The organism is Streptomyces sp. NPDC051217 (assembly GCF_044455465.1).
Lineage (GTDB): Bacteria > Actinomycetota > Actinomycetes > Streptomycetales > Streptomycetaceae > Streptomyces.
In genome coordinates, this window is record NZ_JBITEV010000005.1 from 96,001 (window position 1) to 146,974 (window position 50,974).

Annotated in this window: 46 protein-coding genes and 1 pseudogene (1 of these 47 cut by a window edge); 8 read left to right on the top strand and 39 right to left on the bottom strand. The window is 71.0% G+C overall.

Going from position 1 to position 50,974, the window contains the following annotated elements:
• The 3 genes from ACIBBB_RS13845 to ACIBBB_RS13855 all read right to left on the bottom strand — a co-directional run.
• Positions 1–360, bottom strand: partial view of a radical SAM protein gene (locus ACIBBB_RS13845; protein WP_398981480.1) — the 5' end (the start) only. 798 nt of this gene lie to the left of the window's left edge; 360 of the gene's 1,158 nt are visible here — the first part of the coding sequence; the start codon lies at positions 358–360; the stop codon falls past the left edge of the window.
• A gap of 343 nt (positions 361–703) precedes the next feature.
• A complete protein-coding gene (locus tag ACIBBB_RS13850; protein WP_398981482.1) occupies positions 704–1,597 on the bottom strand; it encodes an aldo/keto reductase in 894 nt (297 codons plus the stop codon).
• A gap of 261 nt (positions 1,598–1,858) precedes the next feature.
• Complete coding sequence (locus ACIBBB_RS13855; RefSeq protein ID WP_398981484.1) at positions 1,859–2,437, bottom strand: TetR/AcrR family transcriptional regulator; 579 nt, start codon at positions 2,435–2,437, stop codon at positions 1,859–1,861.
• Between the two features lie 105 nt (positions 2,438–2,542).
• Between ACIBBB_RS13855 and ACIBBB_RS13860 the strand changes: the two genes are divergently transcribed.
• Positions 2,543–3,427, top strand: a complete 885-nt coding sequence (locus tag ACIBBB_RS13860; protein ID WP_398981486.1) for an aldo/keto reductase — start codon at positions 2,543–2,545, stop codon at positions 3,425–3,427.
• Between the two features lie 397 nt (positions 3,428–3,824).
• Here ACIBBB_RS13860 and ACIBBB_RS13865 read toward each other — a convergent pair whose 3' ends face one another.
• Complete coding sequence (locus tag ACIBBB_RS13865) at positions 3,825–4,460, bottom strand: TetR/AcrR family transcriptional regulator C-terminal domain-containing protein (RefSeq protein ID WP_398981488.1); 636 nt, start codon at positions 4,458–4,460, stop codon at positions 3,825–3,827.
• A gap of 83 nt (positions 4,461–4,543) precedes the next feature.
• Between ACIBBB_RS13865 and ACIBBB_RS13870 the strand changes: the two genes are divergently transcribed.
• The 3 genes and pseudogenes from ACIBBB_RS13870 to ACIBBB_RS13880 form a co-directional block, all read left to right on the top strand.
• Positions 4,544–5,461 carry an alpha/beta hydrolase gene (locus ACIBBB_RS13870; protein WP_398981490.1) on the top strand — a complete coding sequence of 306 codons (918 nt, stop codon included), beginning with the start codon at positions 4,544–4,546 and terminating at the stop codon, positions 5,459–5,461.
• Complete coding sequence (locus ACIBBB_RS13875; protein WP_398981492.1) at positions 5,454–6,092, top strand: maleylpyruvate isomerase family mycothiol-dependent enzyme; 639 nt, start codon at positions 5,454–5,456, stop codon at positions 6,090–6,092. The genes ACIBBB_RS13870 and ACIBBB_RS13875 overlap by 8 nt, the downstream gene beginning before the upstream one ends.
• A 314-nt stretch (positions 6,093–6,406) precedes the next feature.
• A pseudogene (locus ACIBBB_RS13880) lies at positions 6,407–6,607 on the top strand (AraC family transcriptional regulator); the annotation flags it as partial.
• A 299-nt stretch (positions 6,608–6,906) separates the two neighbouring features.
• Here ACIBBB_RS13880 and ACIBBB_RS13885 read toward each other — a convergent pair.
• From ACIBBB_RS13885 to fmt, 4 genes are all read right to left on the bottom strand, one after another.
• On the bottom strand, positions 6,907–7,956 hold the full coding sequence (locus ACIBBB_RS13885; protein WP_398981494.1) for a sugar-binding transcriptional regulator: 1,050 nt from the start codon (positions 7,954–7,956) through the stop codon (positions 6,907–6,909).
• Between the two features lie 100 nt (positions 7,957–8,056).
• Positions 8,057–8,740, bottom strand: coding sequence for a ribulose-phosphate 3-epimerase (rpe, locus tag ACIBBB_RS13890; protein ID WP_398981496.1), 684 nt, complete (start codon positions 8,738–8,740; stop codon positions 8,057–8,059).
• Positions 8,741–9,145: 405 nt separating this feature from the next.
• Positions 9,146–10,579, bottom strand: coding sequence for an RsmB/NOP family class I SAM-dependent RNA methyltransferase (locus ACIBBB_RS13895; RefSeq protein ID WP_398981498.1), 1,434 nt, complete (start codon positions 10,577–10,579; stop codon positions 9,146–9,148).
• A gap of 59 nt (positions 10,580–10,638) precedes the next feature.
• Complete coding sequence (gene fmt, locus ACIBBB_RS13900) at positions 10,639–11,595, bottom strand: methionyl-tRNA formyltransferase (protein WP_398981500.1); 957 nt, start codon at positions 11,593–11,595, stop codon at positions 10,639–10,641.
• A gap of 326 nt (positions 11,596–11,921) precedes the next feature.
• Between fmt and ACIBBB_RS13905 the strand changes: the two genes are divergently transcribed.
• Positions 11,922–12,458, top strand: a complete 537-nt coding sequence (locus ACIBBB_RS13905; protein WP_398981502.1) for a hypothetical protein — start codon at positions 11,922–11,924, stop codon at positions 12,456–12,458.
• A 98-nt stretch (positions 12,459–12,556) separates the two neighbouring features.
• Here ACIBBB_RS13905 and ACIBBB_RS13910 read toward each other — a convergent pair whose 3' ends face one another.
• The 14 genes from ACIBBB_RS13910 to pyrR all read right to left on the bottom strand — a co-directional run bounded on the left by ACIBBB_RS13910 (position 12,557) and on the right by pyrR (position 29,516).
• Positions 12,557–14,749 (bottom strand): primosomal protein N', encoded by a 2,193-nt coding sequence (locus ACIBBB_RS13910; RefSeq protein WP_398981504.1) that lies wholly within the window; start codon positions 14,747–14,749, stop codon positions 12,557–12,559.
• A gap of 96 nt (positions 14,750–14,845) precedes the next feature.
• Positions 14,846–16,054, bottom strand: a complete 1,209-nt coding sequence (gene metK / locus ACIBBB_RS13915) for a methionine adenosyltransferase (protein ID WP_398981506.1) — start codon at positions 16,052–16,054, stop codon at positions 14,846–14,848.
• Between the two features lie 258 nt (positions 16,055–16,312).
• Positions 16,313–17,542, bottom strand: a complete 1,230-nt coding sequence (gene coaBC, locus ACIBBB_RS13920; protein ID WP_398981508.1) for a bifunctional phosphopantothenoylcysteine decarboxylase/phosphopantothenate--cysteine ligase CoaBC — start codon at positions 17,540–17,542, stop codon at positions 16,313–16,315.
• 99 nt (positions 17,543–17,641) lie between these two features.
• Complete coding sequence (gene rpoZ, locus ACIBBB_RS13925; protein WP_398981510.1) at positions 17,642–17,914, bottom strand: DNA-directed RNA polymerase subunit omega; 273 nt, start codon at positions 17,912–17,914, stop codon at positions 17,642–17,644.
• 80 nt (positions 17,915–17,994) lie between these two features.
• The gene (gene gmk, locus ACIBBB_RS13930; RefSeq protein WP_398981512.1) at positions 17,995–18,558 is read right to left on the bottom strand and encodes a guanylate kinase; all 564 of its coding nucleotides are present in this window, start codon (positions 18,556–18,558) and stop codon (positions 17,995–17,997) included.
• 38 nt (positions 18,559–18,596) lie between these two features.
• Positions 18,597–18,920, bottom strand: a complete 324-nt coding sequence (locus tag ACIBBB_RS13935; RefSeq protein ID WP_003956414.1) for an integration host factor — start codon at positions 18,918–18,920, stop codon at positions 18,597–18,599.
• A gap of 256 nt (positions 18,921–19,176) precedes the next feature.
• Complete coding sequence (gene pyrF / locus ACIBBB_RS13940; RefSeq protein WP_398981515.1) at positions 19,177–20,058, bottom strand: orotidine-5'-phosphate decarboxylase; 882 nt, start codon at positions 20,056–20,058, stop codon at positions 19,177–19,179.
• Positions 20,055–21,164, bottom strand: coding sequence for a quinone-dependent dihydroorotate dehydrogenase (locus ACIBBB_RS13945; RefSeq protein ID WP_398981516.1), 1,110 nt, complete (start codon positions 21,162–21,164; stop codon positions 20,055–20,057). The genes pyrF and ACIBBB_RS13945 overlap by 4 nt, the downstream gene beginning before the upstream one ends.
• A gap of 256 nt (positions 21,165–21,420) precedes the next feature.
• On the bottom strand, positions 21,421–24,747 hold the full coding sequence (carB, locus tag ACIBBB_RS13950; RefSeq protein WP_398981518.1) for a carbamoyl-phosphate synthase large subunit: 3,327 nt from the start codon (positions 24,745–24,747) through the stop codon (positions 21,421–21,423).
• On the bottom strand, positions 24,740–25,903 hold the full coding sequence (gene carA / locus ACIBBB_RS13955) for a glutamine-hydrolyzing carbamoyl-phosphate synthase small subunit (protein ID WP_398981520.1): 1,164 nt from the start codon (positions 25,901–25,903) through the stop codon (positions 24,740–24,742). The genes carB and carA overlap by 8 nt, the downstream gene beginning before the upstream one ends.
• Positions 25,900–26,493, bottom strand: coding sequence for a hypothetical protein (locus ACIBBB_RS13960; protein ID WP_398981522.1), 594 nt, complete (start codon positions 26,491–26,493; stop codon positions 25,900–25,902). Before ACIBBB_RS13960 ends, carA begins: the two co-directional genes overlap by 4 nt.
• Positions 26,490–27,776 (bottom strand): dihydroorotase, encoded by a 1,287-nt coding sequence (locus ACIBBB_RS13965; RefSeq protein WP_398981524.1) that lies wholly within the window; start codon positions 27,774–27,776, stop codon positions 26,490–26,492. The genes ACIBBB_RS13960 and ACIBBB_RS13965 overlap by 4 nt, the downstream gene beginning before the upstream one ends.
• 2 nt (positions 27,777–27,778) lie before the next feature.
• A complete protein-coding gene (locus tag ACIBBB_RS13970) occupies positions 27,779–28,801 on the bottom strand; it encodes an aspartate carbamoyltransferase catalytic subunit (RefSeq protein ID WP_189109211.1) in 1,023 nt (340 codons plus the stop codon).
• Between the two features lie 124 nt (positions 28,802–28,925).
• Positions 28,926–29,516 (bottom strand): bifunctional pyr operon transcriptional regulator/uracil phosphoribosyltransferase PyrR, encoded by a 591-nt coding sequence (gene pyrR, locus ACIBBB_RS13975; RefSeq protein WP_398981527.1) that lies wholly within the window; start codon positions 29,514–29,516, stop codon positions 28,926–28,928.
• Positions 29,517–29,732: 216 nt separating this feature from the next.
• On the opposite strand from pyrR, the gene bldD reads away from it, so the two are divergent.
• Positions 29,733–30,233: a transcriptional regulator BldD gene (gene bldD / locus ACIBBB_RS13980; RefSeq protein ID WP_023542978.1), complete on the top strand. Its 501-nt coding sequence runs from the start codon at positions 29,733–29,735 to the stop codon at positions 30,231–30,233.
• A gap of 359 nt (positions 30,234–30,592) precedes the next feature.
• Here bldD and nusB read toward each other — a convergent pair whose 3' ends face one another.
• The 14 genes from nusB to ACIBBB_RS14050 all read right to left on the bottom strand — a co-directional run bounded on the left by nusB (position 30,593) and on the right by ACIBBB_RS14050 (position 44,555).
• Positions 30,593–31,024, bottom strand: a complete 432-nt coding sequence (gene nusB, locus ACIBBB_RS13985; protein WP_189109213.1) for a transcription antitermination factor NusB — start codon at positions 31,022–31,024, stop codon at positions 30,593–30,595.
• 2 nt (positions 31,025–31,026) lie between these two features.
• The gene (gene efp / locus ACIBBB_RS13990; RefSeq protein WP_023542976.1) at positions 31,027–31,593 is read right to left on the bottom strand and encodes an elongation factor P; all 567 of its coding nucleotides are present in this window, start codon (positions 31,591–31,593) and stop codon (positions 31,027–31,029) included.
• 81 nt (positions 31,594–31,674) lie between these two features.
• A complete protein-coding gene (locus ACIBBB_RS13995; protein ID WP_398981530.1) occupies positions 31,675–32,787 on the bottom strand; it encodes an aminopeptidase P family protein in 1,113 nt (370 codons plus the stop codon).
• 115 nt (positions 32,788–32,902) lie between these two features.
• Positions 32,903–33,946 (bottom strand): AAA family ATPase, encoded by a 1,044-nt coding sequence (locus tag ACIBBB_RS14000; RefSeq protein WP_398981532.1) that lies wholly within the window; start codon positions 33,944–33,946, stop codon positions 32,903–32,905.
• 144 nt (positions 33,947–34,090) lie between these two features.
• Positions 34,091–34,531 (bottom strand): type II 3-dehydroquinate dehydratase, encoded by a 441-nt coding sequence (gene aroQ / locus ACIBBB_RS14005; RefSeq protein ID WP_398981534.1) that lies wholly within the window; start codon positions 34,529–34,531, stop codon positions 34,091–34,093.
• The gene (gene aroB / locus ACIBBB_RS14010) at positions 34,528–35,628 is read right to left on the bottom strand and encodes a 3-dehydroquinate synthase (RefSeq protein WP_398981536.1); all 1,101 of its coding nucleotides are present in this window, start codon (positions 35,626–35,628) and stop codon (positions 34,528–34,530) included. The genes aroQ and aroB overlap by 4 nt, the downstream gene beginning before the upstream one ends.
• Complete coding sequence (locus ACIBBB_RS14015) at positions 35,625–36,215, bottom strand: shikimate kinase (protein ID WP_398981538.1); 591 nt, start codon at positions 36,213–36,215, stop codon at positions 35,625–35,627. Before ACIBBB_RS14015 ends, aroB begins: the two co-directional genes overlap by 4 nt.
• Positions 36,212–37,396 (bottom strand): chorismate synthase, encoded by a 1,185-nt coding sequence (aroC, locus tag ACIBBB_RS14020; protein ID WP_398981540.1) that lies wholly within the window; start codon positions 37,394–37,396, stop codon positions 36,212–36,214. Before aroC ends, ACIBBB_RS14015 begins: the two co-directional genes overlap by 4 nt.
• A 134-nt stretch (positions 37,397–37,530) precedes the next feature.
• Entirely contained in the window at positions 37,531–38,376 is an 846-nt protein-coding gene (locus ACIBBB_RS14025; protein WP_398981542.1) for a shikimate dehydrogenase, read from the bottom strand.
• Positions 38,363–40,294, bottom strand: a complete 1,932-nt coding sequence (gene mltG, locus ACIBBB_RS14030; protein ID WP_398981544.1) for an endolytic transglycosylase MltG — start codon at positions 40,292–40,294, stop codon at positions 38,363–38,365. Before mltG ends, ACIBBB_RS14025 begins: the two co-directional genes overlap by 14 nt.
• 190 nt (positions 40,295–40,484) lie before the next feature.
• Complete coding sequence (ruvX, locus tag ACIBBB_RS14035; RefSeq protein ID WP_189109222.1) at positions 40,485–40,961, bottom strand: Holliday junction resolvase RuvX; 477 nt, start codon at positions 40,959–40,961, stop codon at positions 40,485–40,487.
• Between the two features lie 75 nt (positions 40,962–41,036).
• A complete protein-coding gene (alaS, locus tag ACIBBB_RS14040; protein ID WP_398981546.1) occupies positions 41,037–43,706 on the bottom strand; it encodes an alanine--tRNA ligase in 2,670 nt (889 codons plus the stop codon).
• Positions 43,706–44,083 carry a DUF6167 family protein gene (locus ACIBBB_RS14045; RefSeq protein WP_398981548.1) on the bottom strand — a complete coding sequence of 126 codons (378 nt, stop codon included), beginning with the start codon at positions 44,081–44,083 and terminating at the stop codon, positions 43,706–43,708. The genes alaS and ACIBBB_RS14045 overlap by 1 nt, the downstream gene beginning before the upstream one ends.
• Before the next feature lie 7 nt (positions 44,084–44,090).
• Entirely contained in the window at positions 44,091–44,555 is a 465-nt protein-coding gene (locus ACIBBB_RS14050; RefSeq protein ID WP_398981550.1) for a DUF948 domain-containing protein, read from the bottom strand.
• A gap of 221 nt (positions 44,556–44,776) precedes the next feature.
• Between ACIBBB_RS14050 and ACIBBB_RS14055 the strand changes: the two genes are divergently transcribed.
• Entirely contained in the window at positions 44,777–47,059 is a 2,283-nt protein-coding gene (locus tag ACIBBB_RS14055) for an ATP-binding protein (RefSeq protein WP_398981552.1), read from the top strand.
• 42 nt (positions 47,060–47,101) lie between these two features.
• On the opposite strand, the gene rpsD is transcribed toward ACIBBB_RS14055, so the two are convergent.
• The gene (gene rpsD / locus ACIBBB_RS14060; RefSeq protein WP_329389912.1) at positions 47,102–47,716 is read right to left on the bottom strand and encodes a 30S ribosomal protein S4; all 615 of its coding nucleotides are present in this window, start codon (positions 47,714–47,716) and stop codon (positions 47,102–47,104) included.
• Between the two features lie 180 nt (positions 47,717–47,896).
• Between rpsD and ACIBBB_RS14065 the strand changes: the two genes are divergently transcribed.
• Complete coding sequence (locus ACIBBB_RS14065; RefSeq protein ID WP_398981555.1) at positions 47,897–48,577, top strand: DUF2470 domain-containing protein; 681 nt, start codon at positions 47,897–47,899, stop codon at positions 48,575–48,577.
• Between the two features lie 49 nt (positions 48,578–48,626).
• On the opposite strand, the gene ACIBBB_RS14070 is transcribed toward ACIBBB_RS14065, so the two are convergent.
• Positions 48,627–49,994 carry a replication-associated recombination protein A gene (locus tag ACIBBB_RS14070; RefSeq protein ID WP_398981557.1) on the bottom strand — a complete coding sequence of 456 codons (1,368 nt, stop codon included), beginning with the start codon at positions 49,992–49,994 and terminating at the stop codon, positions 48,627–48,629.
• Positions 49,995–50,075: 81 nt separating this feature from the next.
• Positions 50,076–50,711 (bottom strand): vitamin K epoxide reductase family protein, encoded by a 636-nt coding sequence (locus ACIBBB_RS14075; RefSeq protein WP_398981558.1) that lies wholly within the window; start codon positions 50,709–50,711, stop codon positions 50,076–50,078.
• Positions 50,712–50,974 lie beyond the last annotated feature (263 nt).

Here is a 50,974-nt window from a genome sequence, read left to right on the forward strand (position 1 = left end):
GCCCAGGCCGCAGCCGGCTTGGGAGGAAACACAGATCGAAGACCATCCGGCCCGGTAGCGGGACAGGACGGTCTCCGCACGGCTGCCGGTCTCCGTCTCGAAGAGGACCTTCTCCACCTGCTCCGCCGACTGGGCAGCCACCGGCTTGAGTGGCCACAGGCTGGGTCCGAAGCGAGCGGTCAGTTCCTGTCGGAGGACGGCGGGGAGTTCCCGCACCTGGTCGAAGTCCACGGCGCCCTGGTGCAGGCTGTGCAAGAGCTGCCGGAATCGGTACTCCGGCGCGCCGACGCCGGCGAGGTACGTATGGATGTCCGCCAGTCGGGTTCCGGGCGGTGGGTTGGGCAGGGCTGGGTGATTCAAGGAAGCGTGCCCTGCCTCAGCGGCATGGGCGCGGTGTGACTTTACGGCGTGGGTCATGGTGGGTTTCCTTCTCGCGGTCGTAGGCGCGGGGATCGGGGGCTACGAGTGCGAGCACCGCACGCAGATTCAGACCCGGAGAAGAGTGCGGCCCGCCGACAGGCGAGGGGCGGCTCAAGCATCGAGGTCACATCTACGCGGCGTCACGGGCGGCGAAAGCCGACTACAGCGTGACTGGCGTACGGGCGGAGCCGTATCGCGCGATGATCGCAGACCTCAGATGCGCAACGTCAACCTCATTCGGAGACAACAGGACCTTGAGACTGTACCTCAACGGGCAGGGACCTCAAGGCTCGGCGGTGATCGCGGTAATGCCTGCGACTTCCTCGTCCGACAGCCTGATCGACTGTGCGGCGAGATTCTCCCGCAGGTGCACCAGCGAGGTGGTCCCCGGGATCGGCAGCGAGATGGGCGAGCGATGGAGATGCCAGGCCAGCGCGATCTGCTGCAACGTAGCCTCGTGCCTGGCGGCGATCGGGGCGAGCACCTCGCGAGCCTTTTCGGGGCCCGGCGCAGGTCCGTCGGTCAGGGTGACCGGGTGCCAGGGTGAGAAGGCAATGCCATCTTGTTCGGCGGCGCGCAGCAAGTCGGCCCCGGCGCGCATCGTCACGTTGTAGAGGGCCGTCACAGCGACAATCTCGGCGATGCCCTGGGCGATGCGCAGCTGCTCCAGCGTGACGTTCGAAAGGCCGATATGGCGAATGAGCCCTTGCTGCCGCAAATCGGCCAGTGTACCGACCTGCTCTTCGAACGGAACGTCGGTTGCTCGCCCACTGTGCAGGTAGTAAAGGTCGATGGCCTCCACCCCGAGCCGCCGAGCACTCATGTGGGCGCTCTGACTCAAGTAGTTGGCATTGCCGACGGCGTCAAGCGTCGCGTAGTCGAAACCGCCGCGCACGAATCCGCCCTTGGTCGCGATCCTCAGACCCTTCGGGTAGGGATGAAGGGCATCGTGGATAAGGATCTCATTGGTGTGCGGACCGTAGACGTCAGCGGTGTCGATGAAATCGACCCCTGCCTCTACTCCCTCGCGGAGCAGCGCGGCGGCCCCCTCCCGGTCGGGGTATTCCCCCCACACTTGGGGGCCGGTGAGCAACATGGCCCCGTAGCCCACTCGGCCCACCGCGAGGTCCTCGGCGACTGTGATGCGATTCCCCTTGCCATGGGTCTCCACCGGCATGGTTCGATCTCCAGCTTTGTCGGAAGCCCTCCCGGGAAATTGGGAGGGCTTTCTTATTTTTCTGGAGGAGTCCCCCACCAGCAACTTGTGGCAGATGGAGGACTTCTGGAGGCCGGCTCGGCGCTCCGAGCGACGGTCCTCGCGGACGGCCGTTGCGAGGACACCGCCGTCGCCTACACCCCCGCGCCGTAAGGGGCGAAGCCGGAGAGCTGTGCCAGGGTGCCGGGCCGGAGCCCCTCGCATCTCCAGGATCCCCGGGGCTCACGGGAGTTGCGGCAAGGCCGATGAGCTCACAAGACCCTTCATCGCGACGCGGAAGACTCGTTCGCGTTGAGCGTCGTCACGGTAGAGGCCGACGCTGACGCCGATAGCGAATCGCATCACGTCGTCGATGTCGAGGCCCGGGTCGACCTGTGCTGCCTCTTGCGCCCGGGCCATGAGCGGCCCACCGGCGGCGTAAAGCGCGTCGTGCGCGGCCGGAAAGCCGTTCGGGTTGAAGGCCAGACCCTCGATGAGGGCGCGCTTGGTGTTCGCGAGCACGACGAACCGTCGCAGCCAGGCGACGAGCACGACGGCCGGGTCGTCGTCCTTCCCGAGCTCCTCGGCGTACTCGCAAACGTCCTGGACCCCTGACAGGTACACGGTCTCGACGAGCACCTCACGGGTCGGGAAATTCCGGTACAGCGTCGCGTTGCCGACGCCGGCGCGTCGCGCGATCTCATCCATGCTCGCGTCCGCGCCGAGCTCCTCGAAGGCGTCGCGCGCGGCAGCGACGAGCGCGTCGAAGTTGCGTGCCGCATCCGCCCGGTGCGGGCGCCGCTGGGCAAGCAAGTCGAACATGGGCCGTACCTCTCGGTTGAAAACGGGGACACTCCCCAGTTAAAGTGGGGAGTGTCCCCGGATAATCGGGGAGTCAATCCACATCATCACAGAAAGTAGCGCATCGTGGCAGACGTACCGGGCACGATCACCATCGGCGGCGACCTGAAGGTCAACACGATCGGCTTCGGAGCCATGCAGCTCACCGGCCCCCAGGTGTGGGGTCCCTACCCGGACCACGAGGGCGGCGTCCGCCTCCTGCGGTCCCTCCTCGACGAAGGCGTGAACTTCATCGACACCGCCGACGTCTACGGACCGCACACCAACGAACTCCTGATCCGCGAGGCACTGCACCCGTATGCGGACGAGCTCGTCATCGCGACCAAGGGCGGATTCGTGCGCGGCGGCTATGACTACTCGACCCTCGGCTCGGTCGGAAACCCCAAGTACCTCAGGCAAGCGCTCATGACGAGCCTGCGGCGACTCGGCCTGGAACGCGTGCAGCTCTACTACCTCCACAACGGATACGCCACCGACGCCCCGTTCGAGGACCAGATCGGCGAGCTCAGGGCCATGCAGGAGGAGGGATACATCCAGCACATCGGCCTCTCCAACGTCACTCCTGAGCAATACGCCACAGCGCGCGATATCGCGGACATCGCCGCGGTCACCGCCCTCTACAACGTCGGGAACCGCAGCGGCGGCGGGCTGCTCGCGGCGGCCGAGCAGGACGGCGCCGTCTTCTCCCCCTGGCACCCGGTCAGCCTCCGCGACGGAGGCGACAACGCGGAGCGGGTGGCCTCGACCCTCGCTCCCATCGCCGCCGCCCACGGCATCACCCCGCAGCGGCTCGCGCTCGCGTGGCTCCTGCACCGCTCCCCCGCGATGCTCCCGATCCCCGGCACCAGGAGCCTCGCCCACCTGCGCGAAAACGTCGCCGCCGGATCCGTACGCCTCGACCCTGACGAAGTTGCGACCATCACCGAACTCGTGGACGAAACCGCGGCGTAGCGAACGAATCGACGGTGCGGCCGACGACAAGATCGTCGGCCCCGTCCGGCAGCCGTCCAAGGAGGTACCACCACGCGGCAGCGGTGGCTGACCACTGGGCACACTCATCGGCGACTATCAGTACGACCCCTCCGGCACCGCAGTCGGGATGGATCCCCTGCGGGCAACTACTACCTCCAGCACGACCGCGAAGGCTCGCAACATGGTTGAAGCCGTGGAACGCTCCCGGCGCGGACCGGTCCGCGCCCGCACGCACGCGGACACCTGACCCCTGCCATCGGCCAGAGCTCGTCCTACGGTGCGGGGGTGCAAGCCACTACAGCGTCCTCGCACGGCCTCAACTGCTCAACACATGCCATTGCCGCCCCGGTGGGGAAGGATCCGGTCCGGCGTCCGGTCAGTCGCGCGCGCTCGCCACGGCCTGCTGGATGCCCATGAGGACGAGGGCGAGGCCCCGGTCGAACTCTTCGTCGGCGTACTCGGCACCGATGGAGGCGAGCCGGAAGAGGGCGGGGAGGGCGCCCTCGGTGAGTGCGCCGACGCGATGGGCTTCAGCGTCCGCGGCACCCTCCGGAGCGAGGGGACCGGCGAGTTCGGCCTGGGCGAGGCCCATGACGAAAGCCATGACGGTCCGGAAGGCGGCGAGGAGATCGGCCCCGTCGAGTCCTGAGCGGGCGAGGGCGGAGGCCAGGCCCTCGGCCGGTGCCAGCCCTGCCGGGCTTGACGTGCGGCGTGTGAGGACGAGCGGCATGGCGGCCGGGTGGGCCCGCACTGTGCGCCACAGGGCGGTGGCGGCGGCTCGCGTGTCGGCGTGCCAGTCGTCGGTGGGCGCGGGCATGTCTACCCGAGCGGCGACGGCACCGACCACGAGTTCCTCCAGTTCCCCGCGGCCCTTGACGTAGTTGTAGAGCGTCATCGGGCCCGTCTCCAAAGCTCCCGCGAGCGAACGCATCGACAGCCCCGCCAGGCCGTCGCGATCGACAATGGCCAGCGCCTGCTGCTGGATCTCCGCCAGCGTGAACCGGGCTTTCATGCTCACTCCCCACTTGACACGTACGCCGTACGTATCTGAAGCTACTACACGTACAGCGTACGTATTCCAGTGAGGAGTGCCCCGTGCACGAAACCCGCAACACCTCCTTCCTCTCCAAGGGGCAACGGTGTGCCGCGTGGATGAACTACCCCGCCGACGACGACGGTCCCCACCCGGCGGTGGTCCTCGTCCACGGCTTCGGCGCCACCCACGACATGCGGCTCGACCAGTACGAACAGGCGTTCACCAACGCCGGCATGGTCGTTCTGTCCTTCGACTTCCGGCACATCGGCGCCTCCGAGGGAACACCCCGCCAGCTGATCTCCATCCCCCGGCAGCTGGCCGACATAGACGCGGCTCTCACTTTCCTCGCGAGCGACCCCCGCGTCGACCCCACCCGGATCGCCCTGTGGGGGACCTCGATGGGAGCCACCCATGTACTGCTCGCGGCGGCCGACCATCCCGAACTCGCCGCCGCGGTCGTGCAGTGCCCCGTCATGAACACCATGAACGCGGCATTCAGCTCGGGCCTCGGCGCCGTCGCGAAGCTCATCGGCCCGATCACCAGCGACCTGATCCGTGCCGCGTTCCGCCTGCCGCGCCGCTACGTTCCCATCGTCGACGAACCCGGAAGGACCGCGCTCGTGACCGTGCCCGGGGCCAAGGACGGCTGGTACGGCATGGTCCCGCCCGGCGCGTCGTTCGACAACCGCGTGACGGCCTCGACCGGCTTCGAACTCGTCAAGCTCAACGCCTCCCGCCGCGCCGCGTCGATCCAGGCCCCGCTCCTGGTCTGCATATCCGACCACGAGACCCTCACGGACCCGCGCATAGCTGCGCGGACGGCACAGCGCGCACCCCGGGGCACCGCCCTGCACTACCCCGCCGACCACTTCGAGGTCTACCACCCGCCGCTCGTCGACGGCATCATCCGCGACCAGGTCACGTTCCTGACCAGGCATCTGCGGCCGAGGGCGCTCACCGAGGCCGGCCGTGACTGACCACACCGCGCTCCTGGCCCGCCAGGACGCCGACTTCTCCGCCTTCGCCCGCACCCTCACCCACGACGAGTGGCAGCGCCCCAGCCTGTGCACCGGCTGGACCAACCAGGACGTCCTCGCCCACGTCGTCCTCGGACTGCGGCTTCCACTGCCGCGACTCCTCGCCGCCATGGGCAGCCACCGCGGATCCTTCGACAGCGCCAACGAGGACCTGTCACGCCGCCACAGCCACCGCCACACCCCGCACGAGCTCCTCAACGCCTTCGACCAGGCCCGCGCGCGCCCCCACGGCATCGGACGGCTCCTTCCCACCCCCCTGATGCTCGGCGACCACACCGTCCACCACCTCGACATCTCCCTCGCCCTCGACCGTCCGGCCCGTATCAGTCCCGAGGTCGCCAACGCCGTCCTGAAGGTCGAAACGACCATCCCCAACCCATTCATCCCGGCCCGCGCCCGAGCCCGCGGCCTCACCCTCCGAACCACCGACACCAACTGGCACCGCCCCGGCGACCAGAACCTCGACGTCACCGGCGTCGCCGAACACCTCATCTCCGTCCTCGCCGGCCGGCGCCACGCCCTGCCCCGGCTCACGGGCAACGGCACCACCACTCTGCGAGCACGCCTCTGAATGCGCTCGTCCCGACGAAACCCGGCAGTACCAACAAGGACACGATCAGCTCGGGGATGTCGTATGAATCGCTCATGGCGCAGGTATCCACCGGCCGCCGCGCGTGGCCGATGCCGATGGCCGGGCGGTCAGGTGCCGGTCGGCGGCACGAGTCCCAGACCTGCCCCGAGGCACACCGAGCCGCCCTCACCGATCACCGCCGTCAGGTTGGGGGGCGCGGTCCAGCCCATGGTCCTCTTCGGTACCGCGGGTCCGACAACGCGCCCACGAAGCACGACCGGTACGCGCTGGTCAGTCAGCCAGAGAGCCTCACGAATGGTGACGCGCGCCTGGCCTTCACCTACTTCTCCCAGCTGGCCGTCAGCGACGAACCGGACCAGGGCGTGCACGCCGACGCCGCCGTGGAACCCAGCGTCGAACTCCTGCGTGCCGTCCTGACGTCCCAGTACGGCAGGCTGGGCCTGGCCAGGGCGCCGCTGGAGACACTCACCCTGCGGATCACTCATTACATCCGGTGCTGTCCCGCACCGGCATCAGCCTCGGAGACTGGATCCGAGCTGCTCAACCTGAAGTTGGAAAACGCACAGTGCCCCATGCCTGCCCATCTCGGCGGGTCACAGACCAGGCGAGTCTCTTCCGCGACATCTGATCAGCCGGAACCAGCGGCTCTACGCTCAGCGCCGTCTACCTTGGGCGCCCATCGACACTCGCCACCTCGACAAGTGCCCGGCCTGTCCCACAAGACACCTGACGCTCCATCAGGAGGAGGCCGCGAGCCCGGCGGCCGGGGGGGTGTGGCTCCCCGGCCGCGTACTCACTCGCCGTCCGGGTCCGCGCGGTCCAGGGCCGGGCGCGGGCCGGGCTCGAAGTCGTTCAGCAGGAAGTCGGCGGCGGCGGTGTCGGTGACCAGGCTCGTGACGAGTCCGGATCTCAGGACGGAGCCGATGGCCGCGCCCTTGCGCTGCCCGCCGGCGATCGCGACGACCTCCGGGATACGGCGCAGCCGGTCGGCCTCGACGGTGATGCACCGCTCGCCCAGGTCGCGTCCGACCCGCCGGCCCTCCGCGTCGAAGAGGTGCGCGGACATCTCGGCCTCGACGCCGAGGGACGCGTAGTGCGAGCGCTCCTCGTCGGTGAGCATGTCGTGGACCGTGGAGATCCCCGCCTCCCAGGAGCCGATGGAGACGGCCGCGACGGTGACCTTGTCGAAGTACTCGAAGGCACGGGCGATACCGGGCTGGCCGCGCAGCGCGGCGGCCGTGGCCGGGTCGGGCAGCAGCATCGGGGCGTAGATCGGGTGCGCCTCGCCGCCGGAGACCTGGGCGGCGCGCCGTACGGCCTCGACCGAGCCGCGCTCGGCGGTGCCCGCGTCGTACACGCCGGTCAGCTGGACGACGGTGCAGGGCGGCAGCCGGTCGAGGGCCGCGGCCATGTGGATGGTGGAGCGGCCCCAGGCGAGACCGAGGATGTCGCCCTCGACGACCAGTTCGCCGAGGAGGTCGGCGGCGACCTCGCCGAGGTTCTCGGGGTCGGGCGACTCGTCCGCCGTCTCGGCGGGTGACTCCACGACGACAGCGTGCCGCAGGCCGTAGCGGGCCCGCAGGGCGTCGGAACGCTCGGCGTCCAGTTCGGCGGGGACGCGGATCTCGATCCTCACGAGATCACGTTCGAGGGCGGTCTCCAGGACCCGGGCCACCTTGAAACGGCTGACGCCGAACTCCTCCGCGATCTGGATCTTGGACTTGCCCTCCAGATAGAAGCGCCGGGCCATGGCCGCCGCCTGCACCAATTCCGCGGGTCCCATGCGCAGGGCCGGCCGACCCGCCGACATACCAGGCACCGCGATCTCCTCACTGCTGTTCACACTGGACGCGCTCTCATCCTGTCAGATTCGGCGGTCCTTGATCAGCCCGGTTGGGCGGCGTTCATTTAGCTGTGGCCAGGTGGCCGCGTGAAGTTGTGGCTCAGTGGGCGCATGCCCAGCCGGCCGAGGCGGTCGCCTCGTCGGCCTGGTGACGCAGCATTCGTACGGCCGCCGCGGGGTCGTCCGTCCCGTACACCGCGGAACCGGCGACGAAGACATCGGCGCCGGCGTCGGCGCACCGTTCGACGGTTTCGGCGGAGACACCGCCGTCGACCTGGAGCCAGAGCTCCAGACCGTGCTTGGAGATCAGCTCCCTGGTACGGCGGATCTTGGGCAGCATGATGTCCAGGAAGGCCTGGCCGCCGAAGCCCGGCTCGACGGTCATGATCAGCAGCATGTCGAGCTCGGGAAGCAGGTCCTCGTACGGCTCGATCGGCGTCGCGGGCTTCAGAGCCATCGACGCGCGTGCGCCCTTGGCGCGAATCTCGCGCGCCAGCCGTACGGGGGCGGCGGCGGCCTCCACGTGGAAGGTGACCGAACCGGCTCCCGCCTCGACGTACCGAGGCGCCCAGCGGTCGGGCTCCTCGATCATCAGATGGCAGTCCAGCGGGGTCCGCGTCGCTCGGGCGAGCGCTTCGACGACCGGCACACCGAGAGTCAGATTGGGCACGAAGTGGTTGTCCATGACGTCGACGTGGAGCCAGTCGGCGCCCTCGACGGCTCGCGCCTCTTCGGCCAGTCGTGCGAAATCGGCGGACAGGATGCTGGGGTTGATCTGGGCCATGTGCCAAGCCTGCCATGCTCCGGGCGACTTCCTCGCCTCGATGTACGGCATCGGGCCAAGGGGACGGGCACACTCCGCGCAATCCTCGCGATTCAGCGGGACGGGCGGGGCGGATGCGGCCGGGGAGGGGCGGGAGGCCGCGCTTCTCGCCGAGACGGCCGCCGTCCACGCCGACGCGCTGGACGCCGCCCACAGGACGCTGACCGCGTTCCGGGGGCCCGGCTTGCCCGAGGAGCGCTTCGGTCCCGCTCCCGGCTGGCGGATGCTCACTGCCGAGGACCGCGGGCGGCTCGTTCGCACCCGAGCGGCGCGCGCCGGAGCGCGCCGACGGGAACGACCGGCTTGCGGCGTATCCGGGCCGCGACGTCCGACGGCCGGGACAGCCGCGTCCTTGCTGTGCGCCCCTCAGGCCGTACGGCGCAGCAGCGCCAGATACATCGCGTCCGTGCCGTGGACATGCGGCCACAGCTGGATGTCGGGTCCGTCCCCCAGCGCCGCCACGCCGGGCATCAGCGGCCGGGCGTCGACCCACTCGGCCTCGACCGCGGGCCCGCCCCTGCCCTTCAGGACGTCCTCCACCACGGCGCGTGTCTCCGCCGGGTGCGGGGAGCACGTGGCGTACCCGACGACCCCGCCCACGCGTACGGCGTTCAGCGCCTCGCGCAGCAGTGACCGCTGGAGCGGTGCGAAGCCCGCCAGATCCTCGGGGCGGCGCCGCCAGCGGGCCTCGGGGCGGCGGCGCAGGGCGCCGAGTCCGGTGCACGGGACGTCGACCAGGACGCGGTCGAAGACACCGGGCCGCCACGGCGGGCGGGTGCCGTCGGCGCTGATCACCTGGTACGGGCCGGGGTTGCCCGCGAGCGCCCGCTCGACGAGGCGCGCCCGGTGCGGCTGCTTCTCGGAGGCGAGCAGCAGCGCGCCGCGCTCGGCGGCCAGCGCGCCGAGCAGCGCCGCCTTGCCGCCGGGGCCCGCGCAGCCGTCGAGCCACCGCTCGTCGGTGCCTTCCACCGGCGCGTTGGCGAGCGCGACGGCGACGAGCTGGCTGCCCTCGTCCTGGACTCCGGCCCGTCCCTCGCGTACGGCGTCGATGGCGCCCGGTTCGCCGCCCTCGGTGAGCCGGACCGCGTACGGCGACCAGCGTCCGGGCAGTCCGGAGTCCTCGCCCAGGGTGCCGAGCAGTTCGCCTGCCGAGATCCGGCCGGGGCGCGCGACGAGCGTCACCTCGGGCCGCTCGTTGTCCGCCTCCAGCAGGTCCTCGATGCCCGCCCGGCCGCCGCCGAGGGCGTCCCAGAGCGCCGAGACGACCCAGCGGGGGTGCGAGTGGACGACGGCGAGGTGGTCCTCGGCGTCCTCGTCGTACGGCGGCGCCACGCGCTCCAGCCAGGCGTCGAGGTCGTCCTTGGCGATCTTCCGCAGGACTGCGTTGACGAACTTCGCGCGCCCGTCGCCGAGCACCACGCGGGCCAGCTCCACGCTCGCCGACACGGCGGCGTGGGTGGGAATGCGGGTGCCGAGCAACTGGTGCGCGCCGAGGGCGAGCACGTCGAGCACGGGCGGGTCGACCTTGCGCAGCGGCCGGTCGATGCAGGCGGAGATGATCGCGTCGTAGGTGCCCTGGCGGCGGAGCGTGCCGTAGACCAGTTCGGTCGCGAGCGCCGCGTCGCGGGTGTCGAAGTCGCCCGTCTCCCTGGCCTTCTTGAGAAGGGGCGGCAGGACGAGGTTGGCGTAGGCGGCGCGCTCGTCGACGGCCCGCAGTGCCTCGAAGGCGAGGATCCGCACGGGATCCTTCTTGGGACGGCGGTAGGGCTTGGAGGGACGGCGCCGGGCCTGGTCGTTCAAAGGTGCTCCGCTGGTGAAAGGTGCTGTGCTTCAAGGTCGGACAGGTTCGCCGGACAGCTTCAGCGTACGTCCGCGGCGCCACCGGGTGCGCCGAGCCGTTCGCCGGTCGCGATCCGGACGCCGCGCGCCCAGTCGGCGGCCCGCATCGGCTTCTTGCCCTGCGGCTGGACCCAGAGCAGTTCGACGGCGTACGAGCCGGTGCCGACGTGCACGGAGTTCTTGCCGACGGCGGGCTCCCCGGGCGCCAGATCGGTGCGGTCGGGCACCGGCGCGAGCTGGATGAGCTTGAGGCGTTCGCCGCGGAAGACCGTCCAGGCGCCGGGTGCGGGGGTGCAGCCGCGTACGACACGGTCGACGCGCAGCGCGGGCGCCGTCCAGTCGACCCGCGCGTCCTCGACGGTGAGTTTGGGGGCCAGGGTGATGCCTTCGGCGGGCTGCGGAACGGCCTTGAGGGTGCCGTCCTCGATACCGTCCATCGTCGCCGCGAGCAGCCCGGCGCCGGCGAAGGCGAGCCGGGTCAGCAGGTCGCCGCTGGTGTCGGTGGGCCGTACGTCCTCGGTGATCACGCCGTACACCGGACCCGAGTCCAGCCCCTCCTCGATGAGGAAGGTGGCGGCGCCGGTCGTCTCGTCACCGGCCATGACCGCGTGCTGCACGGGGGCGGCGCCGCGCCACGCGGGCAGCAGCGAGAAGTGCAGATTCACCCAGCCGTGGACCGGGATGTCGAGCGCGACGCGGGGCAGCAGCGCCCCGTAGGCGACGACGGGGCAGCAGTCGGGCGCGATCTCTCGCAGCCGGGTCAGGAACGCTTCGTCGCGGGGCCGGGCGGGGCGCAGGATCTCGATGCCCGCCTCTTCGGCGCGCTCCGCGACGGGGCTGGCGACGAGCCTGCGGCCGCGTCCGGAGGGCGCGTCGGGGCGGGTCACGACGGCGGCGACCTCGTGCCGGTCGGAGGCGATCAGTGCGTCCAGGGCTGGTACGGCGACCTCGGGGGTGCCTGCGAAGACGAGCTTCACTGCGGGACTTCCTCGCTCTCTCGTGCGGCTCAGAGCCTGTCGGGTGGCCTTCGACCGGATGGTGGACGCGGTCTGGTGCGGTCCGTCCGGCACGCGCGGGCGGCGGGCACCGGGCGCGCTCGGTGACGGACAGCGCACCAGTCTATGGCCCTGACGACCGCCGGAATGATGGGGGCGTACGGGAGCCCGCGCGCCCCGCGCTTGTGCGCATACGCCCCCGCAGCGTGACCACAATGGCGGGTGGCGCGTTGTCAAGGGAGATTGACCACAAACGGGCCGCCCGGTGCGGCCCGATCCGTTTCAACGCCGGTTCGAGAGGCTTGTTCATGGCCGACCACGCAACCCACGACGCACAAGCCCGGGCAAATCTGCACCTGTTGGTGCGGGACATCGAGCGCGTCCGCCGGCAGGTGGACGCGTTGCGCACTCTCACAGCCCAGTTGGGCAACGTCTACCGCCCGCGCCGCTCAGGCCCCTCGACGGGCTTCGTCGTCTACGGCCGGGCACCAGCCCCGACCGTCCGTCTCGCGCAGGAGCTGCGGGACAGTGTCGAGAGCCTGGTGACGGCGGCCGTGGACTTCGATCGCTCGCTGGGCTTCTCGTGGGACGCGGTCGGCTCGGCGCTCGGCGTCACCAAGCAGGCGGTGCACCGCCGTTACGGTACGCGGCGGGCGGTCCAGCAGGCCGCCGCCGAGGGGGACCGTCCGCAGGACGCCGCGCCGCCGATGGGTCCTCCGGTGCAGGGCCCGGTCCCCGCCGTGCCCGCGGCCCGGTCGATGCCACCGCAGCCGTCGGTGGCCGCCGCGCAGCCGCCGCGCGAGGAGGCCCGCCCGGGGGCGTTCCCGGGTCCTCGCAACGGCTGACGCGGTCGGCCCGGTTGGTTCTCGGGCACCGGATCTGCTGTACGGGCGGCGGGTCCGGCGTTCGGGAACGGATCCCCCGCCCGAGCCCACCCTGCCCGTCAGCCGATGTCGGGGGGATCGATCCGGATCCGCACCGGGTCGCCGCCACCGCGTGCCATGCGGCTCGCCTGGGCCGACTTCAGGGCCGCCGCCAGCGCCGCGCCGCTGCCCGGGGGCACCCGCAGCAGCGCGCGCTCCCACACCTCACCGGGCGGCGGATCACCGGTCCTTCGGGGCCGGGCCGGGTCCGTGACCGGCAGCGGTACAGGCCCCAGGACCTCGGCGTCGGGCGGCAGTTCGGCGAGGTTGAGGAACGCGGCGACCGCGTCGGGCCTCCCCGACACCGCCGCCATCCGGGACACCGGGGGAAAACCCAGCTCCGCCCGCTCCGCCAGCTCGCGCTGGGCGTGGCCCACCGGGTCCCACCGCACGAGCGCCTGTACGGGCCGCAGCGTCGGCTCGGCCACGACCACGACCGTGCCGCCGTCGCCCTGGCCCCGGACCAGCGACGCGGCGTGCAGCCAGCGCCGTAGCGCCTCCTCCCCCGCCCTCAGGTCCGGCCGGCCCAGCATCGCCCAGCCGTCGAGGAGCAGCGCCGCCGCGTAGCCGTCCTCGGCGACGGGCTCGGCGCCGGGAGTGCTCACCACCAGGGCGGGGCGGCCGGGAACGGTGTCGAGGATGTGGTCGCGGCCCGACGTACGCACCGGGACCGCGGGGAACGCCCGGCCCAGCTCCTCGGCCGTACGCCGCGCCCCGACGACGCTGGCCCGCAGCCGCGTACCGCCGCACTCCGTACAGCGCCAGTCGGACTCACCGCGCCCGCACCAAGCGCAGTGCAACTCCCGCTGCTCGGGCGCCTCCAGGGGGCCCGCGCAGTGGCGGCAGCGGGCCGGCGCGCGGCAGCGCTCGCAGCCGAGCCGGGGCACATAGCCGCGCCGGGGCACCTGCACGAGGACCGGGCCGGTCCTGAGCCCGTCCCTGACGGCCTGCCAGGCGAGGCTCGGCAGCCGGGCCGCGCGCGCGGCCTCGTCACGGGCCAGCTCGCCGTCTCCGACTGTCCGCACCAGGGGCGCGGCCGTACGGAACCGCCCGCGGTCCGCCGTCATGGGCAACGCCCAGCCCGTCTCTACCAGTTGGGCCGCCTCCACGGTGCATCCCGTGCTGCCCAGGAGGAAGGCGCACCTGTCGTGGGCGGCGCGCAGCAGCAGGACCTCCCGGGCGTGCGGCTGCGGAGCGTGGAGCTCGCTGTGGCTGGAGTCGCCGTCGTCCCAGATGGCGACGAGCCCGAGATTCCGCACGGGAGCGAACATGGCCGCGCGGGTCCCCACCACGGCCCGAACCGAGCCGCGCCGGACGGCGAGCCACTGGCCGTACCGCTTCTGCGGCCCCGCCTCCGCGGTGAGCAGCGCGTGGTGTCCCTCGCCGAGCAGCTCCGTGAGCGCGGTGTCGACGCGGGCCGCCACCCGGCCGTCCGGTACGACGACGAGGGCCCCTCGCCCGGACGCGAGCGTCGCCGCGACGGCCCGCGCCAGCTCGTCCGCCCAGTGCGGGCCGGGCAGCGCGGTCCACACGGCTCGTGGGGCGCCGCCGTCGGCGAGCGCGTCCAGGAAGGCCGGACCCTTCGCGTACCGCTCCCAGGTGCCCGTCTCCGGCCGCCCCGGCGCCGGCAACGGGTCGGGCGACCGCTTGGCCTCCGCGCGCGCGTTCCTCGGCGGCACGGCCAGCTGCAGGACGTCGGCGAGGCTGCCCGCGTATCGGTCCGCGACCGCCCGCGCGAGCCCGAGCAGCTCGGCGCTGAGCACCGGCTCCGGGGACACCACGCCGGCCAGCGCCGCGAGCGGCCCCGCGTAGTCGGACTCGGCCCGCCGCTCGACGATGAACCCGTCGATCAGCCGCCCGCCCTCACGCCGCCCGCCCCGCACCTGATGCGCCCCGGCCCCGAACCGCACCCGCACCCGCACCCCGGGCTGCGCGGCCTCGTCCAGCTCCTCGGGCACGGCGTAGTCGAAGAACTGATCGAGATGCAGCACGCCTTTGTTCACGACGACCCGCGCGACCGGTCGCTCCCCCGCCAACGGCGCCCCCCGCCATGTCCGCGGCTTGGCCCGCGGCACCTTGGCGGCCCGCACGGTCTCGCGGATGAGCGCGAGCTGCTCCGGCCCGCCGTCCCCGGCGGACTCCTCCTCGGCCTGCTCGTCGGGATGCTCGTCGTCGCTGCTCACAGCCAAATTCTTACCAGACACCACCGACATCGGGGCTGGTCACAGGGGGATCTCTCCGGCGTACGACGACGGGCCCCCGACACCAGTGGTGTCCGGGGCCCGTCCCGTTGACTTACGAGTAATGCCTTACAGACCGACCGCCGCGCGCAGGGCGTCCACGCGGTCCTTGCGCTCCCACGTGAAGTCGGGCTCCTCGCGGCCGAAGTGGCCGTACGCCGCCGTCTGGGCGTAGATCGGGCGGAGCAGGTCGAGGTCGCGGATGATCGCGGCCGGGCGCAGGTCGAAGACCGTGGCGATGGCCTGCTCGATCTTCTCGACGTCGACCGTGGCGGTGCCGAAGGTCTCGATGAACAGGCCCACCGGCTCGGCCTTGCCGATCGCGTACGCGACCTGGACCTCGCAGCGCGCGGCGAGGCCGGCGGCGACCACGTTCTTCGCGACCCAGCGCATCGCGTACGCGGCGCTGCGGTCCACCTTGGACGGGTCCTTGCCGGAGAAGGCGCCGCCGCCGTGGCGGGCCATGCCGCCGTAGGTGTCGATGATGATCTTGCGGCCGGTGAGCCCGGCGTCGCCCATCGGGCCGCCGATCTCGAAGCGGCCCGTGGGGTTGACCAGCAGCCGGTAGCCCTCGGTCTCCAGCTTGATGCCGTCCTCGAGGAGCTGCCCGATCACATGCTCGACGACGAACTCACGGATGTCGGGCGCGAGGAGCGAGTCCAGGTCGATGTCCGAGGCGTGCTGCGAGGAGACGACCACGGTGTCGAGGCGAGCGGCCTTGTCGCCCTCGTACTCGATGGTGACCTGGGTCTTGCCGTCGGGACGCAGGTAGGGGATGGTCCCGTTCTTGCGGACCTCGGACAGCCGGCGCGAGAGCCGGTGGGCGAGGTGGATCGGGAGCGGCATCAGCTCGGGCGTCTCGTCGCAGGCGTAGCCGAACATCAGGCCCTGGTCGCCGGCGCCCTGTTTGTCGAGCTCGTCCTCCACACCGCCGACCCGCTTCTCGTACGCGGTGTCGACGCCCTGCGCGATGTCCGGGGACTGCGCGCCGATGGACACCGAGACGCCGCAGGAGGCGCCGTCGAAGCCCTTCTTGGAGGAGTCGTAGCCGATCTCCAGCACCTTGTCGCGCACGAGCTTCGCGATCGGCGCGTACGCCTTGGTGGTGACCTCACCGGCCACATGGACCAGACCCGTGGTGATCAGCGTCTCCACAGCGACCCGGGAGGTGGGGTCCTCACGCAGGAGGGCGTCGAGAATCGTGTCGCTGATCTGGTCAGCGATCTTGTCAGGATGACCTTCGGTCACGGACTCCGAAGTGAACAGACGGCGCGACACATCGCTCCCTGGGGTTGCAGCGGCTGCTGGCTAAATCCTTGTCGGAACGACCGGGGAGCTGCGCCCCTCGTCGTTCCTCGGCCAGTTTATCCGGCCGACGGCTCGGAAGGTCCAGGCGTCTCGGACTCTGGGAGTCGAGTTGAGGCGTTCACTCCGTCCTGCGATACGACGATCGCCCCCCATCCCGACCTGGAAGCCCTGTTTTGGGCGGTTTTTGGCCACCCGGAAGAGGGAACGAAGAATTAACTTGCCGTTCGTCTAGTCGGACCCGAGTGAGGGTACGACGAGGTCCCAGACCGTGTCGGCGAGCGCCTCCTTGGGACCGTGGGGCACCGGCGTCTCGCCGCCGTCCGCTCCCAGGATCACCGCCTCGTTCTCGTCGGCGCCGAAGGTCTTTCGCTCCCCCACCTCGTTGACGACCAGCAGATCGCAGCCCTTGCGGCGCAGCTTCGCGCGCCCGTTGGCGAGCACGTCGTCCGTCTCGGCGGCGAATCCGACGATCACCTGCCCCGGCCTGGGCCGCTCCGCGCCGATCTCCGCGAGGATGTCGGGGTTGCGCACCAGCGCGATCGGCGCGGGCTCCTCGCCGTCCTTCTTCTTGATCTTGCCCGCGGCGTACTCGGCGGGGCGGAAATCGGCCACGGCCGCCGCCATGACCACGGCGTCGGCGTCGGCGGCCGCCTTCAGGACGGCCTCGCGCAGTTGTACGGCGGTGCCGACGCGCACGATGTCGACGCCTGCCGGGTCGGGCAGCCCGGTGTTGGCCTCGATGAGGGTGACGCGGGCGCCGCGGGCAGCCGCCGTACGGGCCAGTGCGTACCCCTGCTTCCCGGAGGAGCGGTTACCGAGGAAGCGGACGGGGTCGAGCGGCTCGCGCGTGCCTCCGGCGGAGACGACGACATGCCGGCCGGCCAGGTCGGGCACGGTCACACCGCGCGTCAGGACCCGGCGGCAGACCTCGAAGATCGCGTCGGGGCCGGGCAGCCGTCCCTTGCCGGTGTCGACGCCGGTGAGACGGCCGACGGCGGGCTCGATGACGACGGCTCCGCGCTCGCGCAGGGTCGCGACGTTCGCCTGGGTGGCGGGGTGCTCCCACATCTCGGTGTGCATCGCCGGGGCGAACACCACCGGGCAGCGCGCGGTCAGGAGCGTGTTGGTCAGCAGGTCGTCCGCCAGGCCCTGGGCGGCCTTGGCCAGCATGTCGGCGGTGGCGGGGGCGACGACCACAAGGTCGGCGGACTGGCCGATGCGTACGTGCGGCACCTCGTGGACGTCCGACCAGACCTCCGTGGAGACGGGGTGGCCGGAGAGCGCGGACCAGGTCGCGGCGCCGACGAAGTGCAGGGCCGACCCGGTCGGGACGACCCGTACGTCATGGCCCGACTCGGTGAGACGGCGCAGCAGCTCGCACGCCTTGTACGCGGCGATCCCGCCGCTCACCCCCAGGACGACCTTCGGCCTGCCGTCCGAGCGCTCCGCCTGGTCCACCGTGTCTCCCCGCGTTCGGTTGGATTCGTCTTCCCCTATGACACACCACGGGCCCGGCAGTCGCGCCGCCGGGCCCGTGGTGAAAGGGATGTGCCGCCGTTACTGCGGCGGGCCGTCGATGGCCTCGGACGTCAGCAGACCCGCGTTGATCTCACGCAGGGCGATCGAAAGCGGCTTCTCGTGGACGTGCGTGTCCACCAGCGGACCGACGTACTCGAGCAGGCCCTCGCCGAGCTGCGAGTAGTACGCGTTGATCTGGCGCGCGCGCTTGGCCGCGTAGATCACGAGGCTGTACTTCGAGTCCGTGGCCTCGAGGAGCTCGTCGATCGGCGGGTTGATGATGCCCTCGGGCGTGGAAATGGAAGAGGACACACTCTTGCCTTCCGAAGATAAATCAGGGAAATACAGGAAATACAGGGTGCTACCGACGGCTGCGCGAAAGCAGACAGAGGTCAGGCAACTCCCATCAAGGCTAGCAGCTCGCGAGCGACGTCCTCGACGGAGGTGTTCACCAGGCTGGTGTCGAACTCCGGCTCGGCCGCCAGCTCGACCTTCGCGGCCTCCAGTCGGCGCTCGATCACCTCGGGCGACTCGGTGCCCCGGCCGGTCAGCCGGCGGACCAGCTCGTCCCAGCTCGGCGGCGCCAGGAAGACGAGCTGTGAGTCCGGCATCGAGTCCTTGACCTGCCGCGCGCCCTGGAGATCGATCTCCAGGAGCACGGGCTCGCCCGCCTCCAGGCGTTCGAGCACCGCGCGACGCGGCGTGCCGTAGCGGTTGCCCGCGAACTCCGCCCACTCCAGCAGCTCACCGTTGGCGACCAGCTTGTCGAACTCCTCGTCGCCGACGAAGAAGTACTGGACCCCGTTGCGTTCGCCGGGGCGCGGCTTTCTGGTGGTGGCCGACACCGAGAGCCATACCTCGGGGTGGACCTTGCGCATATGGGCGACGACCGTGCTCTTGCCGACCCCCGAGGGGCCGGAGAGCACGGTCAGCCGCGGACGTACCTCTGGTGCCATGCAGCGATTATCCAGGTTCCCGGGGGTGCCCGAGAACGTCAGGCGGGACCGCCGCCGAACTCGCGTTCCAGCGACGCGATCTGGTTGGAGCCGAGACCTCGCACACGGCGGCTCTCGGAGATGCCGAGTCGCTCCATGATCTGCTTGGCGCGCACCTTGCCGACGCCGGGCAGGGATTCGAGGAGGGCGGAGACCTTCATCTTGCCGATGACGTCGTTCTCCTGTCCCTGCTTGATGACCTCGTGGAGGGAGGCGCCGGAGTGCTTGAGTCGATTCTTGACCTCGGCCCGCTCCCGGCGAGCCGCGGCGGCCTTTTCGAGCGCGGCTGCGCGCTGTTCAGGGGTAAGGGGCGGAAGAGCCACGCCTACGTCACCTCGGATGTCGAACTGTCGGATACGGACCGGTGAGGAACGGGGTCGCCCCACACCAGGGCGAGCAACGCGCGAGACCTCCGCATGTTGGCTCTCGACGGAGACTAGCGTTGAAGACCGCTCTCGTCAGCGAGAACAGCCGAAAAGTCCTGGTCAGCATCGCTCGACCAGGACATTTCAGGCAAAACAACCCGCTTTTCTTCCTGGATCGACGCCGGATCCGCGCAGAATCCGCGTTCGATCCGCGTCAGCGCGCTCCTTCCGCGCCCTCGACCGCCGTCCGGACCTCGTCGCTGAACCGCTCCGCCGCCGCACGCAGGGCGTAAACATCCGGACCGGCACGGAGTACACCCCGGCTCACACTCGGCACCACATTCCGGACGGCAGCGCCGAACACCCCGGGAAGATCCGCGGGGGTCGCGCCCTGCGCGCCGATGCCGGGGGCGAGGAGCGGACCGTTGACGGCGAGATTCACGCCGGCCTCGCCGAGGGTCGCCCCCACGACGGCGCCGACCGACCCCAGCGGCGTCGCGCCGGCGTTCTCCGCGGCCATGTGGTCGAGCATCACCTGTGCGACCGAGGGACCGCCCGCGGTGGTGGCCCGCTGGACCTCGGCGCCCTCCGGGTTGGAGGTGAGGGCGAGCACGAAGAGACCGGAGCCGCTGATCCGTGCGGCGTCCAGGGCGGGCCGCAGAGAGCCGAAGCCGAGGTACGGCGAGACCGTGACGGCGTCCGAGAAGAGCGGGCTGTCCTTGTCGAGGTACGTGGCGGCGTACGCGGCCATGGTGGAGCCGATGTCGCCGCGCTTGGCGTCCATCAGGACGAGCGCGCCGGCGGCACGGGCCTCGGCGACCGCCTGCTCCAGGACGGCGACACCGCGCGAGCCGAACCGCTCGAAGAACGCCGACTGCGGCTTCAGTACGGCGACGCGGTCGGCCAGCGCCTCGACGACCGTCCGTGTGAAGGCCGTCAGTCCCGCGACGTCGTCGCTCAGACCCCAGGCGTGCAGCAGCGAGCTGTGGGGGTCGATGCCCACGCAGAGCGGCCCCCGGGTGTCCATGGCGCGGCGCAGGCGTGCGCCGAAGGCCTCCGACTCCGGCTCGGGGGCCGACGCGGCGGCGGTGTTCATGCGCGCACCTTCCTGATGTCGGCGCCGACGGCGTCGGCGAGCGTGGCGTACTCGCTGGTGGCCAGCCGGGCGGCGAGCCCCTTGTGGATACCCCGGCTCCAGAACGGGCCCTGGTAGATGAAGGCGCTGTAGCCCTGCACGAGGGTCGCGCCCGCCAGGATCCGCTGCCAGGCGTCCTCGGCGTTCTCGATGCCGCCCACGCCGACCAGGGTGATCCTGTCCCCCACACGGCCGTACAGCCGCCTCAGGACCTCCAGCGAGCGCTCCTTCAGGGGCGCTCCGGACAGTCCGCCGGCCTCGGCGAGCAGGGACGGGGCCGTCTTCAGGCCGAGGCCGTGCCGGGCGATGGTGGTGTTGGTGGCGATGATGCCGTCCAGGCCCAGCTCGACGGCCAGGTCGGCGACGGCGTCGATGTCCTCGTCGGCGAGGTCGGGGGCGATCTTGACCAGCAGCGGGACGCGCCGCTCGGTGACCACGCGGTCGGCGGCCTCGCGTACGGCGGTCAGGAGCGGACGCAGCTGGTCGACGGCCTGGAGATCGCGCAGACCGGGGGTGTTCGGGGACGAGACGTTGACGACGAGATAGTCGGCGTGGGCGGCCAGGCGCTCGGTCGACGTCACGTAGTCACCGATCGCGCTCGCGTCCGGGACGGCCTTGGTCCTGCCGATGTTGACGCCGACCGTCGTACGGAAGATCTCCCGGCGGGTGGCGAGGCGCAGGGCGATGGTCGCCGATCCGTCGTTGTTGAAGCCCATGCGGTTGATCAGCGCCCGGTCGGCGGGCAGCCGGAACAGCCGCTGCGGGGGGTTGCCCGGCTGCGGCCGGCCGGTGACCGTGCCGATCTCGACATGGTCGAAGCCGAGCATGCTCATGGCGTCGACGGCGACGGCGTTCTTGTCGAAGCCGGCGGCCAGACCGAAGGGGCCGTGCATCCGCAGACCGAAGGCCTCGGTGCGCAGCTCCTTGTAACGAGGCGCGAGCGCCGCGGCCACGAAGGTACGCAGGACGGGGATCCCGACGACGAACCGGATCCACCGGAAGGCCAGCTGGTGGGCCTGCTCCGGGTCCATCCGCCGGAAGAAGAGCCGGAAGAAGAGTCGGTACATGAGGGGCGGGCTCCTCTGGGTCGTGTCTGAAAAGTGGCGCCGTCCGCCGGCGGGGCGGGGCGCGAGGCGCACGCGTCGGCGTCGGCGCGTGCGCTCGCGTGACGGGGGATCATTCTCGTACCGGACGTACTCGAACGACCCCGCCGACGCAAGGGGCGCCCTCCTGTCCTGGGGGAACTGCGCCGGACACGCCCTGGGGCGTGTCCGCGAAGCAGCCCCGTCCTGAAAGCGGCGTCGTCCGCCCGCCGGACACGCCCTAGTCCTCGCGGGCGGCGATGAGGTGCTGTGCGTGCTCCTGGAGCGAACGGACGCCCACGCCGCCGTGGTTGAGGGCGTCGATGCCCTGGACGGCGGCCGCGAGCGCCTGCACCGTCGTCAGGCAGGGGACGCCGCGTGCCACGGCTGCCGTACGGATCTCGTAGCCGTCGAGCCGGCCGCCGGTGCCGTAGGGGGTGTTGACGATGAGGTCGACCTCGCCGTCGTGGATGAGCTGGACGATGGTCCTCTCGCCGTTCGGTCCGGCGCCCTCGAACTGCTTGCGCACGACTGTGGCGTTGATGCCGTTGCGCCGCAGGACCTCGGCGGTGCCGGAGGTGGCGAGCAGTTCGAAGCCGTGCGCGACCAGTTCACGCGCCGGGAAGATCATCGAGCGCTTGTCGCGGTTGGCGACGGAGATGAAGGCGCGGCCCTTCGTAGGAAGCGGACCGTACGCCGCTGCCTGCGACTTGGCGTACGCCGTGCCGAAGACGGAGTCGATGCCCATGACCTCGCCGGTGGAGCGCATCTCCGGGCCCAGCACCGTGTCGACGCCGCGTCCGTGGATATCGCGGAAGCGCGACCACGGCATGACGGCCTCCTTGACGGAGATCGGCGCGTCCATGGGCAGGGTGCCGCCGTCGCCGTTGGCCGGCAGCAGGCCCTCCGTACGGAGGTCGGCGATGGTGGCGCCCAGCGAGATCCGGGCGGCCGCCTTGGCCAGTGGCACGGCGGTGGCCTTCGAGGTGAACGGCACGGTGCGCGAGGCGCGCGGGTTGGCCTCCAGAACGTAGAGGATGTCCCCGGCCAGCGCGAACTGGATGTTGATCAGGCCGCGGACGCCGACTCCGCGCGCGATGGCCTCGGTGGAGGCGCGCAGCCGCTTGATGTCGAAGCCGCCGAGGGTGATCGGGGGCAGGGCGCACGCCGAGTCGCCGGAGTGGATGCCGGCCTCCTCGATGTGCTCCATGACGCCGCCCAGGTACAGCTCCGTCCCGTCGTAGAGCGCGTCGACGTCGATCTCGATGGCGTCGTCGAGGAAGCGGTCCACCAGGACCGGCCGGGTGGGGCTGATCTCGGTGGATTCGGCGATGTACGAGGAGAGGCGGGTCTCGTCGTACACGATCTCCATGCCGCGTCCGCCGAGCACGTACGAGGGACGGACCAGCACGGGGTAGCCGATCTCGTCGGCGATGGCCTTGGCCTCGTCGAAGGTGGTGGCCGTGCCGTGCTTGGGCGCGGGCAGCCCGGCCTCGGCGAGGACCCGGCCGAAGGCGCCGCGGTCCTCGGCGGCGTGGATCGCCTCCGGGGGCGTGCCGACGACCGGGACGCCGTTGTCCTTGAGCGCCTGGGCGAGACCGAGCGGTGTCTGGCCGCCGAGCTGGACGATGACGCCCGCGACGGGCCCGGCCAGGGTCTCCGCGTGGACGATCTCCAGGACGTCCTCCAGGGTGAGCGGCTCGAAGTAGAGCCGGTCGGAGGTGTCGTAGTCGGTGGAGACGGTCTCGGGGTTGCAGTTGACCATCACGGTCTCGTAGCCGCCGACCGGCGTCGGTGCCGTGCTCAGCGCGAAGGAGGCGTGCACGCAGGAGTAGTCGAACTCGATGCCCTGGCCGATGCGGTTGGGGCCGGAACCGAGAATGATCACGGCGGGCCTCTCGCGCGGCGCGACCTCGCTCTCCTCGTCGTACGAGGAGTAGAAGTACGGGGTCTTGGCGGCGAATTCGGCGGCGCACGTGTCGACCGTCTTGTAGACGGGGCGCACGCCGAGCGCGTGCCGTACCTCGCGCACGACATCCTCGCGCAGGCCCCGGATCTCGGCGATCTGGGCGTCGGAGAAGCCGTGCCGCTTGGCCTCGGCGAGGAGTTCGGGGCCGAGCCTGTCGGCGGCGGCGAGCTCGTCCGCGTACTCCTTGATCAGGAAGAGCTGGTCGACGAACCACGGGTCGATCTTCGTCGCGTCGAAGACCTCCTCCTGGCTCGCCCCGGCGCGGATCGCCCGCATGACGGTGTTGATCCGGCCGTCGGTGGGGACCTTCGCCAGCTCCAGCTGCTCGGCCTTGTCGCCGGGCGCTTCCGTGAAGGCGAACTGGCTGCCCTTCTTCTCCAGCGAGCGCAGCGCCTTCTGGAGCGCCTCGGTGAAGTTACGGCCGATCGCCATGGCCTCGCCCACCGACTTCATGGTGGTGGTGAGGGTGGCGTCGGCGGCGGGGAACTTCTCGAAGGCGAAACGCGGGACCTTCACCACGACGTAGTCGAGGGTCGGCTCGAAGGACGCCGGGGTCTTCTCGGTGATGTCGTTGGGGATCTCGTCCAGCGTGTAGCCGACGGCGAGACGCGCGGCGATCTTGGCGATCGGGAAGCCGGTGGCCTTGGAGGCGAGCGCGGAGGAGCGCGAGACGCGCGGGTTCATCTCGATGACGATGATCCGGCCGTCGACCGGGTCGACGGCGAACTGGATGTTGCAGCCGCCGGTGTCGACGCCGACCTCGCGAATGATCGCGATGCCGATGTCACGCAGCCGCTGGTACTCGCGGTCGGTGAGGGTCATCGCGGGCGCGACGGTGATGGAGTCGCCGGTGTGGACGCCCATCGGGTCGAAGTTCTCGATGGAGCAGACGACCACGACGTTGTCGTGTCTGTCGCGCATCAGCTCCAGTTCGTACTCCTTCCAGCCGAGGATGGACTCCTCCAGGAGCACCTCGGTGGTCGGGGAGAGCATCAGGCCCTGTCCGGCGATCCGGCGCAGCTCGTCCTCGTCGTGGGCGAAACCGGAGCCGGCGCCGCCCATGGTGAAGGAGGGGCGTACGACGACGGGGTAGCCGCCCAGTTCGTCGACGCCGGCCAGGATGTCGTCCATCGTGTGGCAGATGACGGAGCGGGCGGACTCGCCGTGGCCGATCTTGGCGTTGACGGCCTCGACGACGCCCTTGAAGAGTTCGCGGTCCTCGCCCTTGTTGATGGCCTCGACGTTGGCACCGATGAGTTCGACGCCGTACTTCTCCAGGACGCCGTTGTCGTGCATGGAGATCGCGGTGTTGAGCGCGGTCTGGCCGCCGAGAGTGGGCAGCAGCGCGTCGGGGCGCTCCTTGGCGATGATCTTCTCGACGAACTCGGGGGTGATCGGCTCGACGTACGTGGCGTCGGCGATCTCCGGGTCCGTCATGATCGTGGCCGGGTTGGAGTTGACGAGGATGACGCGCAGGCCCTCGGCCTTGAGCACGCGGCAGGCCTGGGTGCCCGAGTAGTCGAACTCGGCCGCCTGGCCGATGACGATCGGACCCGAGCCGATGACCAGGACGGACCGGATATCGGAGCGCTTAGGCACGCGGGCCCTCCTTCAGGACTGTGTTCATCAGAGACGTGAAGCGGTCGAAGAGGTACGCGGCGTCGTGCGGGCCGGCGGCCGCCTCGGGGTGGTACTGGACGCTGAAGACCGGCCGGTCGAGCAGCCTGAGCCCCTCGACCACGTTGTCGTTGAGACAGACGTGGGAGACCTCGGCGCGGCCGTAGGGGGTGTCGGAGATCCGGTCGAGCGGGGCGTCGACGGCGAACCCGTGGTTGTGCGCGGTGACTTCGACCTTGCCGGTGGAACGATCCTGCACCGGCTGGTTGATGCCGCGGTGGCCGTATTTGAGCTTGTACGTGCCGAACCCCAGCGCGCGGCCGAGGAGTTGATTGCCGAAGCAGATGCCGAAGAGCGGTGTACCGCGCTCCAGCACACCCTTGACCACCGTGAGGTCGGCGGTGGCGGGGTCGCCGGGGCCGTTGGAGAGGAACACGCCGTCGGGCTCGACCGCGTACACGTCGTCGACGGTGGCGGTGGCGGGCAGCACATGCACCTCGATGCCGCGCTCGGCCATCCGCCGGGGCGTCATGCCCTTGATGCCGAGGTCGATGGCGGCGACGGTGAACCGCTTGGTGCCGATGGCCGGGACGACGTACGCCTCGGTCACGGCGACCTCCGCGGAGAGGTTCGCGCCCTTCATCCCGGGCGCCTCCCGCACGCGCGCGGTCAGCGCCGCGTCGTCGTTGAGGGCTCCGGCGAGGGTGTCGCCGGAGAAGATGCCGACGCGCATCGCGCCGCGCTCGCGCAGATGGCGGGTGAGCGCGCGGGTGTCGACACCGCTGATGCCGACGACACCCTGCCGTACCAGCTCCTCGTCCAGGGAGCGCCGGGAGCGCCAGTTGGACGGGATGCGGGCGGGGTCGCGTACGACATAGCCGGCGACCCAGATCCGGCCGGACTCGTCGTCCTCGTCGTTGACGCCGGTGTTGCCGACGTGCGGGGCGGTCATCACGACGACCTGGCGGTGGTACGAGGGGTCGGTGAGGGTTTCCTGATAGCCGGTCATGCCGGTGGAGAACACCGCCTCGCCGAAGGTCTCCCCCACGGCCCCGTAGGCACGGCCGCGGAAACTCCGGCCGTCCTCCAGGACGAGTACGGCGGGAGCCTGTGCGGCTCCCCGGGTGGAGAGGGTCATCGTGCGGTGCCTTCCGTCGTGATCGGCGCGTCGTTCGTCGTCATGGCCTGGTTCATGGAGTTGACGGCTTCGACCCAGGCGGTGTGCTCCGCCGCGCGGTCCGAGCGGAAGCCGGAGTCGAGCAGCCGGTCGCCGTGCTGCCAGGTGAGGATCAGCAGTCCGCCCTCGGCGAGGACCTTGCCGGCGATGCCCTTGTCGAGCCGGGCGGCGCGCAGTTGGCCGGCCGGGACGAAGAAGTCGGTGGCCCCCGGCCGTACGACCTCCACGCCCGCGTCGGTGAGCGTCAGCTCCACCCGGCTGCGGACGCCGAGGCCGTGGGCGACGATCCGGTCCAGCCACTGACCGGCGGTCGTGGAGCCGTGGTACCGGCCGCCGAGCCGCAGCCGTACGTCCCCGGCCGCCTCGGGAGCCTGTGGGAGCTCCGGCAGATCGGCCTGGAGGCTCCCGCGCCACTTCCAGCCCTGGCGCATCAGCCAGTACACCAACGCGATGAAGACCAGCAGGCCCACCACCCAGCCGATACGGGCGGACCAGTCGGTCACCTCCGCCGACTTCTGCTCGGCGGCCAGATTGATCAGTGCAGCGCTCACGCCAGATTCCCGTCGACGACCGTGGCACGGCCCCGCAGGAAGGTGTGGGTGACACGTCCCGGCAGCTCGCGGCCCTGGTAGGGGGTGTTACGGCTGCGGGAGGCGAAGCCCGCGGGGTCCACCACTCCACGGTAAGCGGGATCGACGAGCGTGAGGTTGGCGGGCTCACCTGCCGAGACCGGACGGCCGTGGCCGGCGAGGCGGCCGATCTGCGCGGGCCGTACCGACATCCGGTCGGCGACGCCCGCCCAGTCGATCAGACCGGTGTCGACCATCGTCTGCTGGACGACGGAGAGCGCGGTCTCCAGGCCGACCATGCCCATGGCCGCCGCCGCCCACTCGCAGTCCTTGTCCTCGTGCGGGTGCGGGGCGTGGTCGGTGGCGACGCAGTCGATCGTGCCGTCCGCGAGGGCCTCGCGCAGCGCCAGGACGTCGGCCTCGGTGCGCAGCGGCGGGTTCACCTTGTAGATGGGGTTGTAGGACCGTACGAGCTCGTCCGTCAGCAGCAGATGGTGCGGGGTGACCTCGGCGGTGACGTTCCAGCCCTTGGACTTGGCCCACCGGACGATCTCGACCGACCCGGCGGTGGAGAGATGGCAGATGTGGACGCGGGAGCCGACATGGGCGGCCAGCAGGACGTCCCGGGCGATGATCGACTCCTCGGCGACGGCGGGCCAGCCGCCGAGCCCGAGCTCCGCCGAGACGACGCCCTCGTTCATCTGGGCGCCCTCGGTGAGCCGGGGCTCCTGGGCGTGCTGGGCGATGACGCCGTCGAAGGCCTTCACGTACTCCAGGGCCCGGCGCATGATCACCGCGTCGTCCACGCACTTGCCGTCGTCGGAGAAGACCCGCACCCCGGCGGCCGAGTCGTGCATGGCGCCGAGTTCGGCGAGCTGTTTGCCCTCCAGGCCGACGGTGACGGCGCCGACGGGCTGTACGTCGCAGTAGCCGGACTCCCGGCCGAGCCGCCAGACCTGCTCGACGACGCCGGCGGTGTCGGCGACGGGGAAGGTGTTGGCCATGGCGTGCACGGCGGTGAAGCCGCCGACCGCCGCCGCCCTGGTGCCGGTGAGGACGGTCTCGGAGTCCTCGCGCCCCGGCTCGCGCAGATGCGTGTGCAGGTCGACCAGGCCCGGCAGCAGGATCTGCCCCTCGGCCGCCACGACGGTGGCGTCACCCGCGTCGATGCCGAGGCCCACCCGCTCGATGACCGTGCCGTCGATGAGGACGTCGCTCGCTTCGCCGCCGAGCACCTTGGCGCCACGGATCAGGGTCTTGCTCATGATTACTTGCTCTCCTCGGTGGCGGACGACGCGCGGGAATGGGTGACGGCGGGCTCGTTGCCGCCCAGCAGCAGATACAGGACGGCCATCCGCGTCGAGACGCCGTTGGCGACCTGCTCGACGGCCGTGCAGCGGTCGGAGTCGGCGACCTCCGCGGTGATCTCCATACCGCGGTTCATCGGGCCGGGGTGCATGACGATCGAGTTGTCGGGCATCCGGGCCATCCGCTCGCCGTCGAGCCCGTAGCGCCGTGAGTACTCGCGCTCCGTCGGGAAGAAGGCGGCGTTCATTCGCTCGCGCTGGACCCGGAGCATCATCACGGCGTCCGACTTGGGCAGCACCTGGTCGAGGTCGTACGACACCTCGCACGGCCACTTCTCGACTCCGATCGGCAGCAGCGTCGGCGGGGCGACGAGCGTGACCTCGGCGCCGAGCGTGTGCAGCAGCAGGACGTTGGAGCGGGCGACGCGGCTGTGCAGGATGTCGCCGACGATCGTGATCCGGCGCCCTTCGAGGTCCCTGCCGATGCCCGCGTCGGCGCCGACGAGCCTGCGGCGCATCGTGAAGGCGTCGAGCAGCGCCTGGGTGGGATGTTCGTGCGTGCCGTCTCCCGCGTTGATGACGGCGCCGTCGATCCAGCCGGAGTTGGCGAGGCGGTAGGGGGCGCCCGAGGACCCGTGGCGGATGACGACGGCGTCCGCGCCCATCGCCTCCAGCGTCAGGGCGGTGTCCTTGAGCGACTCTCCTTTGGAGACCGACGAGCCCTTGGCCGAGAAGTTGATGACATCTGCGGAGAGGCGCTTGGCGGCCGCCTCGAAGGAGATCCGGGTGCGGGTGGAGTCCTCGAAGAAGAGGTTGACGACCGTACGGCCGCGCAGCGTCGGCAGCTTCTTGATGGGCCGGTCGGCGACCCGGGCCATCTCCTCGGCGGTGTCGAGGATCAGCACGGCGTCGTCGCGGGTGAGGTCGGCGGCGGAGATCAGATGGCCGGGGGTACGGGGGCTTGCCCCTGTGAGGCGCAACATCGGTGGTGCTCCGTTGTGTGGAGGTGGTTCCGGGGGCCGGGGCGTTCCCGGGAGGGCACGGCGGCGTCGGGGCGCGCCGAGGCCGCGGCCTGGTACCGGCCCGCGGCGTACGGGAGGGGCCGCGCTACTGCTCGCCGGCCGGGTCGGGCTTCCCCGGGTCGGGCTTCTTCAGACCGAGCAGCACGGTGTCGCGGCCGTCCTCCTCGGCGAGCTGCACCTTGACCGTCTCGCGCAGCGAGGTGGGGAGGTTCTTGCCCACGTAGTCCGCGCGGATGGGCAGTTCGCGGTGGCCGCGGTCGACGAGGACGGCGAGCTGGACCGCGCGTGGCCGGCCGATGTCGCCGAGCGCGTCGAGGGCGGCGCGGATGGTGCGGCCGGAGAAGAGCACGTCGTCCACGAGGACCACGAGACGTCCGTCGACGCCGTCGGCCGGGATGTCGGTGCGGGCGAGCGCGCGGGCGGGCCGCATGCGCAGGTCGTCCCGGTACATCGTGATGTCGAGGGAGCCGACCGGGATCTTGCCGCCGGTGATCTCTTCGAGCTTGTCGCCCAGCCGCCTGGCCAGGAAGACGCCACGGGTCGGGATACCGAGCAGAACCACGTCGTCGGCGCCCTTGGCGCGTTCGACGATCTCGTGGGCGATACGGGTCAGTGCCCGTGCGATGTCGGGCGCCTCCAGCACGGGGCGGGCGGCATCAGAGCTGTGCGTGTCCATAAGAAACGGACCTCCTTTTCCGCCTCACGGGACGGACGTTAAAGGACGTCGGATTTGCGCCATCGACATTACCAGGTCCGGCGGCCTTTTCCGGACTTGTGGCGGGGCGGGTCCGGACCATTCGGCTTGACGCATCCAAGTCACGCTGCGTAACCTCACAGTGAGTTACCAGCCACGCGGCGGAGCCGCAGATTGTCCCAGCGTCCGGGGAGCCTTATGTCCAGCGAATACGCAAAGCAGCTCGGGGCCAAGCTCCGCGCCATCCGCACCCAGCAGGGCCTCTCCCTCCACGGCGTGGAGGAGAAGTCCCAGGGCCGTTGGAAGGCCGTGGTGGTGGGGTCGTACGAGCGCGGCGACCGCGCCGTGACCGTGCAGCGCCTCGCCGAGCTGGCCGACTTCTACGGTGTGCCGGTCCAGGAGCTCCTGCCGGGCACCACGCCGGGCGGGGCAGCCGAGCCGCCGCCGAAGCTCGTTCTGGACCTGGAGCGTCTCGCCCACGTCCCGCAGGAGAAGGCCGGCCCTCTCCAGCGTTACGCGGCGACCATCCAGAGCCAGCGCGGCGACTACAACGGCAAGGTGCTGTCGATCCGCCAGGACGACCTGCGCACCCTCGCGGTCATCTACGACCAGTCGCCCTCGGTTCTCACCGAGCAGCTCATCAGCTGGGGGGTGCTGGACGCGGACGCGCGCCGCGCCGTGGCCCACGACGAGGGCTGACACCGCGGTACAGAACAGCAGAAACGTCACATCCGGAAGGGCGGACCGCGATCGGTGGGCCGCCCTTCCGGCGCGTCGGGGCCCTGGACCGACCGAGAGAGATGTCACCCCCACGGGCCGACAGATCGAACGCGGATACGAATGGAGGGCCCGTGCGCCCCGGGCCGCGCCTCACCCTGATGGCCCAGCGGTGGATGATCGAGACCCCCGCCGCCGATTTCGGCGACCACGACACGGCTGAGCACCCACCCCGGCCGATACGCACTCAAGCGCCGGACGGGCCGCGGACTGCGGCCCGTCCGGCGCCCCAGGACACCGTCGACGGCGCCGGGCCCGCCAGGCCCTGTCCGGCGGCGAATCTAGTCGGCGCGGAGCAGGCTCGGCTTGAGGTCCTTGAAACGGCCGAGGAGACCGTTCACGAACGACGGGGACTCGTCGGTCGAGAACTCCTTGGCGAGCTGGACCGCCTCGTCGATCACCACGGCGTCGGGCGTTCCGTCCACCCACACCAGTTCGTACGTGCCGAGCCGCACGATGTTCCGGTCGACGACCGGCATCCGGTCGAGCGTCCAGCCCACCGAGTAGGTGCTGATGAGTTCGTCGATCCGCTCGGCGTACTTCGCGTATCCCTCGACGAGTTCCATCGTGTACTCGCTGACCGGCGGCTGGCGGTCGTCGGTCCGGGCGTGCCGAAGCCAGTCCGCGAGGACCGTCTGCACGGGCGCCCCGCGCTGGTCGGCCTCGAAGAGGATCTGGAAGGCGCGCTTACGGGCCTTGTTGCGGGCAGCCACGGTTAGCTGTTCACCCGGCCGAGGTACTCACCGGAGCGCGTGTCGACCTTGATCTTCTCGCCGGTCGTGATGAAGAGCGGGACACCGATCTCGTAACCGGTCTCCAGCTTGGCGGGCTTGGAGCCACCGGTGGAGCGGTCGCCCTGCACACCGGGGTCGGTGTGCTCGATGACCAGCTCGACGGCGGCGGGCAGCTCGACGTAGAGCGCGTTGCCCTCGTACATCGCCACCGTGGCCTCGAAGCCCTCCAGGAGGAAGTTCGCGGCGTCGCCGACGACCTCCCGGCTGATGTGGATCTGGTCGTAGGTGCCCATGTCCATGAAGACGAAGTACTCGCCGTCCATGTACGAGAACTGCATGTCGCGGCGGTCGACGCTGGCCGTCTCGACCTTCACGCCGGCGTTGAAGGTCTTGTCGACGACCTTGCCGGAGAGCACGTTCTTCAGCTTGGTGCGCACAAAGGCCGGGCCCTTGCCGGGCTTGACGTGCTGGAACTCGACGACGGACCAGAGCTGGCCAGAGTCGAGCTTGAGCACCATGCCGTTCTTGAGGTCGTTCGTGGAAGCCACGGTTGCGGAATCTCCTGGACTGAAGCTGGGTGGGACCACGGGTGCGCGCCGCCGGCGCGACCGGCAGAGCCTGCCGGACGGCTAGAGCGCGAGCAGTTCCTTGGTCGTAATGGTGAGTAGCTCGGGTCCGCCGTCCGCCTCGGGGCGGACGACGAGCGTGTCATCGATCCGGACACCGCCCCGGCCCGGAAGGTGGACCCCCGGTTCGACGGTGACCGGCACACAAGCGTCCAGTTTACCCATGGCAGCGGGTGCCAACTGCGGGTCCTCGTCGATTTCGAGCCCCACACCGTGTCCGGTACGGGCCGCGAGCCCCTCGCCGTATCCCGCCGACTCCAGCGGCTGACGGGCCGCGCGGTCCACGTCGCGGTAGGCGGTACCGGGTGTCAGAGCCTCCCGACCTGCCCGTTGTGCGGCGAACACCAGGTCGTACAGCTCGATCTGCCAGTCGGCGGGGGACGTGCCGATGACGAACGTACGGCCGATCTCGCAACGGTATCCGTGGTAATTGGCGCCGAGGCGAACGGAGAGGAAATCCCCCTCCTCGACCCTGCGGTCCGAGGGCCGGTGGCCCGCGCGGCCGGCGTTCGGCCCGGTGGCGACCGAGGTACGGAAGGCCGGTCCGTCGGCGCCGTGGTCGACCAGGCGCCGCTCCAGTTCCAGCGCGAGATGGCGTTCGGTGCGGCCGACGAGGATCGATTCGAGCAGTTCGCCGAGCGCCTGGTCGGAGATCTCGGCGGCGATCCGCAGCTGGGAGATCTCCCCCTCGTCCTTGACGGTGCGTTCCTGTTCCACGGCGCAGCCGAGATCGGAGAGCAGCAGGCGGGGCGCCACCGAGCCGATGGCGCGATGGCGGGCGACGGTCAGATGGTGCTCCTCGACGGCGAGGGCCCGGGCGCCGGACGCGTCGAGGAGGCCCGCGGCGGCGACGGCCGGATCGCCCGCGGCCGTGGGCAGCACGTTCAGCCGCAGCCGTTCGTCGGGGCGGCTTTCGGCGGTCGCGCCGCCGGGGGTGCGGGGGCAGAGGAGTACGTCCCGGTGGTCGGCGACGCCGAGCAGCAGGACGGCGCCCGGTGGTGCGCCGCCCGCGAGATAGCGGACGTTGGCGGGCAGGGACACCAGAGCGGCGTCGCTGCCGGCCGCGGCGCACCGGTCGCGCAGCCGCCCGCGACGGACCGCATACACCTCTGACATGTATCGAGCCTATGAGCGCGGGCCCGGCTCGGCGCGGCCGACGCGTCCGACCGGGGCGGGCCGGAGCCCGGAGGGACGGGCCTTTCCGGCGCCGCGGAGGGGCCCGGTGGCTCCGCTACCAGGCCGGTGGGCTGGCGATCGACCGGGCGAGCACGTCGTCAAGGACCCGGGCCGTCGTCTCCACGTCGTACTTCGAGTTGTCGATGATCGGCAGCCCGGAGCCGTACCAGCCGGCCATCCGGCCGTGGATACCCGCCACTTCCTCGTCCGAGAGCCTGCGGTTGCCGCTGCGCTCCGCGTTCCGCTCCAGCACGATCTCCAGGCCGGGCAGCAGGACCACGGGCAGCAGTCCGGGGCCGACATGGCGCTTCCAGCCGCCGAGTCCGACGACCGGGCGGTCGGGGAAGACCGCGTCGTCGAGGATGCAGGAGATGCCGTTGGCGAGGAAGTTACGGGCGGCGAAGCCGCAGGTGCGGCGGGCGAGGCGGTACTGCGCCTCGGAGTGCTCGTTCCACCCCGACTGCGGGTCGGCGAAGCCGGAGCAGACCCATTCGCGTACGTCGTCGAGGCTGATGTGCGCGGTGGGAACCTGCCGGCGGGCCGCCCAGTGGCGGGCGACGGTCGTCTTGCCCGCGCCGGCGGGGCCGATCAGCAGGACGGCGAGCGTGGCCGCGCCCGTACCGCTGTCGGCGAGATGCGGCACGGGTATGGGAACCGGCCCGCCCGGCGGCAGCTGGATGTGCCCGGTCGAGTCCGGCGGTGGTGGAGCCTGGGGCGCCGGGGGGCCCTGCGGGGGCACGGGCGCCTGCTGGTGCCCCTGCGGGACGCGCTGGGGTCCGGTGGGCCTGCCGGACGGCGGGGGCCCCTGAGGCGGCTGGGGTGCGCCGTGCGGGTGAGGCGCGCCGTGCTGCTGGGGGCCGCCGTGCGGGTGCGGCCCCGGGTGGCCGCCGGGCACCTGGGGGCCGTATGGCACCGCGCCCGGTACGGGTGGTTGCCCGTGGGGCGCGGGAGGGCCGGCCGGCGGCCCGGAGTGTGGTGCGGCGCCCGGTGGCGGACCGTGGGGCGGGGAGCCGTGCGCCCACGCGCCCGCGCCCTGTCCGCCCGCTCCGTGGGCCGAACCATGGGGAGGCGGCAGCGGAGCCCCCATCGCGTGCTGCATCCGGTGCCACTCCGTCTCGTACGTCTGACGCTGATCGCTCGGCCGCCAGGCCGACTTGCTTTCGAACGGTACCGTTCCCGGCCGCTTCCGTAGGAACGTCAGAGACCCGCCCCGAGTGCCCGGCCGGGCCGCCGGGCTTCCCCGTCAGCCGTCCAGTTCCTCGGCGACGGCGCGCAGCGCCAGTCGGTACGAGCCGATGCCGAACCCCGCGATCGTGCCACTGGCGACCGCCGCGACGACCGACGTGTGGCGGAATTCCTCGCGTGTGTAGGGGTTCGAGATGTGCACCTCGATCAGCGGCGCGGTGCGCTGCGCGGCGGCGTCCCGCATTCCGTACGAATAGTGGGTGAAAGCCCCGGGGTTGAGCACCACCGGGAGCGATCCGTCGGCCGCCTCGTGCAGCCAGCGGATCAGCTCGCCCTCGTCGTTCGTCTCGCGTACGTCGACCGCGAGGCCCAGCTCCTTGCCCGTCGACTGGCAGGTCTCCACAAGACCGGCGTACGAGACGGAGCCGTAGACGTCCGGCTCGCGGGAACCGAGACGGCCCAGATTGGGGCCGTTGAGCACCAGGACCCGACGGCTCACTCGGACACCTCCCCGTATGCGGCGAGCAGCACCGCCGGGTCCGGTCCCTCCAGCACGGTCGGCTTGGCCAGACCGTCGAGGACGATGAAACGCAGCAGGTCACCGCGGGATTTCTTGTCGACCTTCATGGTCTGGAGCAGCTTGGGCCACTGGTCGCCCCGGTAGGTCAGCGGCAGTCCGACGGACTTCAGGACGGCGCTGTGCCGTTCGGCGGTGGCGTCGTCGAGCCGGCCCGCCAGGCGGCCCAGTTCGGCGGCGAAGACCATGCCGATGGAGACCGCCGCGCCGTGCCGCCATTTGTAGCGTTCATTCTTCTCGATGGCATGGGCGAGCGTGTGGCCGTAGTTGAGGATCTCGCGTACGCCGGACTCCTTGAGGTCGTTGGACACGACCTCGGCCTTGACCCGGATGGAGCGCTCGATCAGCTCGGCGGTGTGCGGTCCGGCGGGCGAACGCGCCCCCTCGGGATCGGCCTCCACCAGATCGAGAATGGCCGGATCGGCGATGAATCCCGCCTTGATGATCTCGGCCATGCCGCTCACGTAGTCGTTCACCGGCAGCGAGTCCAGCGCGGCGAGGTCGCAGAGCACCCCGGCGGGCGGGTGGAAGGCGCCCACGAGGTTCTTTCCCTCGGCCGTGTTGATGCCGGTCTTGCCGCCGATCGCGGCGTCGACCATCCCGAGGACGGTCGTCGGTACGGCGATCCACCGCACCCCGCGCAGCCAGGTCGCGGCGACGAAGCCCGCGACATCGGTGGTTGCGCCGCCGCCGACGCCGACGATGACATCGCTGCGGGTGAAGCCGGTCTGGCCGAGAGCCTTCCAGCAGTAGGCGGCGACCTCGACGGTCTTGGCCTCCTCGGCGTTCGGCAGCTGGATGGCGACCGCCTCGTACCCGTGGTCCGCCAGATCCTGGCGGAGCGTCCCGCCGGTCTCGGCGAGCGACTCCGGGTGCAGCACGGCGACACGCTTGGCCTGGGGGCCGATGAGCGCGGGCAGCTCGCCCAGCAACCGCCGGCCGACCAGCACCTCGTACGGGTCGTGGCCGGTGCCGCCTACCTGGATGCGGGTGAGCGGCTGGTCCTGGTCCGTCGTCATGCCTGGTTCTCCTTGCCGGGAGCGGTGCCGGGGGCCTCGCCGGGGATGGCGGACGGATCGGCGCCGGGGACGGCCGCCGCGCCCAGATCCAGCGCCTCGATGACGGCTTCGGCGACCTCTTCGGGTGCCCGCTCGTCGGTCGGGACGACCGCGCGCGCGACCTCCGTGTAGAGGGAGCGGCGCTCCTCCATCAGCAGCTTCCACTGCTGGCGGGGGTTGATGGCGAGCAGCGGGCGGGCCAGGCCCAGACCGGTGCGCCGGACCGCCTCGTTCGCCTCCATGGAGAGATAGACGACGGGCAGGTCCGCGAGCAGTTCGCGGGTGTCCTTGTCGAGAATCGCTCCGCCGCCGAGCGCGAGGACACCGCGGTGTTCGGCGAGCGCGGTGCGTACCGCGTCCCGCTCCAGGTCGCGGAAGTGCTGCTCGCCCTCGTCGAAGAAGATGTCCGAGATCTCCCGGCCCTCGGCGGCGACGATGTCGGCGTCGGTGTCCCGGTAGTCGGTGTCGAGGCGTTCGGCGAGCAGCGCGCCCACGGTGGTCTTGCCGACCCCCATCGGGCCGACCAGGACGATCTGCGGGCCGCTCATCGGATCACCAGGTTCTCAAGGTACGATTCGACGTTGCGCCGGGTCTCGGGGACGCTGTCGCCGCCGAACTTCTCGGCAACGGCGTCGGCGAGGGTCAGCGCGACCATGGCCTCGGCGACGATGCCCGCCGCGGGCACCGCGCAGACGTCCGAGCGCTGATGGTGCGCCTTGGCGGCCTCGCCGGTGGCGACGTCCACGGTGGCGAGTGCGCGGGGCACGGTCGCGATGGGCTTCATCGCGGCCCGTACGCGCAGCAGTTCACCCGTCGACAGTCCGCCCTCGGTGCCGCCGGAGTGGCCCGAGGCGCGCCTGATGCCCTCTTCGGTGACCATGATCTCGTCGTGTGCCTGGGAGCCGGGCACCCGGGCGAGGCCGAAGCCGTCGCCGACCTCGACGCCCTTGATGGCCTGGATGCCCATGAGGGCGGCGGCGAGCCGGGCGTCGAGCCTGCGGTCCCAGTGGACGTGCGAGCCGAGACCGACGGGCACGCCGTACGCCAGCACCTCGACCACGCCGCCGAGGGTGTCACCGTCCTTGTGGGCCTGGTCGATCTCGGCGACCATCGCCTCGCTCGCCTCGGGGTCCAGGCAGCGGACGGGGTCGGCGTCGAGCCGCTCGACGTCGCCGGGGGTCGGGTACACGCCGTACGGGGCCTTGGCGGCGGCCAGTTCGACGACGTGGGACACGATCTCGATCCCGGCCGTCTCCCTCAGATACGACCGGGCGACCGCGCCGAGCGCGACCCGGGCCGCCGTCTCGCGGGCGCTGGCGCGCTCCAGGATCGGCCGGGCCTCGGACGCTCCGTACTTCTGCATGCCCGCGAGATCGGCGTGGCCGGGGCGCGGGCGGGTCAGGGGTTCGTTGCGGGCGAGGCCCGCCAGCACCTCGGGGTCGACCGGGTCGGCCGCCATGACCTGTTCCCACTTGGGCCATTCGGTGTTGCCGACCATGATCGCGACCGGCGATCCCATGGTCAGCCCGTGCCGTACGCCGCCGAGGAAGGTGACCTCGTCGCGCTCGAACTTCATCCGCGCGCCGCGCCCGTAGCCCAGGCGCCGCCTGGCGAGGTGATCGCCCACGATCTCCGTGGTGATCGGCACACCCGCGGGAAGGCCCTCCAGCGTCGCGACGAGTGCGGGTCCGTGCGACTCCCCCGCTGTCAGCCAGCGCAACCTGCTCAACGGTGCTCCTCGGTGAATCTCGACATCTTCGACGGTACGACTGCGGTACGCATCCTCGGGTCCCGATCCTGCCATGACCGGCCGCCCGCTCCGTGACTCCGTCCAGCTTGCGGATACGGGCGCGGCGGCGGCCGTCAGGCTCCGTGCGCCCCGAGCGCCCGTTCGCCGGCCTCGCGCATCACGGCGATCGGCGCGGGCGAGCGGCCGGTCATCAGCTCGACCTGGAGGACGGCCTGGTGCACGAGGAGGTCGAGCCCGCCGACCACGGGTCCGCCTTGGGCCGACCAGGCTGCGGCGAGCGCGGTGGGCCAGGGGTCGTACAGCACGTCGAAGAGAGTGCCGGGGTCCCCGGGGACGTGTCGCGCCAGCGTGTCGGTGGCGCCCGCGGGGGTCGTCGCGATCACCAGCGGGGCGCCGAGCGCGTCGGCCGCGTCCGCCCAGTCGGCGGTGCGCACGTCGACACCGAGCCGTTCACCCCAGCCGCGCATCTCGGCGGCGCGGTCCCGGCTGCGTACGTAGGCGGTGACCGGGCCCTCGCAGATGCGGGAGAGCGCGGCGAGCGCGGACGACGCGGTCGCTCCGGCGCCGAGGACGGCCGCCGACTCCACGGTGGCGACGCCTCGCGCGCGCAGGGCGGCGAGTATGCCGGGGATGTCGGTGTTCTCGCCCGTGCGCAGTCCGGCGCCGTCGATGACGACGGTGTTGACGGCCTCGACGGACGACGCCGTCTCGCTGACCTTGTCGAGCAGCGGGATGACGGCGCGCTTGAGCGGCATGGTCAGGGAGAGCCCGGCCCAGGACGGGTCGAGCCCGGTCAGGAAGGCGGGGAGTCGCGCCTCGGTGACTTCGAAGCGGTCGTACGACCAGTGGGTCAGGCCCAGTTCCGCGTACGCCGCCCGGTGGAGCACCGGGGAGAGGGAGTGAGCGATGGGAGAGCCGAGGACGGCCGCCCTGCGCTCGATGGTGCTAGTCGTTCGCATTCTTCCGTCGCTCGTTGAATTTGTCGACCAGTTTCTGGTGCTCGGCAAGGGTCTTGGTGAATTCGGTGGTCTTGCCGTCGATGGAGATGAAATACATCCAGCCCCCCGCGTCCGGCGCCTTTGTGGCGTTCAGCGCGTCGGCACCCGGATTTCCGATCGGGCCCGGCGGAAGACCCTTGTAGAAGTACGTGTTGTACGGGTCGTCGTGGTTCCTGATCTCCGAGGTGGAGATGTCGATCTCGCTCTCGTTCTTCAAGTAATTGAAGGTCGAGTCGAATTCGAGCTTCTGGTTGGTGTCGGTGTTCGTCGGCTTGAGCCGGTTGTAGACGACCGCCGCCATCTTCTTGAAGTCGTCGTGCGTGATGCCTTCGGCCTGTACGAGGCTGGCGACGGTGACGAGGTCGAGCGGTGAGTCCAGTCCGAGGTCCTCGGCCGATTTCTCCAGATCGTACTTCTTGTACTCCTGGTTGGACCGCGCGACCATCTGCTTGAGGATGTCCTCCGGCTTGGTCTTCTCCCCGATGTCGTAACGCGCGGGGTAGAGGAAGCCTTCGAGCGGGTCCTTTATTTCTTTGCTGTCGTCGGCCCAGTCGGGCAGGCCGAGTTCGCCGGCCTGCGCCTTGGCGACATCGGCGGTGGTACCTGGTTCGAGCTTGAGTTTGGTGTCGATGAACTCGTACACCTGGACGGCACGCGTGCCCTCGCCGATCGTCAGCGAGTTCAGATTGGCCGGGTTGGTCATCAACTCGACGGCGGCCTTCGCCGACATCTCTTTCTTCATCGGGTAGACACCGGGCTGAATGGCTTTGCCCTTGGGGTGCTCTCCCGCGGCGTCGACGAATGCCGCCGCGCTCTTCACCACCCCGCTCTCCTTGAGCAGGCTGCCCATTTCGGTGAGGCCCGCGCCCTGTGGGATCTCGACCTGGACGGAGCCGGTACCGGCGCCCGCGAAGTCGGCGGGCGGGCCGAAGCGCTCCTGCCAGAACTGGTAGGCGTAGTACCCGCCGCCTGCCGCGCCTCCTACGAGGACGAGGGAGGCCACGAGGCAGGCGCCGCCGCCGCGGCGCTTCTTCTTCGACGGGCCGCGGCGGTCACGACCGCCGCCTCCGCGCCTGCCGTCGCCCGCGTCGTCGTCGTACTCCCGGTCGTCCGCGTCGTCGCCCCGGTCGTCGTCACGGTCACGGCGTCGGTCGTCGTCGCGGTCCTCACCGGTGAAGAACGGGTGCGTCTCCTCCGGCTGCGGGCCGTCCCAGTCGTTCTCGGACTCGGGCCGCGGCGGAGGCGCCGCCTGACGGCGTCCCGGGGGGCCGGGTGATGCGTACGCCGCCTCGGAGGCGCCGTACGGGTCCGGGCTCCCGCCGCCGTAACCGCCGCCCTGCTGACCCGCGTAGGGGTCGCCCGGGGTCTCGCCGTAGGGCATGGCCGCCTGCTGGCCGGTGTCCCAACCGCCGCCGTACTGGGGGTCGTTGGGCTGCTGTCCGGCGTACTGCTGCTGGTCGTACTGCGGCTCGGCGTACTGCTGTTGCTGTTGCTGCGGGTACTGGGGCTGCTGCTGAGGGTGTTGCTGCTGATGCTGGGGGTGTTGCTGCGGCTGGTGTTGCTGTTGGACGTACTGCTGCTGTCCGGTGTCCCAGCCACCGCCGTCGTACTGGGGGTTGTACTGCTGCTGCGTATGGGGCTGCTGCTGGGGGTGCTGTTGCTGAGGCTGCTGCGCGTACTGCTGCTGGCCCGTGTCCCAGCCGCCACCGTTGTACTGAGGGTCGTAACTCTGCTGCGGATGGGGCTGCTGAGCCTGAGGCTGAGCGTCGTAAGGAGGAAGGCCGTCGGCGGCCTGCTGCGCTCCCCACCCCTGGTCCCCGTACAAGGGGTCCTCGGGGTGCCACGGTTCAGGGCCTCGACCCCGGCCATAGTCAGTCATCGATCCCCTAGAGCCGCGAGGCGACCGGTGCCGGGCGCGGATGGCCCGGTGTCCGTTACGCCTCTCTCTGTGCGGCAGTTGTTCGAATCCCCGCCGCATCGCGCGGAACGTTACCGTATCGCGATCAGGCGGCCTTCATCCGAGCACACAGATAACCGTAAGTATGTTCCAGTTTCGCCCGATCAGGTCTTCAGGTCTGAACCCGCACGCCCTCACCGGGCGGCGCTCCCGACGCTCTTTCGGACTCCAGCGCGTTCTGCAGAATGATGACGGCCGCCACCTGATCGATGACGGACCTGCCCTTCTTGGACTTCACACCCGAGGCACGCAGTCCCTGGCCGGCGGTCACCGTGGTCATTCTCTCATCCACGAGCCGCACGGGGACCGGTGCGATACGACGGGCGACCTCCTCCGCGAACGCCCGCACCTTGACCGCCGCCGGACCCTCGCCGCCGCTGAGCGAGCGCGGCAGACCGACGACGACCTCGATCGGCTCGTACTCCTCGACCAGTTGCACGAGCCGCCGGTGGGCGGCCGGGACATCACGTCCGGGCACGGTCTCCACCGGCGTCGCGAGGAGCCCGTCGGGGTCGCACGAGGCCACCCCGATCCGGGCGTCCCCGACATCGACGGCCAGTCTTCGGCCCCGGCGCGCGAGCGCGCTCACGCCGCCACGCCCCCGATCATGTCCCCGTCCGCCCTGTCCTTGGCCGCGTGCTCGGGCAGGTCCTCAGTCATGTCTTCAGGCCGTCCCCTCGACAAGGCGCTCCACCGCGGCCACGGCGTCGCCGATGGCCTCGGGATTCTGACCGCCGCCCTGGGCGACGTCCGGCTTGCCGCCGCCTCCGCCACCAAGGGTCTTGGCGGCGGCGCGGACCAGCTCGCCTGCCTTGAGCCCACGCTCACGGGCCGCCTCGTTGGTCGCGATGACCGTCAGCGGGCGCCCGCCCACCGTCGTGAACAGCGCGACGACCGCCGGGCGGCCACCGGTGATCCGGCCGCGCACATCGAGCACCAGCCTGCGCAGATCGTCGGCCGACGTGCCGTCCGGCACCTGGCCGGTGACCAGGGCCGTACCCCGTACGTCCCGGGCGCCCTCGACCAGTCCGGCGGCGGCGGCCAGCACCTTCTCCGCGCGGAACTTCTCGATCTCCTTCTCGGCGTCCCTCAGCTTGGCGAGCATGCCGGCGATCTTCTCCGGCAGTTCCTCGGAGCGGCCCTTGACCAGCTCCTGGAGCTGGGCGACGACGGTGTGCTCCCTGGCGAGGAAGTTGTAGGCGTCCACGCCCACCAGCGCCTCGATACGGCGCACGCCGGAGCCGATCGAGGACTCGCCGAGCAGCTTCACCAGGCCCAGCTGGGCGGTGTTGTGCACGTGCGTACCGCCGCACAGCTCCTTGGAGAAGTCACCGATGGTGACGACGCGGACGCGCTCGCCGTACTTCTCGCCGAACTCGGCGATGGCGCCCTGCTTCTTGGCCTCGTCGATGGACATGACCTCGGCCTGGACGTCGAGTTCACGCCCGAGTACCTCGTTGATCTGCTGCTCGACGTCGGTGAGGACCGTGCCCGGTACGGCGGCCGGCGAGCCGAAGTCGAAGCGGAAGCGGCCCGGCGAGTTCTCGGAGCCGGCCTGGGCGGCCGTGGGGCCGAGGGCGTCGCGCAGCGCCTGGTGCGTCAGGTGGGTGGCGCTGTGGGCGCGGGCGATGGCGCGGCGGCGACGGGTGTCGATGGCGGCGAACGCGGCGGAGCCCACCGTGACTTCACCCACCTGCACCGACCCCTTGTGCACGGAGACACCGGGGACCGGCTGCTGGACGTCGCGGACCTGGATGACCGCGCCGGTGTCGAGGCGGATCCGCCCCTGGTCGGCGAGCTGGCCGCCGCCCTCGGCGTAGAACGGGGTGCGGTCGAGCACGACCTCGACCTCGTCGCCCTCGGTGGCGGCGGGCGACGGCACCCCGTCGACCAGCAGGCCGACGATCCGCGACTCGCCCTCGGTGCTGGAGTATCCGGTGAACTCGGTGGCGCCGGAGGTGTCGGCGACCTCGCGGTACGACGAGAGGTCGGCGTGACCGGTCTTCTTCGACCTGGCGTCGGCCTTGGCCCGGTCCCGCTGCTCCGTCATGAGCCGGCGGAAGCCGTCCTCGTCCACGGAGAGGCCCTGTTCGGCGGCCATTTCGAGGGTGAGGTCGATCGGGAAGCCCCAGGTGTCGTGGAGCAGGAACGCCTTGTCGCCGGCCAGGACCGAGCCACCGACGGCCTTGGTCTCGGTGACGGCGGTGTCGAGGATGTTGGTGCCGCCCTTGATGGCCTTCAGGAAGGCGGCCTCCTCGGCGAGGGCGACGGTCTCGATGCGCTTGCGGTCGGTGATCAGCTCGGGGTACTGCTGGCCCATCGACCGGATGACCACGTCGATGAGGTCGGCGACGACCGGTCCGGTGGCGCCGAGGAGCCGCATGTTGCGCACGGCGCGGCGCAGGATGCGCCGCAGGACGTAGCCGCGGCCCTCGTTGCCGGGGGTGACGCCGTCGCCGATGAGCATCACGGAGGTGCGCATGTGGTCGGTGACGACGCGCAGGGAGACGTCCGAGGCGGGGTCGGAGCCGTAGCGGACGCCGGTCAGTTCGGTCGCCTTGTCGATGACGGCCATCGACGTGTCGATCTCGAACATGTTGTGGACGTCCTGGAGGACCATGGCGAGGCGTTCGAGGCCGAGTCCGGTGTCGATGTTCTTGGACGGCAGCTCGCCGAGGATCTCGAAGTCCTCCTTGCCCTCGCCGGCGCCGCGCTCGTACTGCATGAAGACCAGGTTCCAGATCTCCACGTAGCGCTCGTCGTTGACGGCGGGGCCGCCCTCTTCACCGAAGTCCGGGCCGCGGTCGTAGAAGATCTCCGAGCAGGGACCGCAGGGGCCGGGCACGCCCATGGACCAGTAGTTCTCCTTCTTGCCCAGCCGCTGGATCCGCTCGACGGGGAAGCCGACCTTGTCCGTCCAGATGTCGGCGGCCTCGTCGTCGTCCAGGTAGACCGTGACCCACAGCCTGTCGGGGTCGAGGCCGTAGCCGCCGTCGGCCACCGGGGTGGTCAGCAGCTCCCAGGCCAGCGTGATGGCGCCTTCTTTGAAGTAGTCGCCGAAGGAGAAGTTGCCGCACATCTGGAAGAACGTGCCGTGCCGGGTGGTCTTGCCTACCTCTTCGATGTCCGGTGTACGGACGCACTTCTGGACGCTCGTCAGCCGCGGGGCGGGAGCCTTGACCTCACCGAGGAAGTACGGCTTGAAGGGGACCATGCCCGCGGGGACCAGCAGCAGAGTCGGGTCGTCCGCGATGAGCGACGCCGAGGGGACGGCGGTGTGGCCGCGCCCCTCGAAGAAGCTCAGCCAGCGGCGGCGGATTTCGGCCGACTCCATCAGTGGTCCTCATTCCGGTTGTGCGGTGTACGCGAGTTGGATCTGTCGCGGTGGTCGTGGCGGTCGTGCTCGTTGTCGTGCTCGTTGTACCGGCGTTCGACGCGGCCCTCGACGGCGAGGCGTCGCCGGGCGGGGAGTTCGGGGTCGACGCCCGCGTCCAGCCCCAGCGCCTCGCCCAGTTCGGACTCGCGCTGGGCCATGCCTGCCCGGACGTCGAGTGCGAAGTCCCTGAGCCGGTGTCCGGCGTCGACGGCCTTGTCGGCCGCCTGCGCGGCGAGGCTCTCGGGTGTCAGCTGCCGGAGTTTGCTGTGGACCTTGGTGGTGGCCCACACACCGGCCGCCGCGCCCGCGGTGAACCAGAACGTACGGCGGAACATCGCTGCCTCAGCCCTTCTGCTTCCTGCTGCGTCGGGCGGACGGAACGGTCCTGCCCACGATGACCGTGCGCCGGCCGCGCGCGGCCGGTACCGGTGCCTTGCGGTCGGCGGGCGCCGGCTCGGCCGGGGTCTTACGTCCCATCGCCCGCCGCACTCCGTAGCCGAAGGCCGCGACCTTCACCAGGGGTCCGCCGAAGGTCGACGCCACGGTCGTGGAGAGCGCCGACGCGTTGGAGGTGACCTCCTGGACGTCCGTGGCGATGGCGTCGACCCGGTCGAGCTGGGTCTGCGCCGCGCGCACGGTCGCCGACGCGTCCGCCAGCAGCGGTACGGCCTGGTCGGTCACGTCCGCGACGAGTTTGGTGGTCGCCTTGAGCGTCTGCGCCAGCCTCACGAGCACCACGGCGAGGAGGGTGACCAGAACCGCCCAGAAGACGGCCACCAGGATCCCGGCAACCTCTCCACCGGTCACGCTGCACCGCTCTCTGCGTTGATGGGTCACTCGGGTCGCACCGGATCCGATCCGGCCCGGCCGACCCGAGAAAAGTCTTCTCTCGACCCTATCGCGCCCGGAGTGGCTCCCCGTACCGCTTTAGGGCGGTCGCGGACCCTGCCTCATCGGCCGGAACGGGGAGGGGGAGTCGCCGCGACGGATTGTACGCGGTGCGTTCGCGCGAGTACTGTGCGTGTCCCATGCGACCTGTCCCCGGCAATCTCCCCGCGGAGCTGAACCGGTTCGTGGGCCGTGCCGACGAACTGGCGGAGCTGACACGTCTGCTCACCGGGACCCGGCTGATCACCCTGGTGGGTGTGGGCGGTGTCGGCAAGACGCGGCTGGCAGTGCACGTGGCCCGCGGCCTCCGGCCGGAGGCGCTGGAGAAGCGCTACTGCGACGGTGTCTGGCTCGCCGAACTCTCCGCGATCCGCGACCCCGCGCTGCTCGACCACGCGCTCCTCGACACCCTCCGCATCACCGACCACAGCGGCCGGCCGACCCGGGAGGTGCTGCGCGCCCATCTCGCCGACCGGGGCCTGCTGTTGGTGCTGGACGGCTTCGAGCAGCTGGTCGAGCCGTGCGCGGCGCTCGTTCGGGATCTGCTGCGCCGCTGCCCCGGACTCCGGGTGCTGGCCGTCGGCCGTCGCCCCCTCCGGCTGGTCGGCGAACGGACCTTCCCTCTCGTCCCGATGTCGGACACCGACGCGCGGCGGCTCTTCACCGAGCGGGCCGCCGACATGGCGCCCGGCAGCCGCGCTCTCGACGAACACCGCGACGCCGTACGGGAGTTGTGCCGCCGTCTCGACGGCATCCCGCTCGCGCTCGAACTGGCCGCCGCCCGGCTGCGCGTCCTGTCCGTCGAGCAGATCCTCCGGCGGGTCGACGACCGCTTCCAGTTGCTCACCGGGGGCTCGCGCGGCGAGCTGCCGCGCCATCGCACGCTCCGTACCGCGATCGGCTGGAGCCACGAGCTGTGCACCCCGGCCGAACGGCTGCTGTGGGCACGGCTCTCCGTCTTCGCCGGGCCCTTCGACCTGGAGGCGGTCGAGTACGTGTGCGCGGGACCCGAACTGCCGGCGGAGAGCGTGCTCGACGTGCTCGACGCGCTGATCGCCCAGTCCGTGGTCGTCCCCGAGGAGACTCCGGCCGGGCCGCGCTACCGGATGCTGGATACGGTGCGCGCGTACGGCGCCCAGTGGCTGGACGCCCTGGGGGACACCGGGCGGATGCGTCGCAGACACCGGGACTGGTACGTGGGACTGGCGACCTGGTGCGAACTGGACTGGTTCAGCCCCCGGCAGGCGGAGATCGCCGCCTGCGCCGACAGCGCGCTGCCCAATCTGCGCGCGGCCATCGAACTCTGTCTGGAGACGGACGGCGAGGCCCATCTGGGGCAGTATCTGGCGGGCACGCTCTGGTTCTACTGGGCGGGCTGCGGCCGGCTCACCGAAGGGCGGCACTGGCTGGAGCGGGTCCTCGCGCCGGCCGATCCGCGGGACGAGGTCCCGAAGGACGGGCCCCACCAGGAGGAGGCCCGGCAGGAGGAGCCCCCGCACGGCGGATCTCGGCACAACGGCTCACGGCTCAAGGCCCTGTGGGTGCTGGGCCATGTGGCGATCCTCCAGGGCGACAACACGGCCGCGGTGGGGGCTCTGTACGAGTGCCGGGGAGAAGCGGCCCGTACGGAGGACGCTCTGGCGCACACGTACGCCGAGCACCGGCTGGGGTGTCTCGCGCTCCTCTCCGGTGACATGCCGCGCGCCGAACGGCTGCTGCGCGCCGCGCTCGGCGTCTACCACGAGTTGGGCGAGCTCAACAGCAATGTGCTGATGGGCCAGGCGGAGCTGGCCCTCGCCCTGGTCTTCCAGGGCGACCTGGACACGGCCGTCGCGCTCTGCGCCGACGTGCGGGACATCTGTGAGGACAGCGGCGAACGCTGGACCCGGTCCTACGCCCTGTACGTCCACGCGTACGCGGCCTGGACGCTCGGCCGTCTCGGCGAGGCCCGCGCTCTGCTGGCCGAGTCCGTCGCCATCCACCACACCTTCAACGACCTGGTCGGGCTGGTGCTGTCGATGGAGCTGTTGGCGCTGGTGACCGCGGGCGAAGGGGATCCGGCCGAGGCCGCGGTGCTCCAGGGCGCGGCCACCCGGCTCTGGCAGTCGGTGGGGGCGCCCCTGTTCGGCTCGCCCACCTTCGGGGCGCCGCGCGAGCAGTGCGAACGCCGGGCGACCGAGCTGCTGGGTCCCGAGCTGTACGGCGCCCGGGTGGCGGAGGGACGCGCCCTGCCGTCGGCGGCGGCCGTCGAACGCGCGCTGGCCGGGCCGCGCGAGGCCGGGCTGCTCCCCCGTCAGCTGTCCGGCGGGCAGAGGGCGACGCCGGACCGGAACGCCGACCGGGAAACCGGCCGCGACGCGGGCCGGGAAAAGCGAGAGCCCGCCGGCTCCCCCGGCCAGATCGGCGGGGAAGCGGCGGGCTGAAGCGCGTACTACCGCGCGAACCACACCTGGATCAGCTGGTGATCAGCGGGCGTAGTACTCGACGACGAGCTGCTCGTCGCAGATGACCGGGATTTCCTTGCGCAGCGGGTCGCGGTCCAGACGGAACGCCAGCGCCTTCAGGTTGACCTGGATGTAGCGCGGGGTCTCGCCGTCCGTGTCGTAGCCACCCTCGCGCGCGACCTGGAAGGGAACCTTCTCGCGGCTGCGCTCGCGGACCATCACGACGTCGTCGGGACGGACGCGGAACGACGGCTTGTCGACCTTGCCGCCGTTGACCTCGATGTGGCCGTGGACGACCATCTGACGGGCCTGGTAGATGGTGCGGGCGATGCCCGAACGCAGGACCAGGGCGTCGAGACGACGCTCCAGCTCGACGACCAGGGCCTCGCCGGTCTTGCCGCCGGCCTTGCGGGCGCGGTCGTAGGCGCGGGCCATCTGGCGCTCGCTGATGTCGTACTGAGCACGCAGACGCTGCTTCTCGAGCAGACGGACCTTGTAGTCACTGTTCTGCTTGCGGCCGCGGCCGTGCTCGCCCGGCGGGTAGGGACGGGCCTCGAAGTACTTCACGGCCTTCGGCGTCAGCGCGATACCGAGCGCGCGTGACTTCTTGACCTTGGGACGCGACTGGTTAGGCACGTTCTCCAGACCTCCGTTGTAGGTTAGGTTAGGCTCACCTTACTCAAAGGAGATCGCATGTCTCGTCGCCCTGGGAACACCACGCGCATCACAGACAGTCTCGACGCGCAGGGCATCGATACGACGGAGGTCCGATCAGCTCATGGTCAGCCGCGTCCCAGCGGGCTTGAAATCGCCCGGATGCCGTCAGCAGCCGAGCGCACACGAACTCTCGTACAGAGTACATGCTCAGCGGTGCTGCTCGTCCCGGGCCTGGACGCCCCGCGGCCCGACCAGTTGATGCCCGACGCGCGGAGCGTGGACAGCCAAGGTGACCTGCTGCTGGCCTTCGCGGCGGACTCCCCCGTCGTCCGGGCGGCGACGCACGCGCAGGCCGACGAACTGGCCGCCGTGCTGGAGATCACCGATGTCGCACCGGTCTCCGTGCCCCACCGGATCCGGGGCCGCGCCTGGGTCTCCGGCTGGCTGACGCGCGTACCGGGTGCGGCCGAGCCCGGCCGGATGACGCTGCGGCTGGAGGTCGGCGAGGCCTACGTGGACGATCTGTGGGGCGCGGAGTCGGTGGAGGCGGACGAGTTCGCCGCCGCCGTACCGGACCCGCTGTCGGAGCACGAGGCCGAGCTGCTCCAGCATCTGCACGCCGCGCACAGCGCCGAGGTGCGGACGCTGCGTTCGCTGCTCGGCGAGCGGACCGGCGGCGGGACGGCGGCCGTGCCGGTCGGCGTGGACCGCTTCGGGCTCCGGGTCCGCTTCACCGGCGTCAACTGCTTCGACGCCCGCTTCGACTTCCCCGAGCCGGTGCGCGACGTGAGCGAGCTGCGCCGCGCCATGCACGCGCTCTTCGAGGCCGCGAGCAGCTGAGCGCGGACGGCACGCCACCCGCACCCGCACCCGCACCCGCACCGAAGGCTCAGTACGACGGGGCGTCGCCGCGCAGGCGTTCGCGGACCTTCTCGACCACGTCCGCGTAGCGCGCCTCAGCGCCGTACCGCGTCGGTTCGTAGTACCGCCTGTCCCGCACCTCGTCCGGGAGGTACTGCTGCGCGGCGATACCGCCCGGCACGTCGTGCGGGTAGACATACCCCTGCGCGTGGCCGAGCTTGGCCGCCCCCTTGTAGTGACCGTCGCGCAGATGCGGCGGTACCGGACCGGCCAGGCCCTTCTTCACGTCCTCCAGCGCGGCGGAGATCGCGAGCGTCGCCGCGTTCGACTTCGGGGCCAGCGCCAGCGCGATGGTGGCGTGGCTGAGGGTGAGCGCGGCCTCCGGGAAGCCGATCATCGCCACGGCCTGCGCCGCCGCGACGGCCGTGGGCAGAGCCGTCGAATCGGCGAGACCGATGTCCTCGCTGGCCGAGATCATCAGCCGGCGGGCGATGAACCGGGGGTCCTCGCCCGCCTCGATCATGCGCGCCAGATAGTGCAGCGCCGCGTCCACGTCGGAGCCGCGGATCGACTTGATGAGGGCGCTCGCCACGTCGTAGTGCTGGTCGCCGTCGCGGTCGTACTTCACGGCGGCGCGGTCGACCGTCTCCTCCACCGTGGCGAGGCTGATCTCCTTCTCACCCTTGGAGATCGCGGCACCTGCCGCCGCCTCCAGGGCGGTCAGGACCCGCCGGGCGTCTCCCCCGGCGATCCGCAGCAGATGTGCCTCGGAGTCGTCGGGCAGGGAGACCGCGCCGCCGAGCCCGCGCTCCTCGGTGAGCGCGCGCCGCAGCAGGGCGCGCAGGTCGTCGTCGGTGAGCGGCTCCAGCGTCAGCAGCAGGGAGCGGGAGAGCAGCGGGGAGATGATCGAGAAGTACGGATTCTCGGTGGTGGCCGCGATGAGCGTGACCCAGCGGTTCTCCACGGCGGGCAGCAGGGAGTCCTGCTGGGCCTTGCTGAAGCGGTGGATCTCGTCCAGGAAGAGGACGGTCTCCTTGCCGAAGCCGCCGGAGGCGCGCCGGGCGCCGTCGATGACGGCCCGGACCTCCTTGACACCGGCGGTGATCGCGGAGAGTTCGACGAAACGCGCGTCGGTGGCCTTGGAGACGACATGGGCGAGCGTCGTCTTGCCGGTACCGGGCGGGCCCCAGAGGAGCACCGACGAGGGACCCGCGGGTCCCCTGCCCTGGGCGGCCTGTTCGACCAGGCGCCGCATCGGGGAGCCGGGCTTGAGCAGATGCCGCTGGCCGACCACCTCGTCCAGGACGCGCGGGCGCATCCGGACGGCCAGCGGGCTGCTGGACGGGTCCTTCTCCTGGCGGTCTTCGGCTGCTGCGGTAAAGAGGTCGGGCTCCACATCTCAGAGCCTATGCCAGCCCACTGACAGCACGACCGGCGCGACCGGCGCGACCGGCGAGGACTCAGCCCGAAGCGCGGGTCAGCTGGTCCAGAAGTCCCACCAGCGGGTCAGGATCAGCATCCCGATGATCCCGATCCACAGCACCGGCAGCACCCAGTGGAACTCACCCAGCCCGCTGCGCAGCCACCGCGGCGCCGGGAGGATCCGGTGCGTGACGTTGTACGTCGTGACGTAGGAGAACATCACGATCGTCGCGACCCAGGCCAGCGAGCACCAGAGGCAGAGGGAGCCGATGTTGTACAGCGACTGGTACTGGAGCCAGGTGCAGAAACCGACACCGAACAGCATTCCCGCGTTCAGCCCCAGCCAGAACCACCGCCGGTACCGCGCCCCCGCCAGCAGCCCCGCCCCCACACACACCACGACCGCGTACGTCACCAGCCCCAGCAGCGGATTCGGAAACCCGAACGCCGACGCCTGGTCGCTCTTCATGATGTTCCCGCAGGACACCACCGGATTCAGACTGCACCCCGGCTGAAAGCCCGGATCCTCCAGCAGCTTGAACTTGTCGATCGTGATCACCCACGACGCCAGCACACCCGCCGCACCCGTCACCACCAGCAACCACGCCAGCACCCGCCCCGCACCGAAAAGCCCGGGGGCGCCGCGCTCCGCCCGGTCGGCCGACACGTCGTCCAGCGCTGTACTCGTCATATCGCCGTTCCATCACTCGTGGTCCGCCGCAGCGGAGGGTCCGGTCAATTCTGCCGCACCCGCCCCCGTGACCACCGTTCGATGGACATAAGGACGCACCGACGGCCGTCCCGGAGAGGCCGGTACCGCAACCGCGGCGGGGGCCCCCCCCCCCCCCCCGGCCGGGGGCCCCCCCCCCCCCCCCCGGCCGGGGCGGGGGCGCGCGGGCGGGGGGGCCCCCCCCCCGCGGCGGGGGGGGGGGCGGGGGCCCCGCCGCGCAAGAG

Excerpts from the sequence above, each read along its gene's own strand:
- ACIBBB_RS13850 (WP_398981482.1), bottom strand. The coding sequence starts at position 1,597 with ATGCCGGTGGAGACCCATGGCAAGGGGAATCGCATCACAGTCGCCGAG.
- ACIBBB_RS13855 (WP_398981484.1), bottom strand. The coding sequence starts at position 2,437 with ATGTTCGACTTGCTTGCCCAGCGGCGCCCGCACCGGGCGGATGCGGCA.
- ACIBBB_RS13865 (WP_398981488.1), bottom strand. The coding sequence starts at position 4,460 with ATGAAAGCCCGGTTCACGCTGGCGGAGATCCAGCAGCAGGCGCTGGCC.
- rpe (WP_398981496.1), bottom strand. The coding sequence starts at position 8,740 with ATGGCCCAGATCAACCCCAGCATCCTGTCCGCCGATTTCGCACGACTG.
- ACIBBB_RS13905 (WP_398981502.1), top strand. The coding sequence starts at position 11,922 with ATGGCCGACCACGCAACCCACGACGCACAAGCCCGGGCAAATCTGCAC.
- ACIBBB_RS13910 (WP_398981504.1), bottom strand. The coding sequence starts at position 14,749 with ATGTCGGTGGTGTCTGGTAAGAATTTGGCTGTGAGCAGCGACGACGAG.
- gmk (WP_398981512.1), bottom strand. The coding sequence starts at position 18,558 with ATGGCACCAGAGGTACGTCCGCGGCTGACCGTGCTCTCCGGCCCCTCG.
- pyrF (WP_398981515.1), bottom strand. The coding sequence starts at position 20,058 with ATGAACACCGCCGCCGCGTCGGCCCCCGAGCCGGAGTCGGAGGCCTTC.
- ACIBBB_RS13945 (WP_398981516.1), bottom strand. The coding sequence starts at position 21,164 with ATGTACCGACTCTTCTTCCGGCTCTTCTTCCGGCGGATGGACCCGGAG.
- carA (WP_398981520.1), bottom strand. The coding sequence starts at position 25,903 with ATGACCCTCTCCACCCGGGGAGCCGCACAGGCTCCCGCCGTACTCGTC.
- ACIBBB_RS13965 (WP_398981524.1), bottom strand. The coding sequence starts at position 27,776 with ATGAGCAAGACCCTGATCCGTGGCGCCAAGGTGCTCGGCGGCGAAGCG.
- ACIBBB_RS13970 (WP_189109211.1), bottom strand. The coding sequence starts at position 28,801 with ATGTTGCGCCTCACAGGGGCAAGCCCCCGTACCCCCGGCCATCTGATC.
- pyrR (WP_398981527.1), bottom strand. The coding sequence starts at position 29,516 with ATGGACACGCACAGCTCTGATGCCGCCCGCCCCGTGCTGGAGGCGCCC.
- bldD (WP_023542978.1), top strand. The coding sequence starts at position 29,733 with ATGTCCAGCGAATACGCAAAGCAGCTCGGGGCCAAGCTCCGCGCCATC.
- ACIBBB_RS13995 (WP_398981530.1), bottom strand. The coding sequence starts at position 32,787 with ATGTCAGAGGTGTATGCGGTCCGTCGCGGGCGGCTGCGCGACCGGTGC.
- ACIBBB_RS14000 (WP_398981532.1), bottom strand. The coding sequence starts at position 33,946 with ATGCAGCACGCGATGGGGGCTCCGCTGCCGCCTCCCCATGGTTCGGCC.
- aroB (WP_398981536.1), bottom strand. The coding sequence starts at position 35,628 with ATGACGACGGACCAGGACCAGCCGCTCACCCGCATCCAGGTAGGCGGC.
- ACIBBB_RS14015 (WP_398981538.1), bottom strand. The coding sequence starts at position 36,215 with ATGAGCGGCCCGCAGATCGTCCTGGTCGGCCCGATGGGGGTCGGCAAG.
- ACIBBB_RS14025 (WP_398981542.1), bottom strand. The coding sequence starts at position 38,376 with ATGCGAACGACTAGCACCATCGAGCGCAGGGCGGCCGTCCTCGGCTCT.
- mltG (WP_398981544.1), bottom strand. The coding sequence starts at position 40,294 with ATGACTGACTATGGCCGGGGTCGAGGCCCTGAACCGTGGCACCCCGAG.
- alaS (WP_398981546.1), bottom strand. The coding sequence starts at position 43,706 with ATGGAGTCGGCCGAAATCCGCCGCCGCTGGCTGAGCTTCTTCGAGGGG.
- ACIBBB_RS14045 (WP_398981548.1), bottom strand. The coding sequence starts at position 44,083 with ATGTTCCGCCGTACGTTCTGGTTCACCGCGGGCGCGGCGGCCGGTGTG.
- ACIBBB_RS14055 (WP_398981552.1), top strand. The coding sequence starts at position 44,777 with ATGCGACCTGTCCCCGGCAATCTCCCCGCGGAGCTGAACCGGTTCGTG.
- ACIBBB_RS14065 (WP_398981555.1), top strand. The coding sequence starts at position 47,897 with ATGCCGTCAGCAGCCGAGCGCACACGAACTCTCGTACAGAGTACATGC.
- ACIBBB_RS14075 (WP_398981558.1), bottom strand. The coding sequence starts at position 50,711 with ATGACGAGTACAGCGCTGGACGACGTGTCGGCCGACCGGGCGGAGCGC.